We start from the raw sequence: 56321 nt of genomic DNA on the forward strand, positions 1-56321 counted from the left end.
TTTTGATCGAACGGAGCCTCTCCAGTATCTGGGTAAACCGGGCTGGCGCAAGCATCAGGGGGTCGCCGCCCGAAAGAATAACTTCCGATATCTCCTTATCCTTTTCGAGATAGCGAAACGTCTCTTCCGACGATTCTTCCCATACGTGCCCCTTACCCACGGCTCTTTTCCTGTTGCAGAACCTGCAGTACATGGCGCACTCAGAACTCACGAGGAACACACCCCTTCGCGGATAGCGCTTCAAAAATGACGGGGTGAGCCCAATCGTGGACTCACCCAGAGGATCGGATACACCACCCACCTTTAATTCCCGGGCTGAAGGCACCGCCTGAAGACGTATGGGGCAGAGGGGATTTTCCTTGTCCATCAGGGAAGCGTAAAAAAAGGGGATCCTGAAGGGATAGACCCCCGCTACAGTGCTGATACCGATCTGTTCTGATTCGCGCAGGGGTAGTATTCTTGAGAGTTCTTGGACGGTAGAGATAAAAGAGGGGGTAACAGAATTACCCCCTTTTCTCTCGCCCAAACTACTGGACTGGTACGAAAGCGTCTCTTCTATTCTGGGCCCAGCATCCCTCGTTGTGCTCAGTGCAGACGGGCCTTTCCTTGCCGTAGCTGATGGTATCGAGCCTCTTGCCATCTACGCCGAGACCGGTGAGGTAATTCTTTGCGGCATCTGCCCTTTTCTGGCCGAGGGCCAGGTTATACTCAACGGTACCTCTTTCGTCACAATTGCCTTCTATTCTTACTTTAGTATTGGGATTAGCCTTCAGCCAATCAACATTCTTTTTAAGTATTTCCGCGTCGCCGGGCCTGATATTGTACTTGTCGAAGTCGAAGTAAATATTGGCCATTGGCGCTGGCGCAGCCGGCGCAGCCGGCGGGGGTGGCGGCGGTGGCGGCACCACGATTACTTCTTTCTTCTCCTCACCTACAACTTGCTGCTGCTCCGGTGGCTTAGGTGGGGGAGCCTCACCCTTCTGGGCCTGAATGAAGCATCCGCAACCTGCAAGAGAAAACGTCACAAAGACCGTCACCAACAGGAGCCCAAGAAATGTTTTCTTCATAAGAGTCCACCTCCTCATAATGTGGGGTATATCCGCTATCGCGGATATACCCCCCTGAATTGCTGCGATGTTACTTCTTTTCTGGAGCTGGTGCCGGAGCTGGAGCTTTCTCTGGCTCTGCCGGTTTCTCCGGTGCTGGAGCAGCTTTTTCCGGAGCAGGCGCAGGAGGAGGTGCTGGTTTTGCTTCCTCTTTTGCCGGCGGAGGCGCTGAAGGACCGCAACCGACCAGTGCAAATCCTGCAAAAAAGGTAATAGCTATACATAACACCAATAGCTTTTTCATTTCTTTCACCTCCTTTCTTTTGTAAGTTTTACTTCGGTGTTCCAAAACCTGTTATTCCATATACTATAAAACAATCATAGATGACAAGTAAATTAAAAATTTTTAACCAAAACCTCTTTCCTGATCTTTTCGGTATCCTCCAGCGAACAGAAACCACCGGCACCGTTGAGGGTTGAGGCAGTCCCGCATGCCACCCCCAATGTGACAGCCTCAATAAAGCTGGAACCCCGGCTAAGGGAATAGACAATACCCCCGACCAATGCATCCCCTGCCCCCATTGAACTCTTCACGCTCACCTTCGGAGGCACAACATGGTACCTTTCAGCTCTGGACACGGCCACCGCACCGCGCGCTCCCATCGACACAACGATGTGAGGAACCAGCTCGAGAACGCTGTCTATATTGTCCAATATGTCGTCCACCTCCCTGACATTTTTCTCCACGAGCCTGCCGAACTCGTGAATATTGGGTTTAATGAGAAAGGGCCTGGACTCAACACCGCGTTTCAGGGCCTCACCATCTGCATCCAGTATGGTTCGCACGTTCTTGCCTGCGAGAGCCGTTATAATTTGAGCATAAAAATTCTCGCTCACACCTGGTACAAGACTGCCACTCATCACTACAAAGCTGTCTTCCGGTATGTCGCGTACCTTATCGTGGAATAGACTCAATTCTATAGGAGACACCTGCGGGTCTGCTGTACTGAAAATGGTTCTAAGATTTTTTCTCGTTTGACGTATGGCAATGTTCGTCTTCGTCTCTCGGCTAAGCCTGACAAGCTCGCAGACGAGTCCTTCAGCCAATAACCTGCCTTCCACTTCAAACCCATTGTAACCCCCCGCCAGCCCTAACAGACAGCTCTGTCCACCAAGCCTCCTTATGACACGCGAAATATCGATTGCCTTTCCGCTTACGAGCCGTGTTTCTTCGATGATCGTATTCACGTCATCGTATAAGAGCTCGTCTATGTCGACAATCCTGTCCAGTGCGGGATTCAATACGATTGTATAGATCATGAATGCTCCGGAAGGCCTTGCAACACTATACCACAAGTGCAACCCACAGAAACGAGATAAGAGCAGCGAGCCGCCGGGAGCAAGCAGAAAATGTGAGCCATGACACACAGTGATGCTGATGCTATAATGATAAGATCGAATGCACCGATTATCTACCATTAAACAGGAGGGACTATGAAGCGTGCTGCTATTGCCTTATCTCTCATTGTGGGACTTGCCGCCCTTTCGGGGTGCGGCTACAATACCATGCAGGCGCAGGAAGAAGCGGTCTTTGCCGCCTGGGCGGATGTAGAGGCGGCCTATCAGAGGCGAGCAGACCTGATCCCCAATCTCGTAGAAGTCGTGAAGGGCTATGCAAAATACGAAGGCGACACGTTAACTGCAGTGACCGAAGCCCGCTCAAAGGTCGGCTCAATGAAAGTCTCCAAGGAGATGCTCAGCGACCCGCAGGCGTTCGATAGATTTCAGCAAGCTCAGGGACAGTTAGGCGGGGCTTTGTCCCGGCTTCTCGTTGTGGTTGAAAAGTACCCTGATCTCAAAGCAAACCAGTCGTTCCTTGACTTGCAAAACCAGCTGGAAGGTACTGAGAATCGCATAAACGTGGCGAGGGTACGCTACAACAAGGCGGTACAGGAATTCAATACAAGCATCAGGACATTCCCTAACTCGCTCACCAACTCCGTGCTGCTTCACCTTACGCGAAAGGAGCCCTTCAAAGCTGATGAGGGTGCGCGCGTGGCTCCGAAGGTGAAGTTCTAGGAACTCAAATTCGGACCCGACATGCGCCGACTGGTGCTCCTCATACTTCTGCTTCTGATACCTTGCAGCGCGGATGCGCTTGACGTACCGCCGCTCAGGGCCCATATCAATGATTATGCGCGGATGTTTTCCCCACAAACCGTCCAGGCGATGGAGAGGGCGCTGGCCGACTTCGAGGCCAGAGAGTCGACACAGATAGCGGTCCTTACCATACCCACACTTGCGGGTGAAAACCTGGAAGAGTTCTCAATAAAAGTCGCCGAGGCATGGAAGGTCGGCTGGAAGGGGCTCGACAGCGGCGTGATTCTCCTCATTGCCGAAAAGGAGCGTAAAATCCGGATCGAGGTCGGGAGGGGGTTGGAGGGGAGACTGACGGACCTCCTTTCCGGGAGGATCATAAGGAACGAGATTACACCGCATTTCAAGACGGGTGACTATGACGGAGGTTTGCGCGCCGGTCTTATCGCCATTATGTCAGCGGTGAAGGGCGAGTACGGCCCATTAACGCAGGACATCCACCACTCCAGGAGAAGTACGCCGCCCATCTTCGGCCTTCTGATTTTTCTTTTTGTTATCTTGATCTTTCTTGGATCGATGTCGCGGGTGCTCGGCGGAATAGCAGGGGCAGTGGGATTGCCGATAGTAGCCCACATCGCTTTTTCCGGGCTCTCCCTCATAATGCTTGCCGGGCTGGGGGCAGTAGGCCTTTTCGCCGGTTTAATTATGAGTCTGCTGTTTGCCGGAGGTTACAGCTCGGGCAGAGGAACTCGGGGCGGAGGCCCCTTTACCGGCGGCTTCTGGGGTGGAGGATTTGGCGAAGGCGCGGGGGGAGGCGGCTTCGGAGGAGGAGATAGCGGTGGCTTCTCGGGGGGCGGGGGGTCATTCGGCGGGGGAGGCTCCTCCGGCGACTGGTAATGCTAATTCGACTTCAAGCGCATATCTTCGTTGCCCTTCAGCCTGCTCTTGCTCGACGTACCATAGTACGCTTCCGCAGCCCAGGCTTCGGCGCGCCTCGGTCTACATCTCGAAGGCGAATTAGCACAACGCCGTTCGATCAGCAGACACCACGAATGTAACTTGGCATGACGTCGATCAATCCGCTACATCATGATTGTGAACCCAGAGCCGGCAAGACGTAGCCTGCATCGTGCCATGCCGGTTTAGATTCAAGAAGAGACGAGGCGCTCAAGCCGTGGCGAACGCAGGCGTACTGAAGTACGTCGAAGTGAGACAGGGCGCAGGCACCGAAGCCATGTTCGTGAATCTAAACCGGCATCAGCCGACGCGCATATGCTTGCGCACCCACTGCGGTACAGCCGACAGCTGATAGTAGTGGCCCATCGTGTGGTAACAGGTGGATGAACAGAAGGGACGGCACTTCTCTTTAAGCTTCTGAAGCTCCCCGTGATCGAAGTGCGGGTCCCAGATTCGTCCCCAGTCATGTTCGTAAGTAATCATATCAAAGCAAGGTGAAAGCGTGCCGTCAGGCCTGATTAAGCCGCCGTTCCTTCCGGCGCGGCAGTCCCATATCCGAAGGTGTCCCCGCATCCTATCCTTGAAGGCCTTCAGATGCTCAATCGAGTTAACCATCGGCCAACCCTCAAGCTGTTTTTGTGCCAGCCAGTCAAGGAGTTCATCCACCTCGTCATATTTGTCCGGTGTAACCCAGAGTTCGTTTTTCATGTGACTGTAATGCTCCAGGTCGACGAATCCGTGGGGCGGTTCATTCAGATGGTAGTCTGTGCCTATTTGATTCTGATGCGCAATTTCAGTGAGCATCCGTACGTCTTTGATATTCGTCCTGCAGATATTGATATTAAAGAATACCAAGTAGCCGTGTTCTTTCTGACGCTCGATCAGATACCTGAACTGCGGTTCGATGGCCAGCAAAGCTTTCGGCAAGCCTTTGCGGGGGGCCACACAATCCACCGCAAGATTGACCGCTGCCACGCCCGCCCGTCCCATCTCATCAATGAATTCTTCGTCCAGGAGATACCCGTTCGTCGGCAGATACATGAAGAAGCCGTTGTCCGACCCGTAACGGATGACCTCGAGGATAAATTCTTTGCGCAAAAGGGGCTCTCCCCCCATAAGCGGTATGACCCTGCACCCGATGGACTTGAGCCAGTCAATCGCACTCTTCGCGGTCTCAAGATCCATCCCTGCCTTGTGGTTGTCGAACTGAAAGCAATAATGGCAGTCGATGTTGCACTTCCATTCTGTGTACAGGTAGCAGAGTACGGGACGAAAATCGCCGTTGTGGATACGAGAGTTGAGGTACGGAATAACCCAGCGCCTAACCGCCCTCCCCCCATTCCGGACCTTATACGACAGTGTTAAAGCCATGCGCCACCTCACTTCTGGAAAGAAAGGTACGTTGGCCCCCCATTAAACAAACGGCTCTGGTGCGACGGCCCACTCTAAACCATTCGGTCTCCTCGTCGCGTCGGTCTGGATGGTGCACTTCAGCGTGATCTGCAGCATGGAGACACATAACGAGCCATCTGTGCTCTTTGTTAAAAAATTATAATCATGGATGGGATTCTTTCAAGGTTTGATCGGATGTATCATCTACCTGCCGGGGTGAAAGCCGTAACTCCTGCTCAAGAAACTGCTGAAGCTAGCCAGTGCTTTGCCTCTGTGGCTAACCCGGTTCTTTTCTTCGAGGCTCAGTTCGGCCAGGTACTTGCCTGATTCAGGGAGAAGGAAAATCGGATCAAATCCGAACCCGCCAGTTCCTTTTCTCTCATAGCCTATGCGTCCCCTCAGAGACCCATAAAACAAAAAACCTCTCCCTTCGGCGGGCATGTAAAAGGCGAGAACGGCTTTGAAGATAGCGCTCCTGTCTTGATCCTCAACCCCGCTTAACTCGCTCAAGAGCCTGTCGATTCTCTTATTATCTGTTACCGCGTAACGGGAAGAGTAGATTCCTGGCCTTCCGCCAAGCGCGTCAACCTCAAGCCCGGAATCGTCAGCAAGAGTGTCAATACCGAAGCGGTTTCCTATTTTCCGTGCTTTCTTCCAGGCATTTTCCGCATACGACGGCTGGTCCTCGACGACGTCACCCCTATCTTTGAGATCAGACAGCGAGTAAAAAGATACAAACTGCCCCTTAAGAGCCTCTGTTATCTCCCTGAACTTGCCCTGATTGCTTGTTGCGATAATGAGGTCGTGCATAATCAACACGGTGGACAGTTTACAGTAAAAATCATCCTAACCGGCAACCGTTAACTGTCAAGTGGCAACGGTCTTTTCATACCGGGAAGTGCGGCCCGAGGGCTATCTTTTGCAGTCTTGTGATCTCCACGATGCCTCTGTGGGCATAATCGTACATCACGTCAAAGAGTTCCTTTGAAAAGGGCGTCTTTTCAGCTGTCCCCTGCACCTCAACGAGCATGCCCTTGCCCGTCATAACAAAATTCATATCCACCTCTGCGCTCGAGTCTTCGTGGAATGCGAGATCGAGAAGGATTTCACCACCCACAAGGCCCACACTCACTGCAGCCACTGAATCCCGAAGAGGTATCTTGTCGATGATGCCTCTCTTCTTCATGTGCCAAAGCGCTTCAACAAGGGCAACGAAGCTCCCGGTGATGCTCGCGGTGCGTGTACCCCCGTCAGCCTGGATCACATCGCAGTCGATCCACAGCGTGCGCTCCCCGATCGTGTCGAGGTTGACAACCGCCCTTAGGGCCCTTCCTATGAGACGTTGTATTTCCTGCGTACGTCCCCCAACCTTTCCCTGGATTGATTCCCTGACGGTCCTTGACTGCGTGGCTCTCGGCAGCATTGCATACTCTGCGGTCAGCCAGCCCTTACCACTGTTCTTCAAAAATGCGGGTACCTTCTCTTCGATGCTCACCCCGCATATTACCTTGGTCTCCCCCATTTCCACCAGCACTGATCCGTCAGCGAATTTGAGGAAGTTCTTCGTTATCTTGAGTTCCCTGATCTTATCGTTCGCCCTGCCGTTGCCTCTCATGCGATATATCCCTTCGTAAGTAGTTCTGAATGCCCGAGTGTAATAATCCGAGCATCTCTCTCATCGCGTCCTGTTTGCATTCTATTCGCAGGAAGATACCCGGCATGTTCGCGCCTAATAGAGGAAAAAGGGGCACGTGCTTCACCTTCACCTGAAAAGAGGTTGCTACAGAGTCAGCAAGCATGCCTGAGTCTGCGGAATATTTCCCCTGCAAATCATCGATGGCGAAAAATCTGCGACCGGCCGAAGCATCAGGAGCAAATGGGGGAGTATCCTTCTGGAGTACGCCTCCACTCCCCTGTTCTTTCCGGTCCGTCATAGCCACCAGTACACTCTTGTTTGGGCCGGGCGCAAGCTCCATCGCGAGGAGGAACTTTGCCGGGCTCCTGTTGATTCTTGACATCTTCTCAAGATGCCGCTCCAGGTCGGACTCGCCCTGCTGATAGAGAACCTCATAGCCCTTTTCTTTTAAGAAATCCCTGGTCATCGACCAAAACTGTGGGTCCGTCCCTGTCACCTGGTATGCTGCAAAACTGTCGGCGCCCGAACAGAACTCGGCTCCCGCTGCAAACAGGACCACAGCGACAAGCAGGGCCAGGGTAGCTTTACAACCCATTACTTCTTGCTCACCTCACTCGCTTTCCTGTACAGGAAACCAATGAGCCATAGAGCGAAGAAGATGAGAAAAATGAAAAAGAAGACCCAAGCGAGTATGCCCACAAGATGAAAAAACAGCCAGAGAAAAAGTAGTGCAACCGAGGCGGCCAGACTCAGCAGCATGCCCAGCAGCACAATTGTGGAGCCGGCAAGAAGGTCTCTCAGGACGTGCGCCATTGCCTACCTGGACTCCAGGATGTATCGCTCCAAGCTCACCGCAGCCACCGCGCCGTCCCCCACTGCTGTCGAGATCTGTCTCAGGGACTTCCGGCGCGCGTCCCCTGCCACGTAGAGGCCCTCACTTTTGGTCCGCAAGTTTTCATCCGTCTCTATAAAGCCTGCGTCGTCCTTCTTCACGAGATCACCGAGAAAGCCTGTGTTGGGTCGTGACCCGACGTACACGAATATTCCGTCCACGGCTATCTCCGAAATCTCCCCTGTCTTTGTATCGCGCAGCCTGACCGCTTGAACCTGTTCTTTTCCTTTGATCTCGACAGGCACCTTATTCCAGAGAATCTCCATTTTGGGATTGTTGAAAGCACGCTCCCGGATAATCTTCTGCGCCCTCAGCGTATCTCTTCTGTGGACGACATACACTTTGCGCGCGAGATTTGCGAGCGTCAACCCCTCCTGTATTGCGGCATCTCCCCCGCCGATGACCGCGACATCCAGATCCCTGAAAAACATGCCATCACAGGTGGCGCAGTTCGATACCCCCCTGCCCATAAACTCTGCCTCTCCGGGAATATTTATTGCCACCGATTGGGTCCCCGCGGCCACGATGATGCCGAGAGACTCAATGCTCTCTTCGCCGGCACGCGTAATAAATTTCTTTCCCTGACGTGTTATTTCAGAGACCTGGCAGAAATCCTTGATGACCAGGCCAAATCGCTTCGCCTGAGCACTCATACGCTCCATCAATTCACGGCTGCCTATCCCTTCCGGAAAGCCGGGGTAGTTCTCCACATGCTCGTATTTCATAGGGGTCCCGCCAATTACGCCCTGCTCAACCAGAACCGCATCAATACCGGCTCTCATCAGGTAGATACCTGCAGTCAATCCTGCAGGACCCCCGCCAATAATTACAGCTTCATGAAACTCGCTCATCGAAGACTCCTCCCTGAGGACAGCTACAGACCCGCAGTTTTCACCTGGAGCATCAACCGCTGGCTCCGGGCTGTTGGTTGCTGTAATTCTAAGCAATCCCTTACTAATATGCAAACACTTTCAAGCTCGTCGTACTATACAGGAAGTCACAATACATCGACACCAACAACGAAAGAATCGCAGGGCAAAAGATGAGGACAAAAGAAATTACTTGACAGGAAACATGGCGGGATGATACCAACTGATTGATGTTCATCTGGCTTGCTCACAGGATCAGCGGCGTTTCTCTCATCATCCTCTTCAGCATCAAGATTTTTTCCGCCTTTTTTCTGTACACAAAAGACAAGAAACCCGACTGGGCTCTGGGTCTTCACCGGCAGCCGGTTCTCGATATCCTCATCTTCATCCTTTTCACCTTCCACAGCATGTACGGACTCAGAACCATAGCCATAGATCTCGGGTATCGAAAAGAGAAACAGCTTTTCTGGCTCTCCAATGTTGTTGCAACGATCATCTCATTGATCCTGATTTTCTTGTACGCCAGAGTAGCCTGACAATGCTCGACTATGATGTTCTGATTGTTGGCGGAGGTCTCACGGGTTTGCGCGCGGCGGTGGGTCTCTGCGAGCAGTACCGCGTAGCGCTCGTCTCCAAGGTTCATCCCCTCCGGTCCCACTCCATTGCAGCGCAGGGCGGCATCAACGCCTCGCTCGCCAACAATCCTAATAGTAAGGATGACAATCCGGAAAAACATACGTTCGATACGGTCAAGGGTAGCGATTATCTCGCCGACCAGGATGCAGCCGAACTGATGTGCCGGGAGGCCCCGGGCGTAGTCTTCGAGATGGAGCATTGGGGCTGCCCGTTCAGCCGTTTTGCGGACGGCACTATAGCGCAGAGACCGTTCGGCGGCGCAGGCTACCCGCGTACGTGTTACTCCGCGGACCTTACCGGCCACGTGCTGCTCAACACTCTGTACGAGCATGCGGTGGCGTGCGGTGTCAAAATATTCTACGAATATCCGGTGCTGGCGCTCGCCGTTGACGAAGGCGTCTGCCACGGCGTCATAGTGCTCGACCAGATGAACGGGAAACTGATCCCGATACGCGCCAAGGTTACGCTTTTTGCAACCGGAGGCTACGGCCGCGTCTATTTTCACTCTACGAACGCCCTGATCAACACAGGCTCGGGCATCGGCATTGCTTACGCGGCGGGCATTCCCATGAAGGATATGGAATTCGTGCAGTTCCATCCGACATCGCTTCTGGGAACGAATATCCTGATCACGGAGGGCGCCCGGGGCGAAGGGGGCTATCTTTTCAACAATAAGGGCGAGCGCTTCATGGAACACTACGCGCCGAAAGCCATGGAACTGGCGCCGAGAGATATTGTCGCTCGATCGATCAAGACGGAAATGGAAGAGGGCAGAGGCTTCGAACATGAGTTCGGCACCTACATCCAACTCGACCTTCGGCATCTCGGCGAGCAGAAGATCGCGGAGCGCCTGCCGGGCATACGCAGGTTCTGCATCGATTTCATCAATGTGGACCCGGTCTATGAGCCTATACCGATCATGCCCTGCCAGCACTATTCCATGGGCGGCATAGATGTGAACATGCGATGCGAGTCAGCGGTCAAAGGTTTTTATGCCGCTGGAGAATGCTCCTGCGTGAGTGTGCACGGAGCCAACAGGCTCGGCGGGAACTCTCTGCTCGAGACGATCGTCTTCGGCAAGATGGCATCACTGAGCATACCCGAATATCTGGAGGCCCGTGAGGTAAGACCCGACGTAAAGGCACTCGAGCGGGCGCAGGGTCAGCTTGAGCAGAAAATAAGAGGACTCACTTCTGACGGCACTGAAAAGGCGTTCAACGTGCTCGATGATTTACGCAAGGCCATGGACGACGACGTGGGTATCTTCAGGACAAGAGAGGAGTTGGAGAGAGCGCTCTCAAAAATCAGCATGGTCAAGGAGCGGTACAGGCACGTGCGGATATCAAGTCCAGCCCTGCACATGAATTACGAGCTGATCGCAGCAATGGAACTGGAGCAGATGATCGATGTATCCCATGCGATTGCTCTGGGCGCTTTGTTGCGGGAAGAAAGCAGGGGCTCTCATTTCAGGCGTGATTTTAAGGAAAGAAACGACGCCATCTGGCTCAAACACACGCTGGCGACAAAGGGGCCAGACAACGAACCAGTTGTGTCGTTTAAAGATGTGACCATAACGCGCTATCAACCTATGGCGAGGACGTATTGATAGATTCCCACGGGCAAGCCCAAGGAATCCATCTAGCGACCACGGCGACCGGGTACCCGCAGCCGCAAAGCGGCTGGAGGGTGGAGGGGAGGCTCCAGCGGCTCTGCTGCGGGAGGGGGCGACGTGAGCCCCAGGGATAGATGAGCGGCGAAATATACACTTTTAAAATTTTTCGTTACGACGCGCAATTGCCGGAGGAAGAGCCCTACTTCGACTACTACAGGATCAGGGTGGCAACGGGGCTTACGGTTCTCACCGTTCTGCTTCGCATCAGGGACGAGCTTGACGGCACGCTTGCCTTTCGCTCATCCTGCAGGTCTGCGACATGCGGTTCGTGCGCGATGGTGATCAACGGTAAACCGAACCTGGCGTGCAGAACGCAGGTCGGCTCGTTCGAGGACAAGACGATTATTCTTGAGCCGCTGCCGAACATGGAAGTGATCAAAGATCTGGTTGTGGATATGACCCCTTTCTGGAGCATGTACGAGAAAGTGGAACCGTACTTTGTCCGCAAGAGCCCGAATCCGGAGAAAGAGATTTTTCAAAGTGAGCAGGACAGAAAGAAGATGGATCAGTTCGTCAACTGCATCCTCTGCGCATGCTGTTATGGGGCATGTCCGGTGCCATCGCGCGATCCGGGATATGCCGGTCCTGCGGCTCTCGCGAAACTGGAGCGCTTCGTGCTCGATTCCAGGGATGAAAGGCCAGCTGCTTCCCTGGAAAAAATGAATGACGAGAAGGGCGTGTGGGGCTGCGACACGCTCTTTCGCTGTATAGATGCCTGTCCCAAGGATGTGCGACCCACCGACGGCATCGTGGGATTGAGAAAGAGCCTGGTCAAGGACAAGTTTAAACGCATGCTCGGCAAAAAAGTAAGCGGTAAGTAGTGAGAAGTAAGCAGTCAGGAGAACAGATGAAGGCTCGTGAAATGATGGCTCACGATTCACCGCACGTATCCCGCAGATTTGGTACGACTTCTCACTCCTTAGCCGCTTCCTGCTTTTACTGCTCACTGCTCACTGCTCACTGCTCACTGCTTAATAGAAGCTTTGTGCTGGTTGACTATGAAACTTAAGTATTCGCTCGTCACAAGACGGACGTTTCTCAACACGCTTTGTGGTGGCTGGATTGCAACTTTCCTTCTTGGAAGCCTCTGGGCGGTATGGAGGGGCGCTTTCCCAACGCTCGGCAAAGAGCCCGACTTTGTCGTGCTTCCCAAGCCGGAAGATTTTCTTGGCATTCCATCGAACAGCACGAAGCCGTTCGCGTGGGGAGGAAAACTAGGCTACATCTTCAAGAGAGCAGACAATACAGTAGTTGCGCTCAAAGGCGTCTGCTCTCACATGGAATGCAATATTGTTTACAAGCCTGCTGACAGAAAGTTTTACTGCCCGTGTCACAAGGGCTGGTTTGACGAATACGGCAAGAACATAGAGGGGCCACCGCCCAAGCCGCTTGAATTCCTTGAATACCGTGTGGAGGACAACAAGCTGATAGTCTTCAAAAAGGGAGTGAAGGTTGAGCTGCCGAAAGCGTAGGGACGGGGGCACGGGTCATGGGGCACAGGTCAAGCAAGGTATGCACGGGTTCTCTTATCGTTGCGGCTGCCGGAAGAACTTTTCCCGAGTCGCGACTTCAAGGACGGATTGGGGTACCCACTAGCCGAGCAAGAACGCTCCGCAGGACAATCTGCACGAACGGGTACCCTTTGGGTAGGCGTGCAGATTGAGTGATTGCGAGACTTTAGTGGGTCAACCGCCCGGAGCGGAGCAGCGAGGGAAACAGTGTTCCGGCAGCCGCCTTTTGCGCATGAGCATTTGGTATAAAACGAACGTCAAGATGCAGTGAGAGAGCATGAAGAAGTGGTTTGAAGAGCGGTACGACTTTGGCGACCTGAGAGGGTTCGCGAAAAAGAAGTTCGTACCTGCGCACAAGCATGACATCTGGTACTACACGGGTGGCGCTGCTCTCTTTCTTTTTATTATTCAGTTTGTAACGGGCATGGTGCTCGCCTTTTATTACGTGCCCTATTTCGAGCAGGCGCACAAGAGCATCATCGAGATCGTGACCAAGCTCAACATGGGATGGTTCTTCAGGTCTTTGCATCACTGGGGCGCCCAGCTCGCAATCGGCTTTCTCTTCGTCCACCTCTTCGGAACACTTCTCCTGAAGTCATATCGAAAACCGAGAGAGCTGCTCTGGTTCTCCGGTTTTGTCTTGCTCGGTTTCGCAATCTTCTTCGGGCTCAGCGGCTATTTCCTGCTCTGGGACGAGAGGGCATTCGCAGCAGTGCGGGTTGCGACCGGCGGTATCTCAGCCCTCCCCCTCATCGGGGAAACAATCAAAGCTTTTCTTCGGGGCGGTATCGATGTGACGGGCGAGACACTCGTCCGCTTCTATGCCTTTCACGTGTGCGTGCTGCCCATGGCTTTTCTGGGACTCGTCGTTACGCATCTCTTCCTCGTTCAGTACCATGGCATGAGCGTACCTCTCTCTCAAGAAAGCAAAACGTCACGGCAGGTACCCTTTTTTCCGAATGTCGTCTACAAAGACTTGATGTTCTGGATCGTGCTGCTCGGGATAGTAGTCACGCTCGCAACGCTTCTTCCCCCCGAGATAGGGACAAAAGCCGATCCCCTCGCGCCACCGCCGGAGAACGTGAAGCCGGAGTGGTATTTTCTCTTCCTGTTCCAAACGCTCAAGCTTTTTCCCGGTGATATGTACGGCCTGAATGGCGAAGTGGTTGCCGTGCTCCTGGTGACGCTCGCCATACTCTTCTTCTTCCTGATACCGTTTTTTGACAGAAAGTCTGAGCAAGGCCGGAAAAGCCCAGTTTTTACAGTCATCGGCGCCGCATACCTTCTTTACTTCATCATCATGACCGTGGTGGGTTACTTCAGTTAGGAGGCTGTGTGAAGATCATTCTCTGCGCCATACTCTTCATCCTCATGCAGGCAGCCGACCTCTGGGCGGAGACAAAGATTGAGGTATTTCCTCCAACCGGCTATGACCAGGCGACTGTTTATCTGAACCTTGGTCTGTTCTGGGCAGGCATCATCGGCCTGCTGATCATTCTGCGACTCAAACTTAAAGAGCTTGAGCGCGTTCAGAAGATGGAGCGCGAAGAAGCAGAGAAAACCGCACCTCTGCTGGAATAAACCCCCAGATGATGTGTTGCAGTTGACCAAGGATTGGCCTGCCGGGGCCGTGAGAATGAACAAAAGCGAACAACTGTTCCAAAAGAACTTCAGGCGCAAATTTTCTCTGCGTCTTCATATGTCACTGATCCTTCTTGCTACTGCCTGTTCCGGGATTCTCGGATCAAAACTCTTTCACCTTCTTCACATCGAGAATCTGGTTCTCAGATATCCGCTGGCCGTGTTGCTCTCCTACGGCGTATTTTTCATCTGCGTCAGGCTGTGGCTTCGTTATGTTTCACCGGTTTCCTTTGGCGGAGGCGGAACATCTGATGCGTACAACTGGCCCAACATAGCGTCGTACTCAGGGGGAACCTCGGGCGGAGGCAGCGTTCCGCCCCTGCGCGGCGGCGGGGGTCAATTCTTGGGAGCGGGAGCATCCGCATCTTTTGATGATTCGAGTGCAGTTCCCGGCGGCGTGGTTGAGTCGCCTGTTACCGTCGAAGTCTCTTCCGGCAACGGTGCGTTAGGCGGAGCCGGCCGTGCTGTGGCCGGTGCGGCAGATGCATTGGGGGATGGGGACAGTACAGCCGCTATTGTTGCGATTGTCGCGCTCGCGATTCTTGTGGCCGCCATTCTTGGCTCTGCCATTTACGTTATTGCGCAAGCTCCTTTCATTCTCTCCGATACCGCATTTAATACCCTTTTGGCTGCATCCCTGGCAAAGCGCGCCCATAACACGGCCGCAGAAGACTGGGTCGGGAGCATTTTGAAGCATACCTGGATGCCTTTTGCAGTGACCCTTCTCATAGCATTTGCTGCTGCACTGATTCTGCATTCATATTTCCCTCGTGCCACCAGCCTCGTGGAGGTTTTTCGCAGCCTTTGAGGTTGCATCTCTTCGCCACCCATATAAGGCAGCAGAAGATCCGGACACTGCAGGGCAATTCAAAGAATATTTCTTGACGGATTTTTTTCTTCCTGCTATCGTCCGGGTATGGATTGCCGTTCTCGTGCCAATATAAACAGTGCACTTCCTTGTGTGACTGGAAAAAGGGTGGAGACAAGGCAAAACAGCCCGGCCAGTCAGCATCGAAAAATTCCCCTCGCATGCGGTGAGACTCACTTGTCAGATACCTTCGCAGCTTGTTACGCCTACGCTATGCTGGCAAACCACGTGCCTGTCTATTTTTTCCGTAAAACGCTATCCGGGAATCGGCGCGCCAAGCAACGCTCCTGAGCGACCAGCCATCTGACCACTGCTAGTGAATCGTTCCCCTCTACGCTCCAGCGGCTCCGCTGCGGGAGGGGGTGACGTGAGCCCCAATAATTGACTCAAACAGAACAAACAGCTTATCATTACCTATGCATCGTTCAATAGTCAGGAATAGCCTTCTGGCGCCTGTCTACCTCGAAGAACTGCGCGCGTTTCCGGGGGAGGATGCAGTCTATGCGAGCCTGAGAGAGATCTTCCTCCGATTCGATCAGGCAAGGTCATTCGCCAGTGAGGTTCAGACAGAGACGCAGCTTGTGAGGCCGATACTGAACATCCTGGGGTACTCCATCGAGCCAAAACCGAAGTTCTTTGAGGACCAGGTGAAAGGGCCTGATTTCGCTTTATTTTGCTCGGAGGAGGAAAGGCTGGTCAATTCCAAGCGGTGGGGCACAAAAGAGTTTTATCGCAACTCAGCGGCACTCCTATCAGTGAAAAGATATGGTAGAAACCTGACTGAAGGGATCAGTGGCTTTTACCTCGATTTCGAGAACAGGATTCCTGTATACCAGGTATTCTATCTCGTGCTCAGGGCGCAGACACCGTGGGGCATACTGACGAACGGGAAGAACTGGATCCTCTTCAAGCGGCCGCGGATGTTAGAGAAACGAATCATTGAATTGGATCTGGGTGGTGAAAATGGCCCGATGGAGAGAGACACTCTTCACCTTTTTTATCATCTCTTCTCCTGCGTCGGCATTGCCAAGAGCCTGCCGTCACTCATGGAGGAAGAGCGGAACCGGGCTATTGATATTTTAAAAGAAAAGAAAGCGGCCGTCGCAACAATGCTTGAAGGCATTCATAAGAAAATAGAGATTTATCCCCGACTATTGCCCCTGTGCAAGGAGCTCTTTCCGGGATGGAAGTTCCCGTTGACCGAAACGTACTTGAAAGAGAGAAACAGGCCGCTGCCGCCTGATGTGTCAAGGGGCACGGAACCGCATCAACAGACTCTCAATTCACATGACGGCACCGAGATCTTTACGTACCTGCTCACAAGAAAGGCGCCTGCTCCGTTCGACGTGGAGGCGATCATCCTGGAGGGTGTAAGGACTGTATTCACAAAGGAATCATTGTTCGGTTTGAAAATACTCGATATGACACCCGGATGCGGTGCCGTCCTGTCAGCCCTGATGGAAGGGTTACTCTATCTTGCATCTACGCTGCCGTACCGGGATCGAAACACCTTTGTCGCTGAATGGGAGAACGAGCGGACCGTGAATCGCTATATCCTCGATCACATGCTGTATGGTGTAGAAAAATTTCATGTGGCCTACGATATTCTCCACAACAACACGAGAATCCGCTTTGGAGAAACATCGAGAAACTACCGTCTCGGAGACGCCCTGCTCGGCATGTCGCTGACTGATCTCGCAGGGCTCACTGACGGAAAGAAACAAACAGGCCTTTTCTCGCAGCCGCCGGAAAAGGTGATCCAGGAATTCAGAAACCTCTACAAGACTTACTTCTCTCTTTCGGACCGCATAAAAGAAGATATCGAGATGAAGCATGAGCTTCAGGTGCGCCTGGACACGTATGCAGAACGCCTCCGGGATATTCTCGACCTGCTCACAGCATCCTACTTCGTCAAGAAAGCTGAGGAGAAAAAGACCAGCGAGCTCTTATACGAACTGGAAAGTGCTGAATCCAAGTGGCAGAGCATGAGGCAGCACGATTGGTTCGCCTCATTGAAGGAGTTGGCCAGGCTGCATGGTTTCTTTCACATGGAGATAGAATTTCCACTGCTGCTTAACGATGCCTTCGACCTCATCATTGTCCAGCCGGCTCTTGCGTACGCGTGGGAAGAGAAGGTCCCCGTCCTCGAGGTTGCGAAGGCGTATGTCAAGCGCGCATCCGCTTATCTGAAAAAGGACGGCCACATTGTATTACTCACCGGAGAAGGCTCCGGCAAACTGACGGAAGAACTCCTCAAGTCGAAGAAGTATCAGGTGAACCCGAAAGAGACATACATCCTTCTCAAGAAAGGTTAGTCTCATGGGGGAGTCCAGGGTAACGAACCAGTCCGTTGCGATGGATACGTTCGTGATGACAGATCGCGGAGCCCGGCAGGTGCACGACCTGCTCGGCAAAGCCAGCACACTTATGGTCGACGGAAAACCGTTCTCAACAAGCGGTAGAGGATTCTTCAGGAGTGCGAGAAGCACACTCTTACGGGTCGAGACAGAAGAAGGCTTCTCAGTCAGGCTCACCGGAAACCATCTCATTTTGAAAGTTGCCTCGTCAACTCGTTCGACTGTCCGCGCGGAGTGGATCGAGACGAAGAATATCAAACCCGGAGACAGACTTCTTTTGCACAATCACCGATATTTGGGCAACTGGCAGGGTGACTTCGGTGAAGCGGAAGGGTATGTCGCAGGCCTCTTGCTCGGTGAAGGTCCGATCAAAGAGGACACATCGGTGATTTCAATCCGCATGCCCTCTTGCAGTGAACGGCTTGCCCGCAGCACGGCAGAGGAGGCTGACCCCCGCGGAAAACCGCAACCCGGAAGCCTGGTCGAAGCCCCGCATCCCGACGAGATGGGAGTATCGTTCGGTCGTGTGAAAGAAATGGCCCTGCGACTTTCAGTGCTGCCTCAAGAGAAACAGATAACGGCGGCCCTGGAGAAATGCTCGTCAGACTTCTATCGGGCGTTTTTGAGAGGGCTCTTCGACTGCGACGGTTCGGCGCAGGGCACTCAAAAGAAAGGGATCAGCATCCGTCTTTCGAGGAGAGACGTCTCTTTTCTGGAGGCTCTTCAGCGCATGCTCCTGAGACTCGGTATCGTCGGCAGAATCAGCCAGGAGAGAAAAAACGAAGAGGAGATACCTGCAGCGCAGAGCGAAGAAGAGAGCCCGTCTCCAGCCAGGAGGCGCCATGAATTGCTGATCACCAATAACAACGTCCAGTATTTTGATCGTCTGGTGGGCTTTGCCAATGCTCACAAGCAGGCCCACCTCACAAAGCTCCTGACGAGTTACAAGCGGGTGCTCAACCGGGAACGCTTCACGGCTACGGCCAAGAAAATAACCCCTGAGCCCGACGATGACGTCTGCAGCGTCCGCGTGCCTGGCGTGAACGCGTTCGACGCCAACGGATTTTACGTGCACAGTGCCGGCTGACACGCGATGATAACGTGGGTTCTGCTCGCCATACTGGCTATTCTTCTTCTCCTGGTTGTCGGTGCCTTTATTGGACGACACCTCAGATTGAGAGCTTTTTTTGGAACGGTGGCTGCAACCCTCTGTGATCCCGGTAGCTCGCAGGTGAGCTTTTTCGTGAGGACATTCGTGGTGAGGGGTGCTGTCGATGGTCATTTTGTGCGCTTCACGACCACGGGCGACGTCAGAGGCACCGGCATGGCCCATACTTATCTGCTCTTGGAGCATCCCATTCGAGGCAATTTCAGATTCTATCATGGAAGCGACATCGCACTCATCCCTGCAGAGATCAGGAGCCGTGTTGAGGCAATCGAGCAGATTCCCGGGTTTTACGCATTGATCTTTACCTCCAGGAAAACACCACTGGCGGCCAGACTGCTTTCCAGGCCGATAGGCCTTGGCTACAAGCCCGGGCTCCTGCTCTGCACAGTGGAAAAGGCTTCTTTCGAACCGGATCTGCTCCGAAAAAGATTTGGGCTGCTGATAGACCTTGCACTGCACGGGGCATAGTGCGGTCAACAAATGCTACGCCAGGGGGATTGGTAATGAAGGTACGAGCAAAGGATTTCTTCAGCAAGGCCGAGAAAACTGCGATCAGACATGCAGTGACTGAAGCCGAGAAGCAGACTACCGGCGAAATAGCAGTCAAGGTGGTTGACGCCTGCGATCGCTACAGAGATGCGGAAATACTGGGCAGCGTTCTTCTTTCTGGTCTCTTTGCGCTCATTGCTTCCCTGCTGCTCAACCACACCAGTATCTGGTTCTACATACCTGTGACATTTGTCCTCTTCTTTCCCTCCTGGTATCTTTTCAGGAAAGTACCTCACCTGAAACTTGCGCTGGTAAGCGACCGAGACGCCGCGCATGAAGTGAGCGAGGAGGCTATTCATACCTTTTACGAGAGAGGACTTCACCGCACGAAACACGGCACAGGCGTCCTGATATTTATCTCGCTCCTGGAGCGCAGGGTCTGGATCCTCGGAGACAAAGGCATCAACGACAAGGTAGCCCCGGCATTCTGGAACTCCCTGGTGACAGAGCTCACAAAGGGCATTCGGGAAGGCAAGGCTCTGGACGCGCTCTGCTCTGTGATTGCAAAATGTGGGACCGAATTGAGTAAGCATTTCCCGGGCAGACATGACGTGAATGAGATCGATGACGACGTAATCTGCTGATATCAGTTTGTCGCGGCACGATCCGACTCAGCACCTTGTTCACAGCCGGGCGCGGTTTATGCTTACGCACTCTTTCCCATTCCAATTGTGCGCCTCATCGGATAGAATATACCCCGCTGCATTATGGAAATAGGGAAACCCTTACAAAGAGGGCTGACAAATGGCCTCTCCATCACCTTTATGATGGTAAAGGTGATCGTGCCCTGCTATATCGCTATCGAAATCATCAAGCACTCGGGCCTGATAGACATAATCAGCAGGGCCTGCACGCCGTTTATGAGCATCTTCGGTCTTCCGGGAGAGGCAGCGCTCTGCCTCGTCGCGGGATATATCATCAACATCTATGCCGCTATAGCAGTGCTGACGCCTCTCGGCCTGCCGGCGAAAGATGTGACGGTGATTGCGCTGATGCTCGGCATCTGTCACAGCCTGACCATAGAAACACCGATCACAAAGAAGACGGGCGCAAATGCATCGCTCTTGCTGCTCGTCAGGATCGCCCTGAGTCTATTCTCCGGAGTGGTGCTGCACCTGCTATGGAAATGATCCTGAACGCCCTGCGAGATTCGCTCTGGCTTACGGTAAAGCTCCTGCTTATCATCCTTCCGCTTACTATTTCCTACGAGTTTCTGAAGGAGCGCGGCCTCTTTCGCGGAACAAAGCCTTTCTTCTTCGTGGGTATCACAAGGCCCGGCCTGCTCCCGCTTGTTACAGGGGTCATCATCGGGCTTACCTACGGGGCGGGTGTCATCATACATGCTATAAAAGAGCACAAACTGGGCAAGCGCGAAGTATTTCTTATACTGCTTTTTCTTTCCGTGTGCCACGCAATCTTTGAGGATACCCTGCTCTTTGTTGTTATAGGTGCGAACGGCCTGATCGTAGTTGTTGCACGACTGATACTTGCGGCAGTGTTTACCTATCTGGCGTACAGATCCAGATTATTCGAGGGCTAGCGCTTCGAGCCGGTCCGCAAGACCCGCAACATCAAGAGGGATCTCAGCCTGCTTGCCACTTCGCATATTTCTCACAAGGATGACCCCTTTTTCAATCTCTCCATCACCAAGGATCATCGCGTAATCGGCGCCGATGCTGTCCGCGTGCCTCATCTGCGACTTTAGCGACTTGGGATCAGGCGAGTAAGAAACCGGCACATCCCCCTCCACAAGGGCTTTCATGATAGGAATGCGGAAAGCAACAGGTTTCTCCCCAATCAGCGCGAGATAGTAGCGCGGCTTTTTCAAAGCCTGAGACGTGGCCATGAGCGACGCCAGGCGTTCCATGCCTATGGCAAAGCCTATTCCAGGCACGCTGGGCCCTCCCATCTCTTCAACAAGGTTGTCGTAGCGCCCTCCGGCGAGAAAGGCTTTCTGCGCTCCGAGCTCTCCGGACGTAACTTCAAAAACGGTCCGGGTGTAGTAATCAAGGCCCCGGACCAGTCTCTTGTTGACGAGGAGGTCCACGCCGAAGTCGGCCAGGTACTTAAGAAGTGTTTCGAAATGTGCCCGGCAGCCTTCGCATAGATGGTCGAATAGGAGCGGCGATTCTTTCACAAGGTCTATGCAGGATGTGACCTTGCAGTCAAAGATTCGCAGGGGGTTTCTGGAGAGCCTGTTCCGGCAGTCGGGACAGAGAGCCTCCATCTTTTTTGAAAAGTAGGAAACCAGCACCTCCCTGAAAGGCTCCCGGCATGTTTTGCAGCCCACGCTGTTTAACTCCAGCGCGTATTGCGAAACTCCAAGCCGGCCGAGGATGAGCGCAATTGTCCAGAGCAGTTCCGCATCCACGATCGGTTCGGCCGCACCGAATATCTCCACATCCACCTGGTGGAACTGTCTGAAGCGTCCTTTTTGCGGCCTTTCGTGCCTGAACATTGGCCCCATCGTGAAGAGCCGGCTGATCCTCTCTTTTGCCTGCAGTCCTTCCTGCAGGTAATGGCGCACCACTCCTGCGGTTGCCTCAGGCCGCAGGGTCAGCGAATCACCGTTACGGTCTATGAACGTGAACATCTCTTTTTCAACGATGTCTGTGGTATCGCCAATGCTCCTCTTGAAGAGTTCGGTCTTTTCCAGAATGGGAATGCTGATTTCACGAAATCCGAGCCGCTCCAAGATGGCCCTCGAAACAAGCTCCATCCTGATAAACTTCTCGGCCTCTTCACCACTGATGTCTCTGAATCCCCGCAGGGAAGTGATTTTCTCCATCCTTCTGCGTAACCTTTCCTAACTCGTAACCGGTAGTTTCTTAACCCGCAACTCCAAACGATTCCTTCCTACAACTTTACGATTCTTGCCTCGATCATCCCGTCAATTGCCAATATATCATTGAGCACGCTCTCGGGAATGGGGCTATCCACCGAGACAAAGCCTAAAGCTTCACCAGTCATCTGCCTTGAAAGCTCAAAGCTCGCTATATTGATCTGGTTATTGCCGAGAATCGTACCGACCTTCCCGACAATCCCTGGCCTGTCGAAATTCCTGAAGTGGAGAAATGTTCCCTCCGGGATTACGTCAAGCAGGAACTTGTTATACAGCACGATCCGGCCCACGTTATCCGCAAACACAGTTCCTGCGAAGGTGTTCTCCCTCTTGTCTGTTTTAACCGTGAAAACAATGAGGTCGTTATACTTGTCGAAATGGTCTGTTTTGGACTCTTCAACATCTATATTTCTGTCCTTGGCAAGATAAGGAGCGTTGATAAAGCCGACAGTCTCTTTGAGTGTCACCCCGAGAAAGCCCTTTATCGCCGAGATCGTGAAAGGCTGATAGCTGAAAGGCACGTCGAATTTGCGCTCGCAGAGATCCTCTTCAAAATTCTTCCCCACCATCACTATTCTGATTTCCTCAGGTCGGCCGGGCGTTATCTGTGCAGCGAGCTTGCCCATCTTTTCAGCAAGATCAAAATAGAGCCTCATCCTGTCTGTAAGCGCTGATTTTATGAATGGTATATTTACCGCGTTCTGATAAGGCTTGCCGTGCAGAGCATTGCACACCTGCTCCGCTATGATCACCGCCACGGCCTTCTGTCCCTCCATTGTGTTTGCGCCGATATGGGGCGTGGCGAACACGTTCTCCAGTTCCAGCAGCTTGCTGCTCTGCGGCGGCTCCTGCTCAAATACGTCCACGCCTGCAGCAAAAACCTTGCCTGATTTAAGGGCTTTGTACAGGTCGCTCTCATTTACTATGCCGCCCCTGGCGCAATTAACGAAGATCACACCTTCCTTTGTCAGGTCGATCTCCTTTTTCGTGAGCATGTTTCGCGTCTCGGGGGTCAGCGGTGTATGAAAGGAGATCACATCAGCCTCCCGCAAAAGCTCCTCAAGGGAATCGCAAAGTATCACGCCGACTGCGTCAGCCTTGCTTTTCTTGATGTAGGGGTCATAGGCAATCACTCTCATACCAAAACTCTTGGCCCGCACCGCAACGTTCGTCCCTATCCTGCCCAGGCCGACGATGCCAAGCGTCTTATTGTACAGCTGGATCCCCATGAATCTCTTTCGGTCCCATTTGCCCGATTTCAAAGACTCGCTGGCGAGTGGTATTTTTCGTGCTGCGGCCAGCATGATGCCCAGGGTCAGTTCAGTAGCGGCAAGCGTGTTGCCTGTAGGCGCGTTCATGACAATGATGCCCTTCTTGCTCGCGGTCTCTATATCTATGTTGTCAAGGCCCACCCCGGCCCGCCCTATAATTTTCAGCTTTCCCGAATTTTCCAGCAGATCAGCCGTAACTGCCGTCCCGCTTCTCGTGATGATGGCATCGTACTCGCCGATGATCTTTGCCAGCTCGGGATTCTTAATCCCCGGCCTGACATCTGCCTGTATTGTCCCGTCGCGGGTCAGGATGTCGAGTCCTTCCGGAGCAACATTATCCGTGACCAGTACTTTGAAACGATCCATTGTTACACCTGCTGTTGCAGAAATGTTTGCTGTAGTGCACAAGCATCATACCATCCGGACCCGCCAAAATCAAGGCACTGCAGCGGGTCAGGCCGGGGGTGAGCTCACTCTCCAGAGCCGTGGGAAAGGCTGGGGGTCACCCTGTAAGGTCAAAGGGGACTAAGCCTTTGGACGATAACCGAACCTCCAAAGCTCCAATATTCGGCTCCCGGACGTGTACAAAATGAGAGGAGCATTTGCAGTCGGACGAGCCCAGTTTACGACCGAAAAGAGTGCCGAACTGGCTCACTGTAGAGAGCGTTTCGCATTCGGCGTGCACAGACAGGTAAATAGCTTGCACCGCTACATCCCTCCGGCAGGTAATGTAATCGATATGCCAGAACCGGTTCTTCCGTTTTTTCACGTGGCGCGCAAGTCTCCGGTGTAAGCCCCTTTTAGCCGAACCAACGTAAAGATAGAGGCCTTCTTCCATGAAAATGCTCCTCTTATGCACCCGGACTGCAGAAGAGTGCCTCTTTTCGATAACCAGCACATACGTTGTGAGCACGCTGAATCGTAGCAGAAACATCTCGGGCAGTCTACCCCGAAATCACCGGTTCTTTCCCGGCTGCCTACCCCATACCTTCTCCTATAGCGTGCTGTCCAAATATCTGTTTGCAAGGTCTCCTTTTTTCTTGTTTAATATAGAGGCGGTTTGCAGCGCAACTCGCAAGCTTTCCCCTATCGCGGTAAAATGGGTGTTCGCTGCCAGGCACTGAATGACCGATGGTGCTGCCGCGGCCTGGAACACAAGGAGGAATACCGGTGAAGAGATTGGCTATGAGCGTGGGAGTGACGTTGGCGCTACTGATCGCGTTCACTCACGCGTCTGCAAAAGAGATTGTTAAGCTGGGATTGATTACACCCCTTACCGGCGATGTAAAGACATTCGGTGAATCGTCCAAGAACGCGTTTCTGATAGCAATAGAGGATTACTCGAAGACGGGCAAGTACCAGATCACGCAAGTCATAGCCGATGACAGGAATGACGCAACCGAGGGAACGAATGCAGCACTTAAGCTCATCACCCAGGACAGGGTTGCCGGCATTATTGGTCCCTTGACCTCGAAGATTGCCATACCGGTGAGCGAAATCGCAGAAAAGAACAAAATACCCATGATCAGCAATGCTGCCACCAGCCCGAAGGTTACCGTATACGACGGAAAAAGAAAGGCATATGTCTTCAGGTCGTGTTTCACCGATCCGTTTCAGGGCAGTGTTGTTGCAAATTTCGCACTCAAAGATTTGAAGGCAAAAACAGCGGCCGTGCTGTACGACGTGGGTAATGATTACTCAAAGGGTCTTGCCGAGTTCTTTAAAGCCACGTTCGAGAAAGCCAAAGCCACGATTGTCGCGTATGAATCTTATCAGAAAGACGATGTGGATTTCTCAGCGCTTATCACGAAGATCGGGATCAAAAAACCTGACGTCATCTTCCTTCCGGATTACTACAACAAGGCGGCTCTCATCGCGAGGCAGGTGCGAGAGAAGGCGTTGAAATCGCCATTATTGGGAGGCGACGGGTGGGATTCACCAGATCTGATCAAGATCGGCGGTTCGGCCATTACGGGTAATTACTTCACAAATCACTATTCTCCGGAAAGAAAAGACAAGGTGGCCGAGGCATTCATCGCGAAGTACAAACAGAAGCACAACGCAGTTCCCGACGCGCTCGCCGCGCTTGCCTACGATGCGGCTATGATCTACCTGCAGTCGCTGGACAAAGCAAAGAAGCCCGCACCTGAAGAGGTAATGAAAGTTTTGACCACCCTCAAGGACTTCAAGGGAGTCACCGGTACTATATCTTTTGATAAGAATGGCGACCCGGTAAAATCAGCCGTGATTCTGCGAGTAGAGAAAGACGGATTCAAGTACGTGACAACAGTAAACCCGTGAATCCATTTTTCTTGTCCGGGCTCCGGCTTTCGCCGAACGTCGTCAGGAGAGGCCCTTGGTTTTGAAGCGACATAATGGGCACATATACTGATTATTCGCGGCAAGTAAAAAGCTCCAAATGCGAGGCGCTCAAGCCACGAGGAACGGAGGCGTACTGGGATGTACGTCGGAGAGACGCGGGGCGCAGGCAACGACGCAGATGGACTTTTGACGCCGCCGCACCCTGATGGAAACACTAAGTTACGTCTTGCAACAGCTGATCAACGGCCTTCAGTTAGGCGCTGTCTATGCGTTGATCGCCCTCGGCTACACCATGGTATATGGCGTGCTGAGGCTCATCAACTTTGCCCATGGCGACATTTTTATGTTCGGGGCCTTTACGGCCTACTATCTCATAGCCAAGTGGGATGTACCGATCTACCTTGTGTTTCCAATTACCATGGCGGTCACAGCCACGCTCGGCTTCCTCATCGAAAAGATCGCCTATAAGCCTTTGAGGTCGGCGCCGAAGATCGCCCTTCTTATTACTGCGGTGGGCGTATCTCTCTTCCTGGAATACTTCCTCAGCCTCAACAGCCTTTTTACGCCAAACTACATAGGGTTTCCGAGACCCTTCGAGGTTACCGGCTACGAGCTTCCGCTTTTCACCGTTACTAACGTCCAGATTATAATCTTCGCCGTGACAGCGCTATCTCTGGTGCTGCTCTATCTGCTCATTTATCACACAAAGCATGGTCGGGCCATGCGCGCCCTCTCTCATGACCAGGAAGTAGCCTCGTTGATGGGCATTCCGGTGGATGGGATCATCTCGTTCACATTCATTGTAGGCGCAGCCCTTGCAGGCCTCGGGGGTATCCTTTACGGCTTCGCCTACCCTCAGATCAACGTATTCATGGGCATCATGCCGGGAATCAAATCATTCATAGCTGCGGTGCTGGGAGGCATAGGCATCATCCACGGCGCCGTATTGGGAGGATTGATTATAGGCGTTTCAGAAGTTTTCGTCTCCGCCTTCCTCTCGTCCACAATGCGCGACGGGGTCATATTTTTCATTCTCTTTCTCGTTCTTCTCTTGAAGCCGAGTGGCATTTTCGGAAAATGGATCGACAAGGTATGAGCTTTTTTTCAAGCGCAAAGAGATTCCTGATCTGTTCGGCTATCGCCTACCTCCTCCTGAAAGGACTCTTTTTGAGCGGCTTGCTCACCCAGTATATCCAGCAGATAATTCTTTTTTCTTTCATCGCCATTCTGACCTCGCTGGGCCTCAACGTCATCTACGGTTACACCGGCCAGTTCTCTCTGGGTCATGCAGCATTCTACGGCATCGGCGCATACACCGCAGCATACCTGGGCGCGCTTTTTAAGGTGGATTCCATCTTAACCTTCCTTCCCGTTCTTTGCCTGGCGGGCGCCATGGCCGGGTGTGTAGGCTACGTGGTCGGCGTTCCCATCTTGAGACTGAGGGACGACTTCCTCGCAATCGCTACGCTGGGCTTCGGCATTTTTGTAAAGGTGCTCTTTGATAATTCGGACAGGGTGTCCGAGGTGCTTGGCGGATCGCGTGGTTTCATCGGCATACCCAAGATCGTGAACCTTGAGGTAGCCTTCTTTGCCATGGTGTTTCTTATCCTCGTGACCCGAAACCTTATTTTTTCACGCTACGGCCTTTTCTGGCAATGCATCAAGGATGACGAGCTGGCGTCCACCGCATTCGGCATTAATACGGCCAGAATGAAGCTCATGGCCTTCACCTATGGCTGCGTACTCGCAGGCGTCGGCGGGGCTCTCTATGCGTACCTGTACTCCTTCCTTCATCCGTCAAATTTTGATTTTCTCAGGTCGATCGATTTTTTGATAATCGTGATCGTCGGCGGCATGGGAAGCATCACCGGCACCATATACGCAGGGCTGCTTTGGGTCGCGTTGATAGAGGGGTTGCGGATCGGCCTTCCTGCCCAGGTCCTTGAATTCAGGTGGGTGCTCATTCCCCTATTTCTGATCATTGTCATGATGTGGAAGCCCTACGGGCTTCTCGCCCGAAAAGAATCAAAATTTCTCGGCCTGGGCGGGAACGGATGAAAGCCCTGGAGGCCAGCGGTCTTAAGAAGAGTTTTGGAGGTGTACAGGCAGTCGACGACCTTACGTTTTCCGTTGAGGAGCACGAGACACTCGGCATCATAGGCCCGAACGGGGCAGGCAAAACAACGCTCTTCAACCTGATCACTGCCATATACAAGCCTGACGCCGGCAGCGTCACGCTCTTCGGTGAGTCGCTGCGCGGCGTGCCTGCGCACCGCCTTTCCCATCTGGGTATAGCAAGAACGTTCCAGAACCTGCGCCTCTTCAACAGCCTCACTGCTCTGCAGAACCTTACCGCCCCGATACTGGCCATGAAAGGCTACGGGTTAAACGCTGCCATCTTCAAAGGACACCGCTACGTAAGCATTGAACGCTCTGCCGAGGAAAAGGCACGTACAATACTGGACTTCTTTCAGCTCTCCGCCAAAGCGAACCTGGCCCCTAACAATCTCCCTTACGGCGATCAAAGAAAACTGGAGATTGCCCGGGCGCTCTGCACCGGTCCCCGGCTCCTGCTCATCGACGAGCCGGGCGCCGGCATGAACCCCAAAGAAATCAGGGATCTGCTCAAGATACTGCGGCAGGTTAAGGAGCACTTCCGCCTCACCATCGTCCTGATAGAGCACCAGATGGGCCTCGTCATGAATCTATCCGACCGGGTGCTTGCCATGGATTTCGGTGAGAAGATCGCAGAGGGCACGCCGGCCGAGATCAAAAAGGACAAGAGGGTCATCGAAGCTTACCTGGGGGATGAATCAATAACATGCTGATGCACATCTCTCATCTTTACGTGAGGTACGGCTCTCTGCGGGCCCTGCATGGCGTCAGCCTCGACGTGAACGAAGGAGAAATTCTGTCGATCATCGGCGCAAACGGTGCAGGGAAGACAACCCTCCTTAAAGTAATCTCCGGACTCCTGCGCGCCGAGTCGGGTGACATCGACTATCATGGCAGGAACATAAGCAAAGAGCGGCCGGACCGGTTGGTGCAGATGGGCATCTGCATGGTGCCTGAAGGACGACGCATTTTTCCGAACCTCAGTGTGAAGGAAAACCTTCAAATAGGCGCTTATACCGTGGGGAGGCGCCTGCGCCATCAATTGCTGGACCTGGCGCTTCATACGTTTCCGAAACTGAAAGAGCGGCTCTCGCAACATGCAGGTACACTCTCCGGAGGAGAACAGCAGATGCTAGCCGTAGGCCGGGCATTGATGGGCAACCCTCAACTTCTCCTTCTGGATGAGCCTTCCATGGGGCTTTCACCTCTCATTACAAAAGAAATCTTTTCCCTCATCAGGACTATTAACAGAGAAAAGAGCATTGCCATGATCCTCGTTGAGCAAAACGCCCATATGGCCCTGGAACACAGCCACAGGACGTACGTGCTCGAGACAGGAAGAGTAGTCATGGAAGGCGCATCTGATGTCATCAAGTGCGATCCGGCGGTCATCGAAGCCTACCTCGGGTTTGAGGCCGATGAACAACCCGCTTGAGTAGCCCCTTTCGGTATGCTATAACAATCGCAAGGAGAGATGTCCGAGCGGCTGAAGGAGCACGACTGGAAATCGTGTGCACGGGCAAAACTCGTGCCGAGGGTTCAAATCCCTCTCTCTCCGCCAGATTTTAGTGTCTAGTGATTAGTGGTTAGTGGTAAAGATCCCTTGTGGCTGTCACTAAACACTATACACTGAACACCAGTCCCTGTAATTAAAAAAGCCGGGCCCTGCGCAACGTGATAGCTACGAACCCCGTCAGGTCCGGAAGGAAGCAGCGGTAGTAGTCACTCCGTGTGCCGCAGGTAGCCTGGCTTTAAATAAATAGGGTCACGGGGCATGGGTCACGGGTCACGTAAAGACTCCAATGGACGCATTAAGGGTTTGGGCAACAAATGGATTCCGATCGTCAATCTGAAGCAAACGTAACCACCCGCTTCCCTGTCTTCCTCACCGGACCCTTGATCTTTGACCCATATTCCATAATCCTGGTCTCGACATGAGCACGTATACTGTAATCGCCCGCAGATGGCGGCCCAAGACGTTTGAGGATGTAATCGGTCAACCCCACATCGTGACAACCCTCAGAAATGCAATGAAGTCCGGAAGAATGGCTCATGCCTACCTCTTTTCGGGACCACGCGGCGTAGGCAAGACCTCTGTAGCACGGATTCTTGCAAAGGCCGTCAACTGCGTCCACATCAAAGATGGCGAGCCCTGCAACGGCTGCGAAAGCTGCAAGGCGATCGACAGCGGGGGATACGTCGATGTCATCGAGATCGATGCTGCATCAAACCGGGGCATCAACGAAATAAAGGAACTGCGGGAGACGGTACGCTACCTTCCGATGGAGGGTAAGTACAAAGTCTATATCATGGATGAAGCCCACATGCTCACCACCGAGGCGTTCAACGCGCTGCTCAAGACATTGGAGGAGCCACCGGGCCATAATATCTTCATCCTCGCGACAACGGAACAGCAGAAGATCCCGTACACCATAATGTCCCGATGCCAGCGGTTCGATTTCAGGAGGATCTCTGAAGCGGAGATCATCCAGCAGATGCAGCGCATCTGCACTGAAGAGGGGATTATCTTCGATGAGAAGGTGTTCGGCTATATCGTCAGAGAAGCTGACGGGAGCATGCGGGATGCCGAGTCGATCCTCGATCAGGTCATTGCGTATAGCGGCGATCATATTTCCGAGAGAGATGTCACAGACGTGGTAGGAGTGGTAGAACGGCAGCTCGTCTACCAGATCGTAGGATCAGTGATCGCCCGGGACGCGAAGAGCGGTCTCGCAGCCATCGAGCGCACGCTTGAGCAGGGATACGATGCGTACCAGGTGTATAAAGCTCTCGTCTCCTTTCTGAGAGACATGCTCATGATCAGGGTGTGGGAAGGAAAGCCACCCTTTCTCTTTATCGACGACGCCGAGTGCAAGCAGATGGTCGAACTGGCCGGTCCTCTGGAATACTATGAGCTGCAGAATATGCTCAACTACGCGCTTCAGGCTGAGGATCTTGTGAGGGGAGCCTTTCCCAAAATCTCCCTGGAAATCCTCTTTATTAACCTCTACAACCTCTCTCGCTTGAGAGAAGTAGAGCATGTTCTCAGCAGTGCTCCTCAGGCTGTGCCCCAGCGAACTACGCCCCCGGTTGAACGGCAGGCGCCGTCGGCTCCCGACCCTGGCAGCACCTGCGCTCCTGAGACCAAACAGCCGGTCCGGCCGGCAGCACGGCGCGAGAAGGAGGAAGTGGATGCATCTGTCCGCACGGATCAGCCTCCGCCCGTAGTGCGGGCCTTTGAGCAAAGTCCCAGCGCTGAGGCGTTCCTTGAGTTTCTCAGGAATGAGAGCCCGGTGATCGGCAGTTCATTCCACGTGCTCGAAATCCGGATTGAAGATAACAAACCTGTCATCCTGCTTGATAAAAAGTTTGGCTTTGTCGGAAAGGATAACAACACAACAAATGAACTGAAGAGACTGGCGGCCCAGTTTTTCGGCAAGGAAGTCAGTCTGCAATTCTCTGATACGAACGGTACCAAAGAAGACTCTCTCGAAGATTATGTGAAAGAGGCAGAGTCCCTATTTAACGTGTAAAGGAGGTCCGAATGACAAAAGGCTTTGGACAGCTTCTTAACCAGGCAAAAAAGATGCAGGAAAATTTCCAGAAGCTTCAGCAGGAGATGGAAAAGAAGACCATAGAGGCGCAGTCCGGTGGCGGTATGGTGACCTGTGTGGTCAATGGTAAGCAGGAGATAGTCTCGCTCACTATTTCAAACGACGTGTGGCAAGAGCACGACAAGGAGATGCTGGAAGATCTTGTCGTCGCTGCCCTTAACGAAGGGCTCGAAAAATCCAAAGAGATGTGGAAAGAAGAGCTCGCCAAGATTACCGGCGGGGTTCAGCTGCCATTCGGTCTCTAATCAGTAATGTACTACCCTGAACCCATAGAACGTCTGATAGAGCAGCTGACAAGGCTTCCCGGCATAGGGAGAAAGACCGCGACAAGGCTCACCTTTTTTCTTTTGCACGCCAACAATGCGTACATCGCCGACTTATCGGAAAGTATTGCGCAATTAAAAGAGAAGATACGTCTCTGCAGCACCTGTTTCAATATCACTGACACTGATCCGTGCCAGTATTGCAGGGATGATCACCGCGGCAGGGAAGTTATCTGCGTCGTGGAAGAACCGTCCCACATCATGATGATAGAGTCTTCCAACCCCAGAGTGTATCGGTACCACGTCCTGCACGGGGTGATAAACCCTATAGAGGGCATAGGGCCAGAAGACATCAGGATCCCTGAACTCACACAGCGAATCGAAAAGGACGGCGTTGCAGAACTGATTATAGCCACCAATCCCACGATAGAAGGAAACACAACCGCTCACTACATAGCCGAACTCACAAAACCTCTTCACGTAAAGATCACCCGCATAGCCTCGGGAATTCCGGTGGGCGGAGACATTGTCTACACTGACCCTCTCACATTGAAGAGCGCGATCGAGAACAGAAAGAGTCTCACTGACGATTCCAAGTCTCCCGATTGACAGCGTTCTCCTCCCAAAGAGTCGACCTGCGGAAAAAAGAACACTGTTATTCAGATAATCACGGAGTGCTCCTGCGACATGGGCTGTGGGCTAATGAGCACAATGCCGCAGGGCAAACGCATAGGCCAGATTCAGCGGCAGTGTCCAGTGCAACTGGACGGGTGAACGGGACAGGCGTTTGCAGACGCTGCCCAACGAATAGAAACGCTCATTGGCATACTGGAATCCGGCCAGCAGCGTCTCGGGACTCATGAGGCGGGGCTGGAATACCACGTCGGTCCTTCCATTGTACCTGCTCCAGTCCTTCGTGAGAATCCTGTCCTCCCCTTCCAGGCGATTGTAGAGACGAGTTCCCGGAAACGGCGTCAGGATATTGAAGGTCGCGTTTTGCACTCCCGCTGCCTCCAGGAAATCGAGTGTCTCCCCGAATACTGCTTCGGTGTCATGATCAAACCCGAAGATGATTCCGGCCTGCACCGATATGCCATGGGCGTGGATTCTCTCGATGGCCTGCGCGTATGCATCCACCCGGTTGAACCCTTTTGAAACTTCATTAACGCTGGCCTGCGTAACCGACTCGAGCCCGATGAAGAGTTGCTTGCACCCACTGCGCGCAGCCAGTTCCAGGAATTCATCGCTCTCGGCTGCATGAATACTTGCCTGGCTGCTCCACCATTTACGATACGGAGCGAGAGCCCGGAAGAGACTCTTCGCGTACTCCATGTCACTGGCGATATTATCATCCCACAAGATGATGACTTTGCCGCGGAATGAAGCGTACTCGCACGCGACGTCGTTCACCGGGCGTCTGCGCGGCCGGCACTGATACATCACCGCGAGAGCACAAAAATCGCACCGATTCGCACAGCCGCGCGTGGCAAACAGAACCCCCGCGGTATGGTCTCGCCGGTGGAGAAGGTTATGGCGCGACATCGGCAACTTGTCGAGAGCAGGCGGCTCAGAGCAGCAGTAACGGTCGTGATACTGTCCGGCTTCAAATTCCTCAAGGAATCGCGGCCAGTGAAACTCGGCCTCCCCGACAAAGATAGCATCAGCGTGCAGACAGGCTTCATCAGGCATAAGGGTCACATGCGGTCCGCCCAATGCGACGGTGACACCCCGCTGGCGGAAGGAGTCTGCAAGTTCGTACGCATGGGGCGCACTGGGTGTGTGAAACGTGATGGCAACAAGGTCCGCATGTGTATCGAGGTCAACGGGTTCGATTGCCTCATCAACGTGGCGAACCTCCCAATAGGGAGGCACAAATGCAGCGAGATATGGCATGGTGATCTGCTGGAAGTTGAGGACCCGCGACCGCCTCACCCTTTGCATGTCGGGAGATGAAGCGGTTATGAGAAGCAGGCTCTTTCGCATCGAACACATCAGTGATTCATTCTTTTCCGGCTCTCAGCTTATACTCCAGGAAAGCATGGCGTCAAGGGAAGACAAACGCGCCGGGCCAGCTGAAGTTTCCCGAGAGGAACGCTTCAGCGCAGGTGAGCTCTATGCGGTTGGCAAATGCTTTCGGGGTTTTCGATCGTGTGGTATAGTAAATGAGATGCGCGCCAGGGATACGCGGATGGTCCCCAAAGGGAAAAAACAAGCGAGATCAAGGCCACTCCGAGAGCGTAGAGCGCAAAAGATTTTGCTTCCGCCGAGGAAGCATTTGACGGTAGCAGGGGAAAACCGACCCGTGGCCGTGGACCGCACAAGGCTGGTCTTGCTTACGGTCGATCCCTATGTTATCCATGCGTACTGGACTCTCTCCTCACGCGCCGCCACCACGGCAAGGCTCCAGCTAGGAAAGGATTCCGAGCGGTCAGAGGCAGTCTTGCGTTTCTATGACACCATGTGCCTGCCGAGCGGCAGCCCGGGTATCTCGAACTCCTTCGATATTCCTGTCGAGCTCAATGCGCATAACTGGTACGTGCACCTCTGGGCTTCCGCGAAATCATACTGGGCCAGCCTCGGGTTGAGGACAGAAGATGGTCGTTTCTTCCCGATAGCACGATCTAACCTTGCGCAGACACCTCGGGCCGGTATCTCAAACGGCGGAAAGGAAAGCTTCATGCTGGTCAAGGGCAACTACGATCATATTGAGCAGATTCAGAACACGGCCGGCCCGTACGGGAAGGAAGAGCCGGTTCTGGATACAACACGTGATCCCGGAAGGCCACTCTTCACAGACCCCTCAGCAACGTTACGCGTAGGGAGCCCGAGCGTCGATATTGCCGCAATAAGCGAACGGGCATTCATCTGCGGGGCCTTCTCATTATTGGGAGTCCCGGGGTCAGGGAGGATAGATAAATAGGTGGAAAAAGGGTACCTGGCCTTTATTCTGCACGCCCACCTTCCTTTCGTGAGGCATCCGGAATATGAGGATTCGCTTGAAGAATACTGGCTCTTTGAAGCAATCACAGAGACCTATATTCCCTTGCTTGCCATGCTTGAGAAGCTTGCCGGTGAAGGCGTTGCTTTTCGTCTGACATTTTCTCTCACGCCTACTCTGGCATCAATGCTTGAAGATTCACTTCTGCAGTCCCGTTATCTGAGAAGGATCGAACACCAGATTGAATTGGCAGCCAAAGAAATGCAGAGAACGCGGCACCAACCGGAGTTCCACCGGTTGGCCCGCATGTACTACGAAAGTTTTTCCAAAGCAAAGGAACTCTTTACCTCCCGCTATAAACAGAACCTGCTTCAGGCTTTCAGACGTCTCCAGGAACTGGGCTTCGTGGAGCTCATTGCAAGCGCTGCCACACATGGTTACCTTCCCTTGCTGTCTGTCAACCCGTCTTCGGTCAGCGCGCAAATCCGGGTAGGTGTTGACCGCCACAGAGAAGCATTCGGACAAAGGCCTGGGGGGTTCTGGCTGCCGGAATGCGGCTATTATCCGGGAATCGACACCTTCTTAAGAGAAGAAAAGATTCGCTACACCATTCTGGAGTCCCACGGAATCACCCGCGCTGATGTGAAGCCGATATATGGTGTCTATGCCCCTCTCTACTGTCCCTCTGGTGTTGCCGTTTTCGGCCGGGACCCCGAGTCTTCAAAACAAGTCTGGAGTTCGGTCGAGGGTTACCCCGGCGATTTTGATTATCGCGAGTTTTATCGCGACATAGCATACGATCTTGAGTTTGAGTATATCAAACCGTATGTCCATGAAGCAGGTATTCGTATCGACACAGGTATTAAGTATTATCGCATTACAGGTCAGGACCGCAGCAAGGAGGCTTACATTCCAGAACGGGCGGAGCAGAAGGCGCACATTCACGCAGAAAACTTTCTCGACAACCGGGAAAAACAGATCGATTTCCTGGCGTCCGCGATGGACCGTAAACCGATCATTGTCGCGCCGTATGATGCCGAGCTTTTTGGCCATTGGTGGTTCGAAGGTCCCATCTGGCTCGAACATGTGATCCGCAACGTCGCTTCAAAAGGAGACGCGCTTCGTCTCGTCACGCTGTCAGAATACCTGGAAATGTATCCCATCAACCAGGTTTCAGTTCCCTCCATGTCGAGTTGGGGCTACAAGGGGTTCAGTGAAGTCTGGCTTAATGGGAGCAATGATTGGATTTATCCCGACTTGCACCGGGCAGGCGATCTGATGGCGGAAATGGCACGGGATTATCCTAACGCAAAGGGTATCACCCGAAGGGCGTTGAACCAGGCAGCAAGAGAGTTATTGCTGGCACAGGCAAGCGACTGGGCATTCATGCTCAAGTTAGGCGTGATGACGGAGTACGCAACGAAGAGGACACGAGATCATCTGCTTCATTCCGAACGTCTCTTCCGCGAGGTACGAGACGCGAGTGTCGACAAGGCCTGGCTCTCGTTGATAGAAAGCAGGGACAATATTTTCCCGCACATTGACTACCGGGTATTTTCCCGGCCAAAGCAAAAGAGTGTCCACCCGCGCGGATCAGATGATGCCTGAGCACGGTAAAGCTTTTCGCACGTCTCAAGATTCTTTAGGTTGGCCTGAGGGTCTCTCGCATCTCTGTAGCAGACTTCCGATCAAGCAACCTGGCAGACTCCCGCCACTCATCCTTGGTCCGATCCGGCCTCAGACACGTAGAACCGGCCGTCCGCAGTACTGTGCAAGATACCTCTCTCTTTTAGAAACCGGAGCGCCTGGGGCCTGTAGTCACGCGGCTTCATGAGCCTGTCGAAGAATCCCAACGGCGCAAGCCCCAGATCGGCCAGTGTCCGAGCACCCTGGGCGTTGACTGCGCCGTGCTGGCGAAAGATTCTGATCACTTTGTGCGATGCCCAACGCGTCATGACGACGGGAATGACGAACAAGCCCAGAAAAGCGAGTATTGAGAGCGCCAGAATAATGAGAATGTTGTTCATTGCAGAAATAACCCAATCACGTGCCCTCCCCTTTCGAGCCGGCGATTATGATGCGCAGGTTGCCCTATCCAGGCTAAAGCATCGCAATCCCCGCATCACTTTTTCAGCGAATCGTAATCCTTGAGGAACCTCTCCAGGCCGATATCCGTCAGCGGATGTTTCATCAGTTGCTTGATGACCGGGAAGGGAATGGTGGCTATGTCGGCTCCCATGGTGGCTGCCTCGAGTACGTGAAGAGGATTTCTCACGCTTGCGACAATGATCTCAGTTTCAAAACCGTAATTCGAGTAAATGGTGGTGATGTCGCCTACTATGTCCATGCCCGCTGTCGAAATATCGTCAAGCCGGCCCACAAACGGGCTCACATAGTCCGCTCCTGCCTTTGCAGCAATCAATGCCTGGACAGCCTGGAATATCAGGGTCACGTTTGTCTTGATTCCTTCCTCGTGCAGTGTCCTTACTGCTTTCATCCCTTCCTCGGTCATGGGAATCTTCACAACGACCTGCTCACCCAGAGAAGAAAGCTTTCTGCCTTCTGCTATCATACCCTTTGCATCAACGGCCAGCACCTCGAGGTTCACCGGTCCATGCACAAGGGAAAGTATCTCCTTGATGGTCGCTTCTGGATCCCTCTTTTCTTTGGCAAGCAAGGTTGGATTTGTGGTCACCCCGTCGACAAGTCCCATTTCCAGGCCTTTCTTGATTTCGTCCACATTTGCCGTGTCCAGGAAAAACTTCATAGGTGCGCCTCCTCGCATTTTGATGGAAATATCAAAACCGCAATGGCTTCAACTGCCTCTTGAGCTGCGTGGGCATCATAACACTCTCCAGGCGGCACTGCAAGAAGCACGTCGCAACCAGCAACTCAGAACTCATAACGCGTCTCTTCAGCGCTTCAGTTCTTTAAATTTCTCCATGCACGCTATACTGCAAAAATAATTGATTCCCTCCGAGGTCCGCAAAGAGAGTTCCTGCCGCTGCGCCACATAGGCTCCACAGATCGGATCCTGCTTGAGCACTTCAGACTGTGGTTTCGACATGGGTGCAGCCTTGAGATTCTTGTTTTTCTTAATGAGATACCTGACCAGCAGTATGATGATAATAATGGGTATAAGATACTTCATGAAGAAACTCCTTCGTTGAATTTCCGTATGGCCTGCTCCGGACCGATCTCATCAAGAAACTCCTTGAGGGGCCGTCCCAGACGGGGATGAATCGCGTGAGGTTCTATCTCGAGCAATGGCACCAGGACGAACTTCCTCTCGTGCATCCGGTGATGCGGCACAGTCAGATCGGCAGTCTCAAATGTGAGATCATCTATCAGGAGTATATCCAGGTCTATGGTGCGCGGGCCCTGCGGTACGTCCCTTACCCTTCCCATAGCAGACTCAATATCCTGGAGAAGTGTAAGTAACTCGAATGGCGATCCATGCCATCTGATCCGCAGTACGCAGTTGAGAAACTCTTCCTGAGGCACAGGTGAAACAGGCGAGGTGATGTAAAACGAGGACAAGGCCGGGAATTCGGTTCTCCGGTCAGCGGTAATTCGTTCTAGGCTCGATGTGCAGTTGCCGTGCCTATCGCCAATATTCGAGCCTATGCCGATGAATACAGTGTGGGCCACGGTTTATGGGGCGGGCTTTTCTTTATCCTTATCGTTCTTGGGGGTAACGTCTATCTCGTCGTCTTTTACCGACCTCTTGAAACTCTTGATGCCCTTGCCTATCGCCCCACCGATCTCCGGCAGCTTGCCTGCACCGAAAATGATCATGACGATTACCAGTATAACGAGAAGTTCAGGAACTCCAAGGCCAAACATTTCTTCACCCTTATGCGCTAGGATATCACTTTTGCCTGACGCTCGTCAATTGGAACGCCATGGGCCGGCGCTGACACACCATCGATTTAAGTTCTTGAATTGACAGAGCTACGCCCTTAGGATAAAGTTGTGAATTATTGCAGGGGGTACTTGTGCACATCGTCGTATGCGTCAAGATGGTCCCGGACACAACGCAGGTCACAATAGATCCGGTCACCAACACGCTCATCAGGGAAGGGATACCCTTCATCATCAATCCTTTTGATGACCACGCACTGGAAGAAGCTTTACGCATCAGGGACACATGCGGGGGGAAAGTCACGGTGCTTTCCATGGGACCGGCTCCTGCGGAAACAGTTTTGCGCGATGCGATCGCTCTGGGTGCCGACGCAGCAGTTCTTCTCTCGGATAGAGTCTTCGGAGGCTCTGATACACTGGCGACGAGCAAGGTCATCAGTGAGGCGATTGAAAGACTCTCCTCTCAGGAACGAGTCGACCTCGTTGTCTGCGGAAAACAGACCATTGATGGCGATACCGCCCAGGTAGGACCCGGAATAGCAACACGCCTGGGCTTTGCACAGGTGACGCTTGTTGACAAAGTGCTCGATGTGGACGTCGAGGGTAGGTATATCACGGTAAGGGCAAAGTTTGACAACCGGCACCAGGTTGTTCAAGCACGGCTTCCGGCTCTTATCACGGTGGTGCGCGAAATCAACACCGTGCGCTATCCCGCGGTACCGCGAAGACTCTATGCCGAAGAAGCCCCCCTGGCGGTCTGGACAAATGAAACCCTCAAGATCGATGTCAACACCATAGGGCTTAACGGCTCGCCCACGTGGGTGAAGCGTATCTTCGCGCCTCAAAGAGAGAAGGGCGAGATAGTATCAGGACTGGGCAGCGCTAAGGAAGAGACAGTTCGGCTCATCATACAGAAGATCGAAGATTGGAAAATCCTGGACCTCTAATGCAAAATAAAAAACGGAGATTCAAGGTTCGCCTCTCACCCGGCAAATGCATTGGCTGCGGCCGCTGTGAGCCGGCCTGCCCGGTCAACGCAATCAGGTACGATGAAAAAGGCGAGCCGATTATCGACCTGGAAAAATGCATCGGCTGTGGCAAGTGTGTCAAAGTCTGCCCGGCTGACGCCATCACCACGTTCATCCCTGAGGAAGGCATTGGCACATGGGACGAGGAGCAACCTGCAGCAGAGACGGGCGGAGAAACAGCGAGTAGTCTTTGGCGCGGGGTCTGGGTCTACGTGGAGCAGATGGATGGCAAGGCCGAACCGGTCTCCTGGCAACTTCTCGGGAAAGGAAAAGAGCTTGCCCAAGACCTTGAGGTGGAACTGGCCGCTGTAGTGCTCGGCAGCAACGTTGAACACCTGGCAGATGAGGCCGCCGAATATGGTGCCGATAAGGTCTACCTGGTTGACACGCCGGTCCTCAAGGACTACAGGGCCGAAACTCACCTGCGTGCGTGTGTCCACCTCGTCGGGAAATATGCACCCGAGGTATTATTGATCGGGGCCACAGGCCTCGGCCGTGACCTGGCAGGTGGCGTGGCAACGCGCCTGCAGACCGGGTTGACCGCGGACTGCACGGCGTTGGCGATCGACAAGCAAAACAGGTACCTGGAGCAGACACGCCCAGCTTTCGGCGGTAACATTATGGCCACGATCCTCTGCGAAAAGGCCAGGCCCCAAATGGCCTCGGTCAGGCCCAATGTTATGCCCACGCCTTCACGAATCCCGGGGAGGAAGGCAACGCTGGTTCGAGAATCGATTACATTCGACGAGAATCAGATACTCACGAAAATACTGGAGGTAGCGCCCATTCAGTGCGAGAGTTCTGTGGATATAACGGCCGTGGGAGTCATCGTCAGCGGTGGCAGAGGACTGATGAGCGCAGAGAACTTCGGGATGCTTCAGGAATTGGCAGACCTGCTCGGCGGCGTGGTTGCCGGCTCCAGGAGTGCCGTAGATGCAGGGTGGATCAGGCACGAACGGCAGGTAGGACAGACCGGCAAGACCGTGCGACCGAAGCTGTATCTCGCCTGCGCCATCTCGGGTGCCATCCAGCATCTTGTCGGCATGCAGGATGCCGAGTATATCATCGCCATCAACAAAGACGAGCGCGCGCCCATCTTTGATGTAGCAGACCTTGGCATTGTCGGAGACGTCTTTGAGATTGTTCCGGGAATGATCGAAGAACTGCGAAAGATGAAAACCGCCCCTGTGTGCGACACATGAGGATCACATGTCCGTAGCTGAGTCCATCATCTTTGCGCTGGCTTTTTTCGCAGCACTCTTTCTTTTCCTGAGGAGGGTGTTCCGCCTTTTGGCTATGGTCCTCCTGGGGAAAGCAGAGCAGAGGTTCGACCACCTCCTTCAGAGGCTGAAAGCGCTCCTCGTCTATGGTTTCGGACAGAAAAGGGTCATCGAAAAACCTTTCGGTGTGAATCATTTCCTTCTCTTCTGGGGATTCATTCTGCTCCAGCTCATGGTCAACAGTGAATTTATCATTGCGGGCATATTCCCCAGGTTCAGCCTCAGTTTCACGGGTGCATTGCTCTATCCGGCCATCATTTTTGTTGCGGACGTGACCTCATTCATTGTGCTCATCGTCGTTGTCATCGCAGCGGCGAGACGGTTATTCTTCAAGCCGCCGAACGTGGAACGAAGCCTTGACGCATTTTTTATACTCGGCCTCGTCGGGCTTCTCATGATCGCCTATTTCGGGCTGCACATCGCCTCCGTGGTAGCGGGACAGGAAAGCCAAGTATACAGGCCCTTCTCTCGAATCATGGCCTCACCGTTTACGGGATATGGCACGCTCTTATTCTGGCAGCTTGTGGAACGAGTCTGCTGGTGGCTCCACGCGGCAGTGCTTCTTCTCTTTCTCGTCTATATACCGTGCAGCAAACACCTGCACATCCTTACCGCACTTCTCAACTGCTTCTTCAGGCGCTTCGGTTTTCCCCACTCCTTGCCCGTTCTGCAATTCAAGCGGGGGGAGCGATTCGGCGTCTCCAAGGTTACGCAGTTTACATGGAAGGATCTGCTCGATTTCTTCTCCTGCACCGAATGCGGAAGATGCGCTGATGCGTGCCCTGCTACAACCACGGGCAAAGTGCTCAATCCCAAAGAAGTAATTCTCCAGGGCAAAGCCAACCTCATCAGGAACGGAAATGCGATTCTGACATTGCGGGGTGGAGATACCATAGCAGGCGCAGATGAACACACTCCTGTCAGCTTTGCGCTTATAGGTGGAGACCACGAGCGGAGTATAGCGCCTCAGGCAATCTGGGACTGCACCACCTGCGGAGCGTGCGTGGAGAAGTGCCCTGTCTTTATAGAACAATTCCCCAAGCTTCTGAAAATGAGACGCCATCTCGTGATGGAAGCGGTCGATTTTCCTTCGGAAGTGATCAATCTTTTCCGCAATCTCGAACAGCGGTACAACCCTTACGGCATTGCGCCCTCTGACCGCATCAGGTGGGCATTAGACCTCGATGTGCCATTACTGGCCGAAAAACCTGACGCCGAGTACCTCTTCTATATCGGATGCGTGGCGTCCTTCACTTCCCGCATGAAGAGTGTCATAGCAGCGATTATCGAAGCGCTGCGGAACGCATCGGTATCCTTCGCGGTTCTGGGCAAAGAAGAGCAGTGCTGCGGAGATCCTTTGCGGCGGTTGGGTAACGAATATGTGTTCGACAAGTTCGCCCGAAGCAATGTGACAACCTTCAGGAAGTACGGGATTAAGAAGATGTTGACTCTCTGTCCCCACTGCTATAGCACATTCAAAAACGACTATCGGGATTTCGGCGCAGAATTCGAGGTGCTGCATCATACAGAGCTTTTAGGTACTCTTCTGAGAGAAGGAAAGATACGCCCCCCGGAAAGGGTGACCAAGGAGCGCATTGTCGTTCACGATTCCTGCTATCTCGGGAGGTATAACAACATCTACGACGATCCTCGAGAAGTGTTGCGTCGTGCAACAGGATCATTGCCGCTGGAGATGGATTTAAACCGCCGTGAAAGCTTCTGTTGCGGGGCCGGCGGGGGACGCATGTGGATGGAAGAATCGAGCGGCACGAGGATAAACGCAAACCGGACCGCTCAGGCATTGCGTCTCGATCCCACGGTCATCGCAACCTGCTGTCCTTACTGCCTCACGATGTTCGAGGACGGAATAAAAGACGAAAAGGCCGAGAGCAGGGTTAGAGTTCTCGATATCGCGGAGGTCCTCATGCCGACGCACATTCGCTGAACTCACGGCATACGGCCCAGTTAGCGGTAACCGCAGGTCCTTATCTTCACTCTTGATATCCTTGAAGTCGAATTGGCAGGAACTACTTACGCAGGATGGCGATTGGCGTCACGAGCGCCTGATAGACTATTTTTTCCTTCACCGAGGAAATGGCTATCTTCTTCTCTTCGCAACTGTGCAGGTAACCAAACAGGTCTGCTTTTTCCTCAAACGTCCGTTCTTCCGTTATAAATGGCCTGTAAATGGAGGAGACATACTGATTGTGTGTTGCCAGGCTGCACTTTATGTCGTTCTGAACAAATTCCAGCACCAGCGCCGAATTTCGTCCATCGCATCGAAGTCCACGCGGCAGGACGTACATAGTATTCCGCAAGGTACCTTCCATCCAGATCCTTTGTTTCCGGGCTGATTTAAGAACCTGTGGGTCAGCTACACTGAGATACGCCATTTTGAGGCCCGGAAGCATAGCCCTCAACAGATGGCTGTCGTCCACTTCAAAGAGCTGCGCAGATGCGCTTCCCAGACCGCTGGATGAAAAAAAACTTGACCTGTACTCACCACCAATGTTTTGTACTTCCACCTTGGGACGTTCCCTCAACCCGGTGAGACCGCTGTACGTGGCCGCTAACTGCTCTGTGTCCAGGTAGAGTATGGTCTCAAAAAAATCGTTCACCTGGTCTGAGAGTGTTTTTGAGAGGTTCTTAAAAAGCCAGTCGATGTTCATTCTTTCCCGCTCTTAGAGGCAGTTAGTAAAGGAATGCGCCTTATGTATATGGTATTTAACGGCGAGATACTGTCTTAATCAATCGGCCAAATGGTCAATTTTCACTCCCAAAGGGATTAGGAGTTTGGTTTCAATATCTTTAGGAGTGGAGGTTATTTCCTGCCCAGGGGCATAATGTAAATGGGCTGCTGTTTCTCCGGCAAAGGCAGAGCCTTCCTCACGTCTTCCGGTTTGAAACCGGCTATGGAAACCGTCCCCAGCTTTATGGCAGTAGCCTGCAGATATACGTTTTCCGCAGCATGGCCAGCCTCGAGGTAAATCCAGGCTGGATTTGCCGCCGACCGTTCCGGCACACCGCAAATGATCAGCGACGCCGGTGCGCCGGCCACCGCGGGCTGGGGAACAGCCTTAGAAAGATCAGCCTTTTTGTCGCCCTCGGCCATCTTGATCAATGCATGCTCCTTTGGTTGATAACGATACAGCCCGGCCGGAAGGCCGGTCACGTTACCAGCCACGAGATAGACTTCAATCAGAAACTGGCCCTTGGGCGAAGGCGTTGTGCGTAAGCCCTTTCCAGCATCGGTTACACCCTGCGCTGACCAGAGGATCTGGGAAACTTCATCGAGAGAAAGCGGTTCAGATTTGTAAGCCCTAACCGAGCGCCGTTCAGTCAACGCTTTTTCTACGGAAACGTTTCCGTCCAATTTGGGTGGAGGCAGCTTAACACTCGCATCGGTAGCGGCAGTCTGCTGGGCATGAGAAGGAAGAGCGAGCACACAGAGGCAAAGCACTACAGCCGCAACCGAAACCGCTCTCTTTATATGTTCTTTTCTCATGGGAACCCCCTGTGGTTTTCTCAACGTTCTATTGCTGGGGCTTGCGTCGCCTCCTCCTGCGGCAAAACCGCCGGAGCCTTCCCCTCTCGCGAGCCGTGCTCGCTAGATAGATTTCATCACCCGTGAAATAACGCCACGGGTACCCGACGACGCGAAAATCTATCGCTATTTCTTTTCCCACAGACGCAGCGCCCGTGTCAACAGCAAAGTGGGCAGTTTTTTCTTTCAATTCTGTGTATACTATACGCTAAGCTGAGTCGCGTTATCAGGGTACTCAGATACGCAGCATCGCCAGTCTAGTAACGGAGCCGTAAACGTGGGCAGAACACGTGCCGTGAGAATTGTCCCTTCCCGCTGCTGCCAGGCGCTGATCATCATGCTTTCCGTGCTGTCTCTTTTCTCCTGCAGCTTGAGCTTCGATAATCCCTGGGAGAAGAAGCCAGCCGAACTTCCGCAACAGAAACCCACCCCACCTGAAGTACATTCAGTCCAGAAAGAAGGCAAACAACTCCCCTCCAGCGCTTCCTCAGATGCTTCTTCCAATGTTTCTTCGGGCGAGAACGAGGATGGAAGAAAGTGGAAAAGATATATGACTGACGATCAGGATGTCAGGCATTTCATCGACGAGGAAGCAATAACAAGGATTTCCAAGGACGTTATCCAGATGTGGCGAAAAAGGGAGTTTCCGCCCGGCGCAGCACAGAGGCGCATTGTGACCCTGGACGAATTAAACTGTCCCAGGCAGGAATTTCGCACGGTGGAGCTTCAGGTGACGTACTCGGACGGAAGGATCGGCAGGTCAAAAGAACCCGGCCGCTGGGCAAAAATCTACGAAAACACCAACGAAGAATACCTGATGGACGAGTACTGCAAGTAGTCTTTCCTCGCTGAGCAATCCTCTATCGATTCGTTCCCTTCTGTATGGCGCGGCCCTTCTGTCTTGCAGAAGGACCGCCGCTCAGGTGCTGCAGATCAGCTCTTGCTCTGGCCGTAACGGTTATAGCTGACCTTATCGTAACGGAGTTCGTCCTTCTTGTAGGGAACCATCTCTTCAGCCGGGTACCCTACCGCTATGATACACTCAACCGTAAGATTTTCAGGAAGGCCGAGGAGCTTGGCGATGTATTGGGTTGACGTTGTGTTGTCGTTGAAATTATTTCCTCTCAATTGTGCCCAGCGGCTTCCAAGGCCCAAGTCATGAGCTGCATATTGCATAGTGACCGCAGCTATCGAGCAATCCTCGACCCATAGTCCGGAAGCAGACTGATCTCCGCACACGACTACGCCCACCGGGGCATCCTTGACAAAGGCGGCACCTCCGGGCTTTGCCACCGAGAGTTCCTTCAGAAGGCCCTTGTCGGTGACCACTACAAATGCCCAAGGCCTTCTGGCGCCTCCCGTCGGGGAACGCAGGGCAGCTTCGATGATAGCATCGATCTTTTCGGCTTCCACAGGTCGGTCAGCATACGCTCTGACACTTCTTCTCTTCTCCGCAAGCTCCTTAAACATGTTATCCTCTCCTTTCTTGCCGGGTGCATTACCAGCTCCTTACGTTTTATTTCGTTTTCGCCGGAGCCACCAGCACACTTATCTTTTTCGACGCCATTCTACCACAAGTCTTACTTACAATCATAAGACCAGAACATTGATTATGCCAGCAAGGAGAACAGCATTTCGGGTCATTGTGCTATATGATAGGTAAGCCGTCCTGCGCGAGAACATACAGTGATCGGTCCCTGGCTGTCTGTCCTCACTGTGGGAATGGAAAGCATCCGGTACCGCTCCATGGTCTGGCGAGCAGGCAATCCCGCCATCACCCCGCCTCCGCTCAATACCGCCAGCTTCGGGCTGACTGCTCTCAAAAAGGGAAGAGTGCTGGAAGTGAGGCTGCCGTGATGCGGAATTTTCAGGACATCTGCCTTGAGAGAAGCGCCCGAGGTGATGAGCTCTTCTTCGACGCTACCGCCGATATCGCCGGGAAAGAGAAACGTGCTCCCATTCCGCGTGATCGCGATTACGAGAGAAGCATCATTCAGGTTTTCAAAGGTTGCGCCCTGTAAAGGATGCAACACTGCAATCTCTGTCTCGGCCGGAAAATGATAGGCATCTCCTTTCTTCCAGAACTGCAGTGCGGTTCCCTTCCGGCGCATGGTCTCCAGTAGAGACCGATAGTGTACGTACTCCACCAAATGTGACGTGGTTGCAAAGTTTCTCACGTTCATATTTTGAAGTAACGATGGAAGACCCCCGATATGGTCCTCATGGCCGTGAGAATTGATCACATAGTCGAGCGTCAGGATCTTCTTTGACAGCAGAAAGGGCATCACAATCCGGGAGCCGGTATCGAAGTCCCCGGATAGGGAACCTCCCCCGTCTATGAGAATCCTCACGCCTTTCGGCGCCTCGATGAGAGTCGCTTCTCCCACACCCACGTCTATGAAGTTGGCGCAGAGATCATTATTAAATCTTCTTTCATATACCAGGTACAATTGAAGCACGCAGAGAGGAAGCAGCACAGCGAGGAGCAAGGCAACCACCGGCTTCTTCCCTGCGTACAGGAGAGAGAAGAAGAGCGCGTAATAAAGGAGCATCTCAAAGAAATCGGGCCGGATAATGGGAAAGAGATAACCCCAATCGAGCCAGCGGAGAAGAATGAGATTGAAATGGACTACCCATCCTGAGAGCACCAACAGGACATCACCGAAAGGCACACTCATGCCTATGAGGCTCAAGGATGTGGCCAGGACCCCCGTCAGTGGTACCGTCGCAAGATTGTGGATGATACTGAAGAGGTTTATCCCGTAGAAATGATATATCACAACAGGGGCGGTTCCGAGCGTCGCAGCAGCAGTGGTAAGTATGACCGACAAGGACCATTCGGCCGGTGTCCATCTGATCTTCTTTATCATCGGGTAGAGCTTCTCCATGCAGAGCACTATCGCGAGCAGGCTCATGAAGGTGAGCTGGAACGAAGGTGAAAAAAGTGAGTGGGGATAGATGAGGAGAATAATGAGGGCGGAAAGGGCCATGCTGTTCAGGAGATGTCTTCCCCTTTCAAAGATGAGGGCCAGCATGTAGATCTCCACCATGATCGTTGCACGGATCACGGAGACGCCTGAGCCGGCTATGAGCATGAAAATAAAGGGGAAGGGAATCGTGAGCACGGCCGCATATTTTACGTCCCGGCCTGACAATCTGAGCCGCCTGATGCGACGGAGGAGAAATCTCGCAACAAAAAAGAAGAAACCCGAGATAATGCCTACGTTGAAGCCTGAAATGGCGAGTACGTGGGAGGTGCCTGTCCTCAGGAAGAGCTTGTTGATTTCTTCGTCAAGCGAAGCTCGATCGCCGATAGTGAGTGCCTTCTGGACATCGCTGTGCATCGCTCCTGATGCCTCTATCCTTTTCCGGAAAAAATTCCTCAAGGCATTAATGGAACTGCCGCCCGGTCTCACAAGCAGTATCTTCCCTTTCAGTTCGTGGTTGACCCCTTCCAAGCGCTTGAGCCATCTCCAGAGCTTGCGCGGGGAGTCTGCAGACACCGGGCTGAATTCAACGATGCGGCCTCTCAGGTAGACGCGATCCGCAGTCTCCAGGGGAGCATCCGAGTGAAATGAAACCCGCAGATCCCGCAAGGATTCAGGATCGGTAATGGCTATGACTTTTGACTTCGGCGATGTTTCAACTACGCTTCCCGCATACAGGGATTCGCCTTCATCAATCAGCAAAGGCATTGATTCTGTGACGATTGCCAGTCGGATAATGCCGGTCAGTAAAAAAGCAACCACCAGAAGAAAAAAAGTGACACTGCCATTCCTGCGCTGGGAAAATGGAAGCAACAGCACCAGCGCAGCGAGTCCGAGAGCAATCGGCCTCGGCGCAATGCCATAGAAGGCTTGGATATAGATCCCGGCGGCGAAGGCAAGTACACAGCTTACGAACAAGCTTCCTGGATGCCCTGAAGGAAAGAGTGGACGTTCCTGCCTAAATCCGTCACATAATAGCCCCCTTCCAAGACGAAGAACACATGCGGATTGGAAGAGGTGATCTTTGAGCCGATGGTTTTGAAATCCTGGGTGAAGAGCAGCGCGCCCCAATCATGTACATACGTATCGAACCCTGCGGAACAGCCCACGATGTCGTAGCCGGCAGCGTCTTCCAGCGCGTTGTCCAGGTTTGATAGAAATTCCGTGCGGCTCGGTGCGGAAATATTCCTGAAGGTCACTCTCTGGTCGTCCTTAAAAATATCGAACGTCCCGTTGCCGTAATGAAGGTCGATATCAACAATCAGGGCCGACCCGATCCTGTTGGCGGTAAGCAGTTTCTGAACAGCCAGCGCTATGTTATTGAAGAAGCAGAATCCACCGTTGAAGTTGCGGCCGGCATGGTGGCCCGGAGGTCGGGCCAGCGAGAAGGTGGGCCCTTTGAAGCACCGCTCAGCCGCGGCAATTGCGGCCCCCGCCGAGACCCGGGCCACCTCAAACACCTCCGAATACCGTTGCACCGAGGCCAGAACGCTGTCTGTGTGGCAGAGCCTGAGGTCTTCTATATTGCAGGGTTCCGGTTCCAAAAAAATTACAAGCTCGGCTACCTCGGAATGGATGGCACTGACGCGTTCCGGCGCCTCACAGTCCACTGTTGGATAGTCCCGAAGAAAAATCGGGCTATAAAAGGTTGTGATTTTTGGTACAAATTTTCTTGACAAAGCGGCCCTTTCGTTAGACTATAAATGTATACGCCAACTAAGTCAATCTTTGGGACCCCCCGGTCCAAGTGAGGCCTCGCGGTGGAAGCTCAAGACATCCTGAACGTAGGTCAAAAACTGAAGCGGCTCAGAGCAAGCAAGAGCATGTCGTTAAGACTTCTCTCGCAGAAAAGCGGAGTTTCAGCCAATGCCCTCAGCCTCATAGAGAGAAACAAAACCTCGCCCACTGTCACCACCCTGCTGGCGATCGCCAAAGCCTTCAATATGGGGATCAATGATTTTTTTTCCGGGCAGAGCCAGGACATGAAAGAAGTTGTATTTTCGCCTGGCGTGGGAAAACAGCCGGGATCCTCAATTGAGGCCCTCGCACCAAACCTCAAGCAGCAGAATCTCCAACCGGTCCTTCTGAGGCTCGCGCCTGACGAGAAATTCCGCGAGGAATTTTGTTTTCACCCGGGAGATGAGTTTGTCTATTGTCTTACGGGTGAGATAGAGTGTGAGGTGGGCAAGGAGAAGATCAGCCTCCACCAGGGTGACGCAGTCACCTACAAGGCCGAGACGCCCCACCGGATCAACAACAAGTCACCATCGGGCAGTCAGGCACTCGTGGTGTTTGAACTGGGTCACCTCATCTAATGAACGTTACGAACCAAAATCTGTTGCGGGTTGCGGGTTAAAACACGTAACCCGCAACAACGCCGCAGGCGTCGAAACTCGGAACGGGCTTTATTACTTGGCGAGGTTCTTGAGCTGCTCCAACTGGGCTTTGGCCATGACAGCTCTGTTGTCGGTAGGAGCTACCTTTAAGAAATCTTCCCACGCCACAATAGCCGCGGGTATATCCTTCTTATCATTCTGGAGGACGATAGCAAGATTAAACCTGCTGTTAACGTGGGTGGGGTTGTCTTTTGCGGCCTGTCTGAACTCCCTGATTGCGCTGTCATAATCTTTGATGTTTCTGTACATGATACCCATATCGGTCCGCACGTCAGCGTTCTTGGGATCGATCGCGAGCGCCTTCTGGTACGTATCAATCGCCTTTCTTTCCTGGTTGGTATCAAAATACGCGTTACCCAGTGATATGAGCACCTGCAGGTTTTGCGGATCGCCTTTGAGGGCTTCTTCCATCTGGCTGATTTCTTGTAACAGGTTCGCTTTGGCCTGAGGGCTCACGGAGCCTCCTTCTGAAGCAACCGGGGGAGTCCCTCCCCTTTGAGACCCGTAAAACTTGATACCACTGACCGCCCCGATTATAAAGCCTGCCAGAAAAGCCACGATGATGAGCAGAAAAGCTTTGTCCCGCTGCATGGACAACAATATACGAGATTTGCAGCGCCATTATCAACTTCTTTATTTCCTTGCAGGGTGTATGGATTTATCTTGACTCCCGACCCTGGTTCGATTTAGCTAACCTGTAGCAGAACAATGTCCCGGCCTCTCCAAAGCAACTACGGCCAGCGGCAATGTTCGTGCAAAGGGGGTGTCGTATGGCAGACAGGGTCGAAATCACGCTGCTTGTAGACAACTACACTGATATTTTTCTCCCGTCAAAAGAGTATGTCACCTACCCCACACCAGGGGATGGTTCGCGCCTCCGGGGTGAGCAGGGCCTTTCACTCTGGATCGAGATCACGGAGCAAAAGGATATTCTGCGCATACTTTACGATTTCGGAAGAAGCGGCGCCATACTCCTGCATAACGCCAGACAACTGGGCATCGATATCGGGCTCGCCGATTTCATGGTCCTGAGCCACGCGCACGGGGATCATTACGGTGGTTTTTCTAAAGCCCTGACGTACGCAAAGGAATCCTGCCGTGTTGTCCTTCATCCTACCGCATGCGGCATCAGACGATTCATCAAATTCGGGGAGCGCGTAGTCGGGCCCTGGGGCATCAAGAAGAGCCTGCTTGCCAAGCTGCAGTCGAGAATTGTTTTGAGCGGCGGCTTGACTTCGCTGGGGCAGGGCGCATACGTTTCCGGGGAGATCGAGCGGCGGACTGCCTTTGAAAAGGGCATGCCCAACGCATTTCTTGAAGAGAAAGGCACACTGGTGCGCGATCCGATCAGCGACGACCAGGCTCTGATTATTGAGCTTTCCGGCAAAGGGCTTGTCGTGATCACGGGCTGCGCCCATGCGGGCGTCGTAAACACCCTCCTGCACACACAGCGGCTTTTCCCGGGGCACAATATCTTCGCACTCTTCGGAGGCTTTCACCTTAACAATGCGGATGAAGAACAAATGCGTGAGACAGTGCGACACATAGCAGAGGCACATGTCAGCTACCTCGCAGGATTTCACTGCACCGGCTATTACGCTCAGAAAGTCCTCATGGATCATTTCGGCGAACGGTGGATACCGGGGGCCGTAGGGGCGAGAATAACGCTCAAGGCAATGGGCGCGTAAGGAAACATGTTTTGGATGGGCCCGACCGCTATGCCGAAAAGTCTTGCATTATATAACAAAAACAGATAAATAGATTCCCACGGGTAAGCCCGTGGTACTCACATCACGCGCTCTGGCGAACAGTGAATGCATTCACCCATGCTTGAAAGCGTGTCCTCTGCTAGCTCGGCGCCGCCTGTAAGGAATCTATCTAGTGAGCACCGCGAGCGAGAGGGGGAGGCTACACGCGGCTTTGCCGCTGGAGGGGGTGACGCGAGCCCCAGGATTCAGATACGTCCAAGGCACCGAGCAGGAAATACACTTCAGCACGCGTGCGTTCAATGCTTGAGTATTCAGCCGGTCACCTGAAGCGGGGCCGCTGAAGACGAAATACCGGGGGGAGAGATCTAATGAATCCTTTCTATATTGCTGTCGGCGTATTCTTTGTCGCGTATGTCCTTATTACCCTGGAACATTTTCATAAAACAATAATCGCTCTCTTTGCCGCGTCGATCATCCTGGTCACCGGCGTACTGCAGCAGAGTGAAGCGTTCTACTCGGAAGAACTGGGTGTGGACTGGAACGTGGTCCTGCTCTTGATCTCAATGATGATCATTGTGAATATCATGAGGCCGACGGGCTTCTTCGAGTATCTCGCGATCAAGAGCGCGAAGATCGCGAAAGGAAGCCCCTACTGGATCATGGCAATATTCGCATTTGTAACTGCGTTTGTGAGTGCCTTCATCGACAACGTGACAACGGTCCTTCTCATCACGCCCATCATCATCTATATTTGCGACCAACTGGAAGTGGACGCCGTACCCTACCTGATATCGACAGCACTGGCCTCGAACGTAGGGGGAACTGCAACCCTCATAGGTGATCCACCCAACATCATGATCGCATCCAAAGCCCACTTCGATTTTATGATCTTTGTCCGCCACCTTGCTCCAGCTATTCTCGTCATCATGCTTTTCTATATCATCATGCTGAAGATAGTCTTCAGACGATACCTTAAAACATCCAGAGAAGCCATGGAGCGCATCATGAACATGGACGAAAAAGGAGTGATCAAAGAGAGGAAAACCATCTGGAGCTGCCTCATCGTCCTGGCTGTCGTGATCGCTGCCTTCATTTTTCACGGCCAGATCAAACTACAGCCCGCCACCATCGCTATCTTCGGCGCAGGGCTTCTCATGCTGGTTCTCAACATAGAAGAACCGCATACCATCCTCAGCGAATGCGAATGGCCCTCAATATTTTTCTTCATAGGATTGTTTATCGTTGTAGGCGCAGTGGTCAAGGTAGGTTTCGTGAAAATGATGGCAGACGCGGTTATCAAGGCAACGGGGAGTAACATGCTCTTCGCCAGCACCATTATTCTCTGGTTCTCCGCCGTAGCCTCGGCCTTCATCGACAACATACCTTTTGTGGCCACCATGAACCCCCTCCTCCTCGACATGGGAAAAGCGCTCTGGCCAGGTGTCCACATCGATGTAGTGAATCAGACAACCATGTTACCGGTCTGGTGGGCCCTCTCTCTTGGTGCCTGCCTCGGTGGAAACGGAACGGCTATCGGGGCATCCGCAAATGTCGTGGTTGTCGGTATGGGCGAAAAAGTCGGGAGAAAGGTATCATTCGTAAAGTTTATGGTCTACGCATTTCCCTTCTGGTTTATGTCCATTGTTGTGTCGAACATCTATATCTGGTTGCGCTACTTCGTTTTTGGTTGACAGACACGCAAGGTCAACTTCAGTATAGGCCACATGACGAATTTGCGCTCGGCCGAATTTTTCGACAGAATTTATATTGCCGAAATATGGTCCTCTTGTGCTATGCTAATTACCTGATATTTTCGTGCCCCCGTAGCTCAGGTGGATAGAGCGACGGATGATCCACCAGGCCCGGAGGCACTAAGTTCTTTCAGCTAAAAAGTGTTTGTAAGGTTCGTGCCCCCGTAGCTCAGGTGGATAGAGCGACGGATTCCTAATCCGCAGGCCGCATGTTCGAGTCATGCCGGGGGCACTTGGATATTACTGGACTTCCCGACATCACTGCGACCTCGGACGAAGGCAAACTGTGAAGTAAATGTGAAGTAGAGTTTCCGTTAAGCGCTCTGTCCAGCACATCAACGGCCTTTACCTTATGAGAGGGTGCAAGGTGGGCATACCGAAGAGTCATGGTCAGGGTCTTGTGTCCTAGCAGTTCTTTCACGGTCGTGATATCTACCCCTTCCATAACAAGATGCGAAGCAAAGGTGTGACGTAGGTCGTGAAACCGGAAGTCCACAATACCGGCTCGTCTACACGCTCGTACGAAGCTGTTCTTGACATCCTGATAGGGCTTTTCACGCCGAAACACCTGTACAAGCAGTTCCCGCGCCTCTGGCGCACTTTTCAGGAAAGCTTCTGCTCTCTTCTCTTGTTCATTGTTCACACTCTCCCTGCGCTCCGTGGCATCGCCTACTAAACAGCAAATGTAATTTCGCGAGCTTTTCCAGATCGGACATATCCCTGATGACGCTAAAACGGCGCGGGAGGGGTGTCCCTTTTTCTCTTGCTTCTGCACAGGCTTCCTCGTAGGCCCGTTCCTCCTCTTCCACCCATAGAACGAATCTATCGAATAGCTTGCTTATCTCATCGACAAATCTCTTTCTCGTTTTCATCGCATCATGGATGGAATCTCGGCGTAGCCTCTCAGCTATAGCAGCTTTACGCTCAGCGATTCGCGCCTGCCACTGAAATTTCTTGGCCCAATTGAACACAGTAAGAGGATGGATGGCGTACTCCTCGGCGATCCTTCGATAGGAGCGTCTATCTCCCATGTTATAGTACCGTTCAAACGCTTTCATAGTGGTATCGGTCTCGTGATCCCTGCGTGGGCGTGGCTGCTTAGGCTTCTCTGTCAACGATGAACGCGATGTTCTGGAGTCTCGTCTCGTGGGGATCGTTTCTTGAACATTATGATGGCCCTCCTTTATATATAGAAAGCTTGAAGGGCAAAATCAGTAACAAAGATTAGGAAGAAAGTGCGGAAGCAGATTGGAGGGCGTCCGCTACTTACAGTGCGTTCATGGGTTTTCCACATTTTATGTGTAAAAACTGGTGAATAACCCCTTGATCAAAGACTCCAAATACTTGTTATTCCTCTGTTTATAACCATTTTGTTCTAGACTGTAACATCGCTGTAATATCTAATGATTCCGGCATATATTCAAAAATTGGGATGTTCTAATAAAGCTCTGAAAACAAGAAAAATAGTCTTTCAAAACTACTTTCATTCCGGCGTATTACGGATCATCATTTTGAGGGGCATGAAAACCCTTGTCAATGCTGGCTCAAAAAGCCTACCATCTCGGTTTAAGCCTAATAGCTATGACAACACTACATGTGAATCGGTATCCCTCTCGTGTTCTCTTCTCAACCTACGCACAAGCCCGTTCTCACGTGAATTCTTAAAGACTCTCATCCCTCAAAAGGTTTCACGCTGTACTGACGTTCTGTTTGACACGACAGAGGGTACACGTTGATTGTTAATCAACAACGTGCATCAAAAGGACCAAGGTAGTAACATCTGTACTATACTGTTCTAGTGGACTAACTCAGAATCGCGGTTAATAGGAACACTACGAGGAGGGGAAGATGTTTTGTCCTAAATGCCGTACCGAATATGTCGAGGGTATCAGCGTCTGTGCAGATTGCGGCGTTCCTTTAATTGCGCAACTCAATGAAGATGACAAGTCGTCAGAATGGGTTGAGCTTGAGGAGATTCTTGCCACTTTTAATGCGGGTGACATAGCGCTCATCAAGTCGATTCTTGATGGCGAAGGTATTACCTATTCCTTCTTCGGAGAGGAGTTTAACTACGTTCAACCGCTGATTCAGCCCGCGAAGCTTATGGTTCCCAAAGATCAGGCAGAGCGGGCAAGGGAGGTCCTCAAAGACTTGAACCTCGAACATGCTCTGACAAAAGATGTTCATGAATATACAGAAGATTCAGAGGAACAATAACAAGGGTCATCATCAGAGGGTGTCGCATGACCCCCAATCACATAACTCCCAAACACTTCCCCGGCCATTGCTGACCCTGCCCGTTATGCTTACGCAGTTGCACCCTGCTTCGCGGGGGGCCTAGCTTTGCAGGGTCTGCGAGAGAAGGAAGTGTCGATGCTGCCTCTTTTGCTCTTTCAGTTCTTCGGGGGACAAACTTCGGTCATACGGGAGCGGATAGTCGATTTCAACGTTGTCCAGCGCGTCTGTCTGCTCCAAGATGGGGATATAGCTGAACAGCTTTTTTGACAGCCCGTGTTAATCCCGTTTCATAGCCCTATATCCTCTTGAGATATAATACCGCTGTCGCTGTCTGTTACCTTGGCCTACCACGTAGCCTCATGCAGACAGAGGATAAAGCAGGGCGGAACCCAACCGTGTCAACCCGCACGTTGGACAGGGGTCGCAAGAGCGATGCGTTCCATTCTGTATAGGGTACGCTAATCCCCTTCTGGCATTGCAGTCTTCATAATTCCGCCCTCGCTACAGAGTAATTCAGAAAAATTTAATAGACAATCGTCCAACGGTTTACTTGGTATCGGTAGAACGGCTTAATGCTAACAATTTAGGAAAGCGCTGGGTTGTAAGTGTAATCGGTCCTTACGTGTAGCCCCACCACGCCACCCAAACGTGCCCGGCTATTGCTGAGACTCTGCACCTCAACTTACTGGTACCCCTTGTGGCTAATACCTTCGACTCATCAAAGCTGAACATATGGCGTATTGCTATGTGACAGAGGTGCGGCTACCATCTTACATGTACGCTTTTTCCTGGATAGACATACTGAGGGCGTGCGTAATGCCTAAGAAGGTAAGAGTAGTACTGTTATGTCTGGTGTTTCCTCCGGTGC

Annotated in this window: 59 protein-coding genes, 2 tRNA genes and 1 other RNA gene; 38 read left to right on the forward strand and 24 right to left on the reverse strand. The window is 52.8% G+C overall.

The features are described 5' to 3' along the window. Both VMT71_01850 and pal read right to left on the reverse strand, forming a co-directional pair. Positions 1-526, reverse strand: a 526-nt coding sequence (locus VMT71_01850; protein ID HVN22687.1) for a 4Fe-4S cluster-binding domain-containing protein, incomplete at its 3' end; no start/stop codon positions are given. Position 527: 1 nt separating this feature from the next. Next, entirely contained in the window at positions 528-1067 is a 540-nt protein-coding gene (gene pal / locus VMT71_01855; GenBank protein ID HVN22688.1) for a peptidoglycan-associated lipoprotein Pal, read from the reverse strand. A gap of 90 nt (positions 1068-1157) precedes the next feature. Here pal and VMT71_01860 point away from each other — a divergent pair, with 90 nt between their 5' ends. Continuing rightward, on the forward strand, positions 1158-1319 hold the full coding sequence (locus VMT71_01860; GenBank protein ID HVN22689.1) for a hypothetical protein: 162 nt from the start codon (positions 1158-1160) through the stop codon (positions 1317-1319). Between the two features lie 123 nt (positions 1320-1442). Here the strand turns inward: VMT71_01860 and VMT71_01865 are convergent, their stop codons facing one another. Further along, entirely contained in the window at positions 1443-2366 is a 924-nt protein-coding gene (locus VMT71_01865) for a 1-phosphofructokinase family hexose kinase (protein HVN22690.1), read from the reverse strand. 174 nt (positions 2367-2540) lie between these two features. Between VMT71_01865 and VMT71_01870 the strand changes: the two genes are divergently transcribed. Further along, on the forward strand, positions 2541-3125 hold the full coding sequence (locus VMT71_01870) for a LemA family protein (protein ID HVN22691.1): 585 nt from the start codon (positions 2541-2543) through the stop codon (positions 3123-3125). Between the two features lie 21 nt (positions 3126-3146). Next, the gene (locus VMT71_01875; protein HVN22692.1) at positions 3147-4040 is read left to right on the forward strand and encodes a TPM domain-containing protein; all 894 of its coding nucleotides are present in this window, start codon (positions 3147-3149) and stop codon (positions 4038-4040) included. 360 nt (positions 4041-4400) lie between these two features. Here VMT71_01875 and VMT71_01880 read toward each other — a convergent pair whose 3' ends face one another. The 6 genes from VMT71_01880 to trxB form a co-directional block, all read right to left on the reverse strand. Continuing rightward, entirely contained in the window at positions 4401-5471 is a 1071-nt protein-coding gene (locus tag VMT71_01880; GenBank protein ID HVN22693.1) for a radical SAM protein, read from the reverse strand. A gap of 225 nt (positions 5472-5696) precedes the next feature. After that, positions 5697-6302, reverse strand: coding sequence for an RdgB/HAM1 family non-canonical purine NTP pyrophosphatase (rdgB, locus tag VMT71_01885; protein ID HVN22694.1), 606 nt, complete (start codon positions 6300-6302; stop codon positions 5697-5699). A 76-nt stretch (positions 6303-6378) separates the two neighbouring features. Further along, positions 6379-7107: a ribonuclease PH gene (gene rph / locus VMT71_01890; GenBank protein ID HVN22695.1), complete on the reverse strand. Its 729-nt coding sequence runs from the start codon at positions 7105-7107 to the stop codon at positions 6379-6381. Further along, positions 7079-7723, reverse strand: coding sequence for a hypothetical protein (locus tag VMT71_01895; GenBank protein ID HVN22696.1), 645 nt, complete (start codon positions 7721-7723; stop codon positions 7079-7081). The genes rph and VMT71_01895 overlap by 29 nt, the downstream gene beginning before the upstream one ends. Then, positions 7723-7941: a hypothetical protein gene (locus VMT71_01900; GenBank protein HVN22697.1), complete on the reverse strand. Its 219-nt coding sequence runs from the start codon at positions 7939-7941 to the stop codon at positions 7723-7725. Before VMT71_01900 ends, VMT71_01895 begins: the two co-directional genes overlap by 1 nt. Before the next feature lie 3 nt (positions 7942-7944). Further along, positions 7945-8871: a thioredoxin-disulfide reductase gene (trxB, locus tag VMT71_01905; protein ID HVN22698.1), complete on the reverse strand. Its 927-nt coding sequence runs from the start codon at positions 8869-8871 to the stop codon at positions 7945-7947. A 248-nt stretch (positions 8872-9119) separates the two neighbouring features. On the opposite strand from trxB, the gene VMT71_01910 reads away from it, so the two are divergent. From VMT71_01910 to VMT71_01970, 13 genes are all read left to right on the forward strand, one after another. Further along, positions 9120-9425 carry a hypothetical protein gene (locus tag VMT71_01910; protein ID HVN22699.1) on the forward strand — a complete coding sequence of 102 codons (306 nt, stop codon included), beginning with the start codon at positions 9120-9122 and terminating at the stop codon, positions 9423-9425. Positions 9426-9427: 2 nt separating this feature from the next. Next, a complete protein-coding gene (locus VMT71_01915; protein HVN22700.1) occupies positions 9428-11131 on the forward strand; it encodes an FAD-binding protein in 1704 nt (567 codons plus the stop codon). Between the two features lie 140 nt (positions 11132-11271). Continuing rightward, complete coding sequence (sdhB, locus tag VMT71_01920) at positions 11272-12018, forward strand: succinate dehydrogenase iron-sulfur subunit (GenBank protein HVN22701.1); 747 nt, start codon at positions 11272-11274, stop codon at positions 12016-12018. 177 nt (positions 12019-12195) lie between these two features. Continuing rightward, the gene (locus VMT71_01925) at positions 12196-12669 is read left to right on the forward strand and encodes a ubiquinol-cytochrome c reductase iron-sulfur subunit (GenBank protein HVN22702.1); all 474 of its coding nucleotides are present in this window, start codon (positions 12196-12198) and stop codon (positions 12667-12669) included. Positions 12670-12985: 316 nt separating this feature from the next. Continuing rightward, a complete protein-coding gene (locus VMT71_01930; protein ID HVN22703.1) occupies positions 12986-14035 on the forward strand; it encodes a cytochrome bc complex cytochrome b subunit in 1050 nt (349 codons plus the stop codon). 8 nt (positions 14036-14043) lie between these two features. Then, positions 14044-14289 carry a hypothetical protein gene (locus tag VMT71_01935; GenBank protein HVN22704.1) on the forward strand — a complete coding sequence of 82 codons (246 nt, stop codon included), beginning with the start codon at positions 14044-14046 and terminating at the stop codon, positions 14287-14289. A 55-nt stretch (positions 14290-14344) separates the two neighbouring features. Further along, entirely contained in the window at positions 14345-15157 is an 813-nt protein-coding gene (locus VMT71_01940) for a hypothetical protein (GenBank protein HVN22705.1), read from the forward strand. Between the two features lie 476 nt (positions 15158-15633). Further along, positions 15634-17532 (forward strand): hypothetical protein, encoded by a 1899-nt coding sequence (locus VMT71_01945; GenBank protein HVN22706.1) that lies wholly within the window; start codon positions 15634-15636, stop codon positions 17530-17532. A gap of 4 nt (positions 17533-17536) precedes the next feature. Further along, positions 17537-18661 carry an LAGLIDADG family homing endonuclease gene (locus tag VMT71_01950; protein ID HVN22707.1) on the forward strand — a complete coding sequence of 375 codons (1125 nt, stop codon included), beginning with the start codon at positions 17537-17539 and terminating at the stop codon, positions 18659-18661. A 6-nt stretch (positions 18662-18667) separates the two neighbouring features. After that, complete coding sequence (locus tag VMT71_01955; protein HVN22708.1) at positions 18668-19210, forward strand: hypothetical protein; 543 nt, start codon at positions 18668-18670, stop codon at positions 19208-19210. A gap of 35 nt (positions 19211-19245) precedes the next feature. Continuing rightward, positions 19246-19875: a TPM domain-containing protein gene (locus VMT71_01960; protein HVN22709.1), complete on the forward strand. Its 630-nt coding sequence runs from the start codon at positions 19246-19248 to the stop codon at positions 19873-19875. Between the two features lie 123 nt (positions 19876-19998). Then, positions 19999-20421: a nucleoside recognition domain-containing protein gene (locus VMT71_01965; protein ID HVN22710.1), complete on the forward strand. Its 423-nt coding sequence runs from the start codon at positions 19999-20001 to the stop codon at positions 20419-20421. After that, a complete protein-coding gene (locus VMT71_01970; GenBank protein HVN22711.1) occupies positions 20412-20831 on the forward strand; it encodes a hypothetical protein in 420 nt (139 codons plus the stop codon). Before VMT71_01965 ends, VMT71_01970 begins: the two co-directional genes overlap by 10 nt. Here the strand turns inward: VMT71_01970 and hisS are convergent. Next, positions 20817-22079: a histidine--tRNA ligase gene (hisS, locus tag VMT71_01975; GenBank protein HVN22712.1), complete on the reverse strand. Its 1263-nt coding sequence runs from the start codon at positions 22077-22079 to the stop codon at positions 20817-20819. The genes VMT71_01970 and hisS overlap by 15 nt on opposite strands. Positions 22080-22147: 68 nt before the next feature. Continuing rightward, positions 22148-23770, reverse strand: coding sequence for a phosphoglycerate dehydrogenase (gene serA / locus VMT71_01980; protein ID HVN22713.1), 1623 nt, complete (start codon positions 23768-23770; stop codon positions 22148-22150). Between the two features lie 804 nt (positions 23771-24574). On the opposite strand from serA, the gene VMT71_01985 reads away from it, so the two are divergent. From VMT71_01985 to recR, 10 genes are all read left to right on the forward strand, one after another. Then, positions 24575-25705 carry an ABC transporter substrate-binding protein gene (locus VMT71_01985; GenBank protein ID HVN22714.1) on the forward strand — a complete coding sequence of 377 codons (1131 nt, stop codon included), beginning with the start codon at positions 24575-24577 and terminating at the stop codon, positions 25703-25705. Between the two features lie 226 nt (positions 25706-25931). Then, on the forward strand, positions 25932-26822 hold the full coding sequence (locus VMT71_01990; GenBank protein HVN22715.1) for a branched-chain amino acid ABC transporter permease: 891 nt from the start codon (positions 25932-25934) through the stop codon (positions 26820-26822). Then, entirely contained in the window at positions 26819-27784 is a 966-nt protein-coding gene (locus tag VMT71_01995; GenBank protein HVN22716.1) for a branched-chain amino acid ABC transporter permease, read from the forward strand. Before VMT71_01990 ends, VMT71_01995 begins: the two co-directional genes overlap by 4 nt. Continuing rightward, entirely contained in the window at positions 27781-28554 is a 774-nt protein-coding gene (locus VMT71_02000) for an ABC transporter ATP-binding protein (protein HVN22717.1), read from the forward strand. The genes VMT71_01995 and VMT71_02000 overlap by 4 nt, the downstream gene beginning before the upstream one ends. Further along, positions 28548-29276 (forward strand): ABC transporter ATP-binding protein, encoded by a 729-nt coding sequence (locus tag VMT71_02005; protein HVN22718.1) that lies wholly within the window; start codon positions 28548-28550, stop codon positions 29274-29276. Before VMT71_02000 ends, VMT71_02005 begins: the two co-directional genes overlap by 7 nt. Positions 29277-29309: 33 nt before the next feature. Beyond that, a tRNA-Ser gene (locus VMT71_02010) sits at positions 29310-29402 on the forward strand. Between the two features lie 95 nt (positions 29403-29497). After that, positions 29498-29595, forward strand: an RNA gene (ffs, locus tag VMT71_02015) — signal recognition particle sRNA small type. 180 nt (positions 29596-29775) lie between these two features. Next, positions 29776-31374 carry a DNA polymerase III subunit gamma/tau gene (dnaX, locus tag VMT71_02020; protein ID HVN22719.1) on the forward strand — a complete coding sequence of 533 codons (1599 nt, stop codon included), beginning with the start codon at positions 29776-29778 and terminating at the stop codon, positions 31372-31374. Positions 31375-31385: 11 nt separating this feature from the next. Continuing rightward, positions 31386-31700, forward strand: coding sequence for a YbaB/EbfC family nucleoid-associated protein (locus tag VMT71_02025; protein ID HVN22720.1), 315 nt, complete (start codon positions 31386-31388; stop codon positions 31698-31700). 6 nt (positions 31701-31706) lie between these two features. Continuing rightward, positions 31707-32327 (forward strand): recombination mediator RecR, encoded by a 621-nt coding sequence (recR, locus tag VMT71_02030; protein ID HVN22721.1) that lies wholly within the window; start codon positions 31707-31709, stop codon positions 32325-32327. 90 nt (positions 32328-32417) lie between these two features. On the opposite strand, the gene VMT71_02035 is transcribed toward recR, so the two are convergent. Further along, on the reverse strand, positions 32418-33701 hold the full coding sequence (locus VMT71_02035) for a radical SAM protein (GenBank protein HVN22722.1): 1284 nt from the start codon (positions 33699-33701) through the stop codon (positions 32418-32420). A gap of 292 nt (positions 33702-33993) precedes the next feature. On the opposite strand from VMT71_02035, the gene VMT71_02040 reads away from it, so the two are divergent. Then, positions 33994-34638 carry a DUF4912 domain-containing protein gene (locus VMT71_02040; GenBank protein HVN22723.1) on the forward strand — a complete coding sequence of 215 codons (645 nt, stop codon included), beginning with the start codon at positions 33994-33996 and terminating at the stop codon, positions 34636-34638. After that, a complete protein-coding gene (locus VMT71_02045) occupies positions 34639-36264 on the forward strand; it encodes a 1,4-alpha-glucan branching protein domain-containing protein (GenBank protein ID HVN22724.1) in 1626 nt (541 codons plus the stop codon). A 107-nt stretch (positions 36265-36371) separates the two neighbouring features. Here VMT71_02045 and VMT71_02050 read toward each other — a convergent pair whose 3' ends face one another. The 5 genes from VMT71_02050 to VMT71_02070 all read right to left on the reverse strand — a co-directional run bounded on the left by VMT71_02050 (position 36372) and on the right by VMT71_02070 (position 38502). Then, complete coding sequence (locus tag VMT71_02050) at positions 36372-36683, reverse strand: hypothetical protein (protein ID HVN22725.1); 312 nt, start codon at positions 36681-36683, stop codon at positions 36372-36374. Positions 36684-36778: 95 nt separating this feature from the next. After that, positions 36779-37423 carry a fructose-6-phosphate aldolase gene (gene fsa, locus VMT71_02055; GenBank protein HVN22726.1) on the reverse strand — a complete coding sequence of 215 codons (645 nt, stop codon included), beginning with the start codon at positions 37421-37423 and terminating at the stop codon, positions 36779-36781. A 147-nt stretch (positions 37424-37570) separates the two neighbouring features. After that, complete coding sequence (locus tag VMT71_02060) at positions 37571-37807, reverse strand: hypothetical protein (protein ID HVN22727.1); 237 nt, start codon at positions 37805-37807, stop codon at positions 37571-37573. After that, positions 37804-38307, reverse strand: coding sequence for a 2-amino-4-hydroxy-6-hydroxymethyldihydropteridine diphosphokinase (gene folK, locus VMT71_02065; GenBank protein HVN22728.1), 504 nt, complete (start codon positions 38305-38307; stop codon positions 37804-37806). The genes VMT71_02060 and folK overlap by 4 nt, the downstream gene beginning before the upstream one ends. 3 nt (positions 38308-38310) lie before the next feature. Beyond that, a complete protein-coding gene (locus VMT71_02070) occupies positions 38311-38502 on the reverse strand; it encodes a twin-arginine translocase TatA/TatE family subunit (GenBank protein ID HVN22729.1) in 192 nt (63 codons plus the stop codon). A 152-nt stretch (positions 38503-38654) separates the two neighbouring features. Between VMT71_02070 and VMT71_02075 the strand changes: the two genes are divergently transcribed. From VMT71_02075 to VMT71_02085, 3 genes are read left to right on the forward strand one after another with little or no spacing between them, the layout of a single operon-like run. After that, on the forward strand, positions 38655-39467 hold the full coding sequence (locus VMT71_02075; protein HVN22730.1) for an electron transfer flavoprotein subunit beta/FixA family protein: 813 nt from the start codon (positions 38655-38657) through the stop codon (positions 39465-39467). Further along, positions 39467-40750 (forward strand): FAD-binding protein, encoded by a 1284-nt coding sequence (locus tag VMT71_02080; protein ID HVN22731.1) that lies wholly within the window; start codon positions 39467-39469, stop codon positions 40748-40750. Before VMT71_02075 ends, VMT71_02080 begins: the two co-directional genes overlap by 1 nt. 7 nt (positions 40751-40757) lie before the next feature. Next, a complete protein-coding gene (locus VMT71_02085; protein ID HVN22732.1) occupies positions 40758-42773 on the forward strand; it encodes a (Fe-S)-binding protein in 2016 nt (671 codons plus the stop codon). 82 nt (positions 42774-42855) lie between these two features. Here the strand turns inward: VMT71_02085 and VMT71_02090 are convergent, their stop codons facing one another. Together VMT71_02090 and VMT71_02095 are read right to left on the reverse strand one after the other, a co-directional pair. After that, positions 42856-43497 carry a hypothetical protein gene (locus tag VMT71_02090; GenBank protein ID HVN22733.1) on the reverse strand — a complete coding sequence of 214 codons (642 nt, stop codon included), beginning with the start codon at positions 43495-43497 and terminating at the stop codon, positions 42856-42858. A gap of 152 nt (positions 43498-43649) precedes the next feature. After that, positions 43650-44333, reverse strand: coding sequence for a SagB/ThcOx family dehydrogenase (locus VMT71_02095; protein ID HVN22734.1), 684 nt, complete (start codon positions 44331-44333; stop codon positions 43650-43652). 316 nt (positions 44334-44649) lie between these two features. On the opposite strand from VMT71_02095, the gene VMT71_02100 reads away from it, so the two are divergent. Beyond that, positions 44650-45210 (forward strand): surface-adhesin E family protein, encoded by a 561-nt coding sequence (locus tag VMT71_02100; GenBank protein ID HVN22735.1) that lies wholly within the window; start codon positions 44650-44652, stop codon positions 45208-45210. 95 nt (positions 45211-45305) lie between these two features. Here the strand turns inward: VMT71_02100 and VMT71_02105 are convergent, their stop codons facing one another. The 3 genes from VMT71_02105 to VMT71_02115 form a co-directional block, all read right to left on the reverse strand. Next, the gene (locus tag VMT71_02105) at positions 45306-45842 is read right to left on the reverse strand and encodes a nitroreductase family protein (protein ID HVN22736.1); all 537 of its coding nucleotides are present in this window, start codon (positions 45840-45842) and stop codon (positions 45306-45308) included. 170 nt (positions 45843-46012) lie between these two features. After that, the gene (locus VMT71_02110; GenBank protein ID HVN22737.1) at positions 46013-48277 is read right to left on the reverse strand and encodes a DNA internalization-related competence protein ComEC/Rec2; all 2265 of its coding nucleotides are present in this window, start codon (positions 48275-48277) and stop codon (positions 46013-46015) included. Further along, positions 48268-48969, reverse strand: a complete 702-nt coding sequence (locus VMT71_02115) for a hypothetical protein (GenBank protein HVN22738.1) — start codon at positions 48967-48969, stop codon at positions 48268-48270. Before VMT71_02115 ends, VMT71_02110 begins: the two co-directional genes overlap by 10 nt. A 150-nt stretch (positions 48970-49119) precedes the next feature. Here VMT71_02115 and VMT71_02120 point away from each other — a divergent pair, with 150 nt between their 5' ends. Then, the gene (locus VMT71_02120; GenBank protein ID HVN22739.1) at positions 49120-49674 is read left to right on the forward strand and encodes a cupin domain-containing protein; all 555 of its coding nucleotides are present in this window, start codon (positions 49120-49122) and stop codon (positions 49672-49674) included. Between the two features lie 93 nt (positions 49675-49767). Here VMT71_02120 and VMT71_02125 read toward each other — a convergent pair whose 3' ends face one another. After that, positions 49768-50346: a tetratricopeptide repeat protein gene (locus VMT71_02125; protein HVN22740.1), complete on the reverse strand. Its 579-nt coding sequence runs from the start codon at positions 50344-50346 to the stop codon at positions 49768-49770. A gap of 179 nt (positions 50347-50525) precedes the next feature. Here VMT71_02125 and VMT71_02130 point away from each other — a divergent pair, with 179 nt between their 5' ends. The 3 genes from VMT71_02130 (at position 50526) to VMT71_02140 (ending at position 53447) form a co-directional block, all read left to right on the forward strand. Further along, entirely contained in the window at positions 50526-51443 is a 918-nt protein-coding gene (locus tag VMT71_02130) for an MBL fold metallo-hydrolase (GenBank protein ID HVN22741.1), read from the forward strand. Between the two features lie 389 nt (positions 51444-51832). Further along, on the forward strand, positions 51833-53155 hold the full coding sequence (locus VMT71_02135; protein HVN22742.1) for an ArsB/NhaD family transporter: 1323 nt from the start codon (positions 51833-51835) through the stop codon (positions 53153-53155). A gap of 218 nt (positions 53156-53373) precedes the next feature. Next, positions 53374-53447 (forward strand) — tRNA-Arg (locus tag VMT71_02140). 400 nt (positions 53448-53847) lie between these two features. Here the strand turns inward: VMT71_02140 and VMT71_02145 are convergent. Next, complete coding sequence (locus VMT71_02145; protein ID HVN22743.1) at positions 53848-54273, reverse strand: hypothetical protein; 426 nt, start codon at positions 54271-54273, stop codon at positions 53848-53850. A 790-nt stretch (positions 54274-55063) separates the two neighbouring features. Here VMT71_02145 and VMT71_02150 point away from each other — a divergent pair. Together VMT71_02150 and VMT71_02155 are read left to right on the forward strand one after the other, a co-directional pair. After that, positions 55064-55432, forward strand: a complete 369-nt coding sequence (locus tag VMT71_02150) for a DUF2007 domain-containing protein (GenBank protein HVN22744.1) — start codon at positions 55064-55066, stop codon at positions 55430-55432. Positions 55433-55558: 126 nt separating this feature from the next. Then, complete coding sequence (locus tag VMT71_02155; GenBank protein ID HVN22745.1) at positions 55559-55720, forward strand: hypothetical protein; 162 nt, start codon at positions 55559-55561, stop codon at positions 55718-55720. Positions 55721-56321 lie beyond the last annotated feature (601 nt).

This window comes from Syntrophorhabdales bacterium, from assembly GCA_035541455.1.
Classification (GTDB): Bacteria; Desulfobacterota; Syntrophorhabdia; order Syntrophorhabdales; family WCHB1-27; genus JADGQN01.

Excerpts from the sequence above, each read along its gene's own strand:
- VMT71_02090 (HVN22733.1), bottom strand. The coding sequence starts at position 43,497 with ATGAACATCGACTGGCTTTTTAAGAACCTCTCAAAAACACTCTCAGAC.
- VMT71_02095 (HVN22734.1), bottom strand. The coding sequence starts at position 44,333 with ATGAGAAAAGAACATATAAAGAGAGCGGTTTCGGTTGCGGCTGTAGTG.
- VMT71_01925 (HVN22702.1), top strand. The coding sequence starts at position 12,196 with ATGAAACTTAAGTATTCGCTCGTCACAAGACGGACGTTTCTCAACACG.
- VMT71_02145 (HVN22743.1), bottom strand. The coding sequence starts at position 54,273 with ATGAAAGCGTTTGAACGGTACTATAACATGGGAGATAGACGCTCCTAT.
- VMT71_01995 (HVN22716.1), top strand. The coding sequence starts at position 26,819 with ATGAGCTTTTTTTCAAGCGCAAAGAGATTCCTGATCTGTTCGGCTATC.
- VMT71_01965 (HVN22710.1), top strand. The coding sequence starts at position 19,999 with ATGGAAATAGGGAAACCCTTACAAAGAGGGCTGACAAATGGCCTCTCC.
- trxB (HVN22698.1), bottom strand. The coding sequence starts at position 8,871 with ATGAGCGAGTTTCATGAAGCTGTAATTATTGGCGGGGGTCCTGCAGGA.
- VMT71_02070 (HVN22729.1), bottom strand. The coding sequence starts at position 38,502 with ATGTTTGGCCTTGGAGTTCCTGAACTTCTCGTTATACTGGTAATCGTC.
- VMT71_01990 (HVN22715.1), top strand. The coding sequence starts at position 25,932 with ATGGAAACACTAAGTTACGTCTTGCAACAGCTGATCAACGGCCTTCAG.
- VMT71_01880 (HVN22693.1), bottom strand. The coding sequence starts at position 5,471 with ATGGCTTTAACACTGTCGTATAAGGTCCGGAATGGGGGGAGGGCGGTT.
- serA (HVN22713.1), bottom strand. The coding sequence starts at position 23,770 with ATGGATCGTTTCAAAGTACTGGTCACGGATAATGTTGCTCCGGAAGGA.
- VMT71_01940 (HVN22705.1), top strand. The coding sequence starts at position 14,345 with ATGAACAAAAGCGAACAACTGTTCCAAAAGAACTTCAGGCGCAAATTT.
- VMT71_01955 (HVN22708.1), top strand. The coding sequence starts at position 18,668 with ATGATAACGTGGGTTCTGCTCGCCATACTGGCTATTCTTCTTCTCCTG.
- VMT71_01945 (HVN22706.1), top strand. The coding sequence starts at position 15,634 with ATGCATCGTTCAATAGTCAGGAATAGCCTTCTGGCGCCTGTCTACCTC.
- VMT71_02025 (HVN22720.1), top strand. The coding sequence starts at position 31,386 with ATGACAAAAGGCTTTGGACAGCTTCTTAACCAGGCAAAAAAGATGCAG.
- VMT71_01950 (HVN22707.1), top strand. The coding sequence starts at position 17,537 with ATGGGGGAGTCCAGGGTAACGAACCAGTCCGTTGCGATGGATACGTTC.
- VMT71_01875 (HVN22692.1), top strand. The coding sequence starts at position 3,147 with ATGCGCCGACTGGTGCTCCTCATACTTCTGCTTCTGATACCTTGCAGC.
- VMT71_01870 (HVN22691.1), top strand. The coding sequence starts at position 2,541 with ATGAAGCGTGCTGCTATTGCCTTATCTCTCATTGTGGGACTTGCCGCC.
- VMT71_02135 (HVN22742.1), top strand. The coding sequence starts at position 51,833 with ATGAATCCTTTCTATATTGCTGTCGGCGTATTCTTTGTCGCGTATGTC.
- VMT71_02060 (HVN22727.1), bottom strand. The coding sequence starts at position 37,807 with ATGAAGTATCTTATACCCATTATTATCATCATACTGCTGGTCAGGTAT.
- VMT71_02085 (HVN22732.1), top strand. The coding sequence starts at position 40,758 with ATGTCCGTAGCTGAGTCCATCATCTTTGCGCTGGCTTTTTTCGCAGCA.
- VMT71_01930 (HVN22703.1), top strand. The coding sequence starts at position 12,986 with ATGAAGAAGTGGTTTGAAGAGCGGTACGACTTTGGCGACCTGAGAGGG.
- VMT71_01895 (HVN22696.1), bottom strand. The coding sequence starts at position 7,723 with ATGGGTTGTAAAGCTACCCTGGCCCTGCTTGTCGCTGTGGTCCTGTTT.
- rph (HVN22695.1), bottom strand. The coding sequence starts at position 7,107 with ATGAGAGGCAACGGCAGGGCGAACGATAAGATCAGGGAACTCAAGATA.
- VMT71_02125 (HVN22740.1), bottom strand. The coding sequence starts at position 50,346 with ATGCAGCGGGACAAAGCTTTTCTGCTCATCATCGTGGCTTTTCTGGCA.
- VMT71_02000 (HVN22717.1), top strand. The coding sequence starts at position 27,781 with ATGAAAGCCCTGGAGGCCAGCGGTCTTAAGAAGAGTTTTGGAGGTGTA.
- VMT71_02050 (HVN22725.1), bottom strand. The coding sequence starts at position 36,683 with ATGAACAACATTCTCATTATTCTGGCGCTCTCAATACTCGCTTTTCTG.
- VMT71_01970 (HVN22711.1), top strand. The coding sequence starts at position 20,412 with ATGGAAATGATCCTGAACGCCCTGCGAGATTCGCTCTGGCTTACGGTA.
- dnaX (HVN22719.1), top strand. The coding sequence starts at position 29,776 with ATGAGCACGTATACTGTAATCGCCCGCAGATGGCGGCCCAAGACGTTT.
- VMT71_02005 (HVN22718.1), top strand. The coding sequence starts at position 28,548 with ATGCTGATGCACATCTCTCATCTTTACGTGAGGTACGGCTCTCTGCGG.
- VMT71_02080 (HVN22731.1), top strand. The coding sequence starts at position 39,467 with ATGCAAAATAAAAAACGGAGATTCAAGGTTCGCCTCTCACCCGGCAAA.
- VMT71_02105 (HVN22736.1), bottom strand. The coding sequence starts at position 45,842 with ATGTTTAAGGAGCTTGCGGAGAAGAGAAGAAGTGTCAGAGCGTATGCT.
- sdhB (HVN22701.1), top strand. The coding sequence starts at position 11,272 with ATGAGCGGCGAAATATACACTTTTAAAATTTTTCGTTACGACGCGCAA.
- rdgB (HVN22694.1), bottom strand. The coding sequence starts at position 6,302 with ATGCACGACCTCATTATCGCAACAAGCAATCAGGGCAAGTTCAGGGAG.
- VMT71_02130 (HVN22741.1), top strand. The coding sequence starts at position 50,526 with ATGGCAGACAGGGTCGAAATCACGCTGCTTGTAGACAACTACACTGAT.
- VMT71_02150 (HVN22744.1), top strand. The coding sequence starts at position 55,064 with ATGTTTTGTCCTAAATGCCGTACCGAATATGTCGAGGGTATCAGCGTC.
- VMT71_01960 (HVN22709.1), top strand. The coding sequence starts at position 19,246 with ATGAAGGTACGAGCAAAGGATTTCTTCAGCAAGGCCGAGAAAACTGCG.
- VMT71_01915 (HVN22700.1), top strand. The coding sequence starts at position 9,428 with ATGCTCGACTATGATGTTCTGATTGTTGGCGGAGGTCTCACGGGTTTG.
- VMT71_02035 (HVN22722.1), bottom strand. The coding sequence starts at position 33,701 with ATGCGAAAGAGCCTGCTTCTCATAACCGCTTCATCTCCCGACATGCAA.
- VMT71_01865 (HVN22690.1), bottom strand. The coding sequence starts at position 2,366 with ATGATCTATACAATCGTATTGAATCCCGCACTGGACAGGATTGTCGAC.
- VMT71_01910 (HVN22699.1), top strand. The coding sequence starts at position 9,120 with ATGTTCATCTGGCTTGCTCACAGGATCAGCGGCGTTTCTCTCATCATC.
- fsa (HVN22726.1), bottom strand. The coding sequence starts at position 37,423 with ATGAAGTTTTTCCTGGACACGGCAAATGTGGACGAAATCAAGAAAGGC.
- pal (HVN22688.1), bottom strand. The coding sequence starts at position 1,067 with ATGAAGAAAACATTTCTTGGGCTCCTGTTGGTGACGGTCTTTGTGACG.
- recR (HVN22721.1), top strand. The coding sequence starts at position 31,707 with ATGTACTACCCTGAACCCATAGAACGTCTGATAGAGCAGCTGACAAGG.
- hisS (HVN22712.1), bottom strand. The coding sequence starts at position 22,079 with ATGGAGAAAATCACTTCCCTGCGGGGATTCAGAGACATCAGTGGTGAA.
- VMT71_01900 (HVN22697.1), bottom strand. The coding sequence starts at position 7,941 with ATGGCGCACGTCCTGAGAGACCTTCTTGCCGGCTCCACAATTGTGCTG.